This is a genomic window from Vibrio sp. EJY3 (assembly GCF_000241385.1).
Classification (GTDB): domain Bacteria; phylum Pseudomonadota; class Gammaproteobacteria; order Enterobacterales; family Vibrionaceae; genus Vibrio; species Vibrio natriegens.
Map to the genome: position 1 here is coordinate 632,238 of NC_016614.1, position 57,671 is coordinate 689,908.

At 44.8% G+C, this 57,671-nt stretch carries 54 protein-coding genes (2 of these 54 cut by a window edge); 35 read left to right on the forward strand and 19 right to left on the reverse strand.

Features of this window, described 5'->3' with window-relative positions:
• The 4 genes from VEJY3_RS18755 to VEJY3_RS18770 all read left to right on the forward strand — a co-directional run.
• Positions 1-574 carry the 3' portion of a DUF2804 domain-containing protein gene (locus VEJY3_RS18755; RefSeq protein WP_014233991.1) on the forward strand. The gene continues 437 nt to the left of window position 1, outside the view, so the window shows 574 of its 1,011 coding nt (coding positions 438-1,011); its start codon lies off the left edge, out of view; its stop codon occupies positions 572-574.
• Between the two features lie 7 nt (positions 575-581).
• Positions 582-1,445, forward strand: a complete 864-nt coding sequence (locus VEJY3_RS18760) for a sterol desaturase family protein (RefSeq protein WP_014233992.1) — start codon at positions 582-584, stop codon at positions 1,443-1,445.
• A gap of 330 nt (positions 1,446-1,775) precedes the next feature.
• Positions 1,776-4,334 carry a glycoside hydrolase family 3 C-terminal domain-containing protein gene (locus VEJY3_RS18765; RefSeq protein WP_014233993.1) on the forward strand — a complete coding sequence of 853 codons (2,559 nt, stop codon included), beginning with the start codon at positions 1,776-1,778 and terminating at the stop codon, positions 4,332-4,334.
• A 245-nt stretch (positions 4,335-4,579) separates the two neighbouring features.
• A complete protein-coding gene (locus VEJY3_RS18770; RefSeq protein WP_014233994.1) occupies positions 4,580-5,587 on the forward strand; it encodes an AraC family transcriptional regulator in 1,008 nt (335 codons plus the stop codon).
• Positions 5,588-5,611: 24 nt separating this feature from the next.
• Here the strand turns inward: VEJY3_RS18770 and narL are convergent, their stop codons facing one another.
• The 6 genes from narL to cobA form a co-directional block, all read right to left on the reverse strand.
• Positions 5,612-6,256, reverse strand: a complete 645-nt coding sequence (gene narL, locus VEJY3_RS18775; protein ID WP_024372591.1) for a two-component system response regulator NarL — start codon at positions 6,254-6,256, stop codon at positions 5,612-5,614.
• A gap of 109 nt (positions 6,257-6,365) precedes the next feature.
• Entirely contained in the window at positions 6,366-8,120 is a 1,755-nt protein-coding gene (locus VEJY3_RS18780) for a bifunctional protein-serine/threonine kinase/phosphatase (protein ID WP_014233996.1), read from the reverse strand.
• Positions 8,121-8,293: 173 nt separating this feature from the next.
• Positions 8,294-9,763 carry a NarK family nitrate/nitrite MFS transporter gene (locus VEJY3_RS18785; protein ID WP_014233997.1) on the reverse strand — a complete coding sequence of 490 codons (1,470 nt, stop codon included), beginning with the start codon at positions 9,761-9,763 and terminating at the stop codon, positions 8,294-8,296.
• Positions 9,764-9,852: 89 nt separating this feature from the next.
• Positions 9,853-10,179, reverse strand: coding sequence for a nitrite reductase small subunit NirD (nirD, locus tag VEJY3_RS18790; RefSeq protein ID WP_014233998.1), 327 nt, complete (start codon positions 10,177-10,179; stop codon positions 9,853-9,855).
• Between the two features lie 35 nt (positions 10,180-10,214).
• Entirely contained in the window at positions 10,215-12,755 is a 2,541-nt protein-coding gene (nirB, locus tag VEJY3_RS18795) for a nitrite reductase large subunit NirB (protein ID WP_014233999.1), read from the reverse strand.
• 43 nt (positions 12,756-12,798) lie between these two features.
• The gene (cobA, locus tag VEJY3_RS18800) at positions 12,799-13,608 is read right to left on the reverse strand and encodes a uroporphyrinogen-III C-methyltransferase (protein ID WP_014234000.1); all 810 of its coding nucleotides are present in this window, start codon (positions 13,606-13,608) and stop codon (positions 12,799-12,801) included.
• Between the two features lie 389 nt (positions 13,609-13,997).
• Here cobA and VEJY3_RS18805 point away from each other — a divergent pair, with 389 nt between their 5' ends.
• The 22 genes from VEJY3_RS18805 (at position 13,998) to VEJY3_RS25865 (ending at position 33,869) form a co-directional block, all read left to right on the forward strand.
• Positions 13,998-16,487 (forward strand): molybdopterin oxidoreductase family protein, encoded by a 2,490-nt coding sequence (locus tag VEJY3_RS18805; RefSeq protein ID WP_014234001.1) that lies wholly within the window; start codon positions 13,998-14,000, stop codon positions 16,485-16,487.
• Between the two features lie 236 nt (positions 16,488-16,723).
• Complete coding sequence (gene nifH, locus VEJY3_RS18810) at positions 16,724-17,605, forward strand: nitrogenase iron protein (protein WP_014234002.1); 882 nt, start codon at positions 16,724-16,726, stop codon at positions 17,603-17,605.
• Between the two features lie 55 nt (positions 17,606-17,660).
• Positions 17,661-19,127, forward strand: a complete 1,467-nt coding sequence (gene nifD, locus VEJY3_RS18815) for a nitrogenase molybdenum-iron protein alpha chain (protein ID WP_014234003.1) — start codon at positions 17,661-17,663, stop codon at positions 19,125-19,127.
• 87 nt (positions 19,128-19,214) lie between these two features.
• On the forward strand, positions 19,215-20,786 hold the full coding sequence (gene nifK, locus VEJY3_RS18820; RefSeq protein WP_014234004.1) for a nitrogenase molybdenum-iron protein subunit beta: 1,572 nt from the start codon (positions 19,215-19,217) through the stop codon (positions 20,784-20,786).
• A gap of 125 nt (positions 20,787-20,911) precedes the next feature.
• Positions 20,912-21,130 carry a putative nitrogen fixation protein NifT gene (nifT, locus tag VEJY3_RS18825; protein ID WP_014234005.1) on the forward strand — a complete coding sequence of 73 codons (219 nt, stop codon included), beginning with the start codon at positions 20,912-20,914 and terminating at the stop codon, positions 21,128-21,130.
• Positions 21,131-21,143: 13 nt separating this feature from the next.
• Positions 21,144-21,833 (forward strand): NifB/NifX family molybdenum-iron cluster-binding protein, encoded by a 690-nt coding sequence (locus VEJY3_RS18830; protein WP_014234006.1) that lies wholly within the window; start codon positions 21,144-21,146, stop codon positions 21,831-21,833.
• On the forward strand, positions 21,826-22,125 hold the full coding sequence (locus tag VEJY3_RS18835) for a hypothetical protein (RefSeq protein WP_041170395.1): 300 nt from the start codon (positions 21,826-21,828) through the stop codon (positions 22,123-22,125). The genes VEJY3_RS18830 and VEJY3_RS18835 overlap by 8 nt, the downstream gene beginning before the upstream one ends.
• Before the next feature lie 28 nt (positions 22,126-22,153).
• The gene (locus VEJY3_RS25740; protein WP_158308263.1) at positions 22,154-22,309 is read left to right on the forward strand and encodes a hypothetical protein; all 156 of its coding nucleotides are present in this window, start codon (positions 22,154-22,156) and stop codon (positions 22,307-22,309) included.
• Positions 22,275-23,693, forward strand: a complete 1,419-nt coding sequence (gene nifE / locus VEJY3_RS18840; RefSeq protein ID WP_014234007.1) for a nitrogenase iron-molybdenum cofactor biosynthesis protein NifE — start codon at positions 22,275-22,277, stop codon at positions 23,691-23,693. Before VEJY3_RS25740 ends, nifE begins: the two co-directional genes overlap by 35 nt.
• A 1-nt stretch (position 23,694) precedes the next feature.
• Positions 23,695-25,065: a nitrogenase iron-molybdenum cofactor biosynthesis protein NifN gene (gene nifN, locus VEJY3_RS18845; protein WP_014234008.1), complete on the forward strand. Its 1,371-nt coding sequence runs from the start codon at positions 23,695-23,697 to the stop codon at positions 25,063-25,065.
• Positions 25,062-25,541, forward strand: coding sequence for a NifB/NifX family molybdenum-iron cluster-binding protein (locus VEJY3_RS18850; RefSeq protein ID WP_014234009.1), 480 nt, complete (start codon positions 25,062-25,064; stop codon positions 25,539-25,541). The genes nifN and VEJY3_RS18850 overlap by 4 nt, the downstream gene beginning before the upstream one ends.
• Positions 25,542-25,563: 22 nt before the next feature.
• Entirely contained in the window at positions 25,564-25,854 is a 291-nt protein-coding gene (gene fdxB, locus VEJY3_RS18855; RefSeq protein WP_014234010.1) for a ferredoxin III, nif-specific, read from the forward strand.
• A gap of 254 nt (positions 25,855-26,108) precedes the next feature.
• The gene (gene nifU / locus VEJY3_RS18860; protein ID WP_014234011.1) at positions 26,109-26,999 is read left to right on the forward strand and encodes a Fe-S cluster assembly protein NifU; all 891 of its coding nucleotides are present in this window, start codon (positions 26,109-26,111) and stop codon (positions 26,997-26,999) included.
• Positions 26,989-28,221: a cysteine desulfurase NifS gene (gene nifS / locus VEJY3_RS18865; RefSeq protein WP_014234012.1), complete on the forward strand. Its 1,233-nt coding sequence runs from the start codon at positions 26,989-26,991 to the stop codon at positions 28,219-28,221. The genes nifU and nifS overlap by 11 nt, the downstream gene beginning before the upstream one ends.
• Before the next feature lie 10 nt (positions 28,222-28,231).
• A complete protein-coding gene (gene nifV / locus VEJY3_RS18870; RefSeq protein ID WP_014234013.1) occupies positions 28,232-29,374 on the forward strand; it encodes a homocitrate synthase in 1,143 nt (380 codons plus the stop codon).
• A gap of 26 nt (positions 29,375-29,400) precedes the next feature.
• Complete coding sequence (locus tag VEJY3_RS18875) at positions 29,401-29,694, forward strand: nitrogenase-stabilizing/protective protein NifW (protein WP_014234014.1); 294 nt, start codon at positions 29,401-29,403, stop codon at positions 29,692-29,694.
• 4 nt (positions 29,695-29,698) lie between these two features.
• Positions 29,699-30,151, forward strand: coding sequence for a nitrogen fixation protein NifZ (locus VEJY3_RS18880; protein WP_014234015.1), 453 nt, complete (start codon positions 29,699-29,701; stop codon positions 30,149-30,151).
• 10 nt (positions 30,152-30,161) lie between these two features.
• Positions 30,162-30,998 carry a peptidylprolyl isomerase gene (locus VEJY3_RS18885; RefSeq protein WP_014234016.1) on the forward strand — a complete coding sequence of 279 codons (837 nt, stop codon included), beginning with the start codon at positions 30,162-30,164 and terminating at the stop codon, positions 30,996-30,998.
• A gap of 4 nt (positions 30,999-31,002) precedes the next feature.
• On the forward strand, positions 31,003-31,752 hold the full coding sequence (gene modA / locus VEJY3_RS18890) for a molybdate ABC transporter substrate-binding protein (protein ID WP_014234017.1): 750 nt from the start codon (positions 31,003-31,005) through the stop codon (positions 31,750-31,752).
• A gap of 8 nt (positions 31,753-31,760) precedes the next feature.
• Entirely contained in the window at positions 31,761-32,444 is a 684-nt protein-coding gene (gene modB / locus VEJY3_RS18895; protein ID WP_237708196.1) for a molybdate ABC transporter permease subunit, read from the forward strand.
• A gap of 10 nt (positions 32,445-32,454) precedes the next feature.
• Positions 32,455-33,588, forward strand: a complete 1,134-nt coding sequence (modC, locus tag VEJY3_RS18900) for a molybdenum ABC transporter ATP-binding protein (protein WP_014234019.1) — start codon at positions 32,455-32,457, stop codon at positions 33,586-33,588.
• Between the two features lie 104 nt (positions 33,589-33,692).
• A complete protein-coding gene (locus VEJY3_RS25865) occupies positions 33,693-33,869 on the forward strand; it encodes a hypothetical protein (protein ID WP_014234020.1) in 177 nt (58 codons plus the stop codon).
• Between the two features lie 114 nt (positions 33,870-33,983).
• Here the strand turns inward: VEJY3_RS25865 and rarD are convergent, their stop codons facing one another.
• Positions 33,984-34,883 (reverse strand): EamA family transporter RarD, encoded by a 900-nt coding sequence (gene rarD / locus VEJY3_RS18905; RefSeq protein WP_014234021.1) that lies wholly within the window; start codon positions 34,881-34,883, stop codon positions 33,984-33,986.
• Between the two features lie 854 nt (positions 34,884-35,737).
• On the opposite strand from rarD, the gene VEJY3_RS18910 reads away from it, so the two are divergent.
• Complete coding sequence (locus tag VEJY3_RS18910; RefSeq protein ID WP_014234022.1) at positions 35,738-38,308, forward strand: ExeM/NucH family extracellular endonuclease; 2,571 nt, start codon at positions 35,738-35,740, stop codon at positions 38,306-38,308.
• 206 nt (positions 38,309-38,514) lie between these two features.
• Here the strand turns inward: VEJY3_RS18910 and VEJY3_RS18915 are convergent, their stop codons facing one another.
• On the reverse strand, positions 38,515-39,423 hold the full coding sequence (locus tag VEJY3_RS18915) for a LysR substrate-binding domain-containing protein (RefSeq protein ID WP_014234023.1): 909 nt from the start codon (positions 39,421-39,423) through the stop codon (positions 38,515-38,517).
• A gap of 95 nt (positions 39,424-39,518) precedes the next feature.
• Between VEJY3_RS18915 and VEJY3_RS18920 the strand changes: the two genes are divergently transcribed.
• The gene (locus VEJY3_RS18920) at positions 39,519-40,439 is read left to right on the forward strand and encodes a DMT family transporter (protein ID WP_014234024.1); all 921 of its coding nucleotides are present in this window, start codon (positions 39,519-39,521) and stop codon (positions 40,437-40,439) included.
• Positions 40,440-40,537: 98 nt separating this feature from the next.
• Here VEJY3_RS18920 and VEJY3_RS18925 read toward each other — a convergent pair whose 3' ends face one another.
• The 4 genes from VEJY3_RS18925 to VEJY3_RS18940 all read right to left on the reverse strand — a co-directional run bounded on the left by VEJY3_RS18925 (position 40,538) and on the right by VEJY3_RS18940 (position 44,102).
• Complete coding sequence (locus VEJY3_RS18925) at positions 40,538-41,020, reverse strand: gluconokinase (RefSeq protein ID WP_014234025.1); 483 nt, start codon at positions 41,018-41,020, stop codon at positions 40,538-40,540.
• 34 nt (positions 41,021-41,054) lie between these two features.
• Entirely contained in the window at positions 41,055-42,332 is a 1,278-nt protein-coding gene (locus VEJY3_RS18930) for a TRAP transporter large permease subunit (protein ID WP_049794701.1), read from the reverse strand.
• Positions 42,333-42,483: 151 nt separating this feature from the next.
• A complete protein-coding gene (locus VEJY3_RS18935; protein WP_014234027.1) occupies positions 42,484-43,032 on the reverse strand; it encodes a TRAP transporter small permease subunit in 549 nt (182 codons plus the stop codon).
• Positions 43,033-43,085: 53 nt separating this feature from the next.
• A complete protein-coding gene (locus VEJY3_RS18940) occupies positions 43,086-44,102 on the reverse strand; it encodes a TRAP transporter substrate-binding protein (RefSeq protein WP_014234028.1) in 1,017 nt (338 codons plus the stop codon).
• A 283-nt stretch (positions 44,103-44,385) separates the two neighbouring features.
• Here VEJY3_RS18940 and leuE point away from each other — a divergent pair, with 283 nt between their 5' ends.
• A complete protein-coding gene (gene leuE / locus VEJY3_RS18945) occupies positions 44,386-45,027 on the forward strand; it encodes a leucine efflux protein LeuE (RefSeq protein WP_014234029.1) in 642 nt (213 codons plus the stop codon).
• Positions 45,028-45,270: 243 nt separating this feature from the next.
• The gene (locus VEJY3_RS18950) at positions 45,271-46,515 is read left to right on the forward strand and encodes a hypothetical protein (protein WP_237708197.1); all 1,245 of its coding nucleotides are present in this window, start codon (positions 45,271-45,273) and stop codon (positions 46,513-46,515) included.
• Positions 46,516-46,656: 141 nt separating this feature from the next.
• Here VEJY3_RS18950 and VEJY3_RS18955 read toward each other — a convergent pair whose 3' ends face one another.
• The 7 genes from VEJY3_RS18955 to nifL form a co-directional block, all read right to left on the reverse strand.
• Positions 46,657-47,064 (reverse strand): VF530 family DNA-binding protein, encoded by a 408-nt coding sequence (locus VEJY3_RS18955; RefSeq protein WP_014234031.1) that lies wholly within the window; start codon positions 47,062-47,064, stop codon positions 46,657-46,659.
• A gap of 271 nt (positions 47,065-47,335) precedes the next feature.
• Positions 47,336-47,548 carry a cold-shock protein gene (locus tag VEJY3_RS18960; protein WP_014234032.1) on the reverse strand — a complete coding sequence of 71 codons (213 nt, stop codon included), beginning with the start codon at positions 47,546-47,548 and terminating at the stop codon, positions 47,336-47,338.
• Positions 47,549-47,862: 314 nt separating this feature from the next.
• Positions 47,863-48,387, reverse strand: coding sequence for a nitrogen fixation protein NifQ (locus VEJY3_RS18965; protein ID WP_014234033.1), 525 nt, complete (start codon positions 48,385-48,387; stop codon positions 47,863-47,865).
• The gene (locus VEJY3_RS26210; RefSeq protein WP_014234034.1) at positions 48,387-48,647 is read right to left on the reverse strand and encodes a 4Fe-4S dicluster domain-containing protein; all 261 of its coding nucleotides are present in this window, start codon (positions 48,645-48,647) and stop codon (positions 48,387-48,389) included. Before VEJY3_RS26210 ends, VEJY3_RS18965 begins: the two co-directional genes overlap by 1 nt.
• The gene (gene nifB / locus VEJY3_RS18970) at positions 48,625-49,950 is read right to left on the reverse strand and encodes a nitrogenase cofactor biosynthesis protein NifB (protein WP_237708198.1); all 1,326 of its coding nucleotides are present in this window, start codon (positions 49,948-49,950) and stop codon (positions 48,625-48,627) included. The genes VEJY3_RS26210 and nifB overlap by 23 nt, the downstream gene beginning before the upstream one ends.
• A 141-nt stretch (positions 49,951-50,091) precedes the next feature.
• Positions 50,092-51,690 carry a nif-specific transcriptional activator NifA gene (gene nifA / locus VEJY3_RS18975; RefSeq protein ID WP_014234036.1) on the reverse strand — a complete coding sequence of 533 codons (1,599 nt, stop codon included), beginning with the start codon at positions 51,688-51,690 and terminating at the stop codon, positions 50,092-50,094.
• Positions 51,687-53,228, reverse strand: a complete 1,542-nt coding sequence (gene nifL / locus VEJY3_RS18980; RefSeq protein WP_014234037.1) for a nitrogen fixation negative regulator NifL — start codon at positions 53,226-53,228, stop codon at positions 51,687-51,689. Before nifL ends, nifA begins: the two co-directional genes overlap by 4 nt.
• Positions 53,229-53,523: 295 nt before the next feature.
• Between nifL and rsxA the strand changes: the two genes are divergently transcribed.
• The 5 genes in view from rsxA to VEJY3_RS19005 are tightly spaced (at most 13 nt apart) and all read left to right on the forward strand, a layout consistent with a single transcriptional unit that may run on beyond the window.
• Positions 53,524-54,099, forward strand: a complete 576-nt coding sequence (rsxA, locus tag VEJY3_RS18985) for an electron transport complex subunit RsxA (RefSeq protein ID WP_014234038.1) — start codon at positions 53,524-53,526, stop codon at positions 54,097-54,099.
• Positions 54,100-54,112: 13 nt separating this feature from the next.
• A complete protein-coding gene (locus VEJY3_RS18990; protein WP_014234039.1) occupies positions 54,113-54,640 on the forward strand; it encodes an RnfABCDGE type electron transport complex subunit B in 528 nt (175 codons plus the stop codon).
• Positions 54,641-54,649: 9 nt separating this feature from the next.
• On the forward strand, positions 54,650-56,227 hold the full coding sequence (gene rsxC / locus VEJY3_RS18995) for an electron transport complex subunit RsxC (RefSeq protein WP_014234040.1): 1,578 nt from the start codon (positions 54,650-54,652) through the stop codon (positions 56,225-56,227).
• Positions 56,224-57,219 carry an RnfABCDGE type electron transport complex subunit D gene (locus VEJY3_RS19000; RefSeq protein ID WP_014234041.1) on the forward strand — a complete coding sequence of 332 codons (996 nt, stop codon included), beginning with the start codon at positions 56,224-56,226 and terminating at the stop codon, positions 57,217-57,219. The genes rsxC and VEJY3_RS19000 overlap by 4 nt, the downstream gene beginning before the upstream one ends.
• Positions 57,220-57,221: 2 nt before the next feature.
• Positions 57,222-57,671, forward strand: the 5' portion of a protein-coding gene (locus tag VEJY3_RS19005; protein WP_014234042.1) for an RnfABCDGE type electron transport complex subunit G. The gene runs 159 nt beyond the window's last position; the window shows 450 of its 609 coding nt (coding positions 1-450); it begins with the start codon at positions 57,222-57,224; its stop codon lies beyond the right edge, outside the window.

A 57,671-nucleotide genomic window follows, 5' to 3' on the forward strand; every position in this document is an offset into this window, starting at 1 on the left:
CAGCTTACATCCTGAACCCCAAAGCAGCCCGTTGATGTTATGCACGCCAACGGGTTACTCAGGCTGGACGTATACGCAAAAGCACAATGGCTTATCGGTCGCTGGTAACCTGTTTATTCTGGGTCAAGAACAAGATCTGAGTAAAGTTTCTGCAGGGTACGATTTTTCAGCAGGATACATGCGAAGAGAAACAAGTTGGCGATGGGCGAGTATCAACCATATGCAAGACTCTGATCGTTTAGGTCTTAATCTCGCCGTGGGTGTCAACGAAACGGGCTATTGCGAAAATGTGCTTTGGGTGAATGGTGAGCGTAATTTGCTGGCGCCGGTGCACTTTCATTTTTCACGCAATAACCCACATGAAGAATGGAAAATCACGTCTCAGGATGGGCGAGTTGAACTCAATTTCACGCCGTTAAACTGTCGTTCAGAAAGAAAGAATTTCTGGCTTCTCAAAAGTAATTTTCGTCAATATATGGGACATTTTAATGGCTTTGTCATTGATGGAAATGGCAAGAAGCATGAGTTGAATGAAGTCGTCGGCTTAACCGAAGATCACTACGCAAAATGGTAGCAAAGAGATGGATTGGTCAATATTGATGGAGCGTCCTGAGCTGCTGCTTTTGATTCTGGCTCCAATATTTTTTCTCTGCATATTCTCAGAGTACTGGTTCGGCCAGCGCCGAGGTCGTTTACCGAAGAACGCAACTTATGTCCTACCTGAAGTGACATGTAATTTTGTATTGGCTGGGCTTCACCAAGCGACAGATATTCTCGCAGGTTTGTTTATCTCTCAACTTTATTTATGGCTTTTTGGCTGGCGCTTATTTGACATTGAAATCAGTATTTCTACGTTCTTAATGCTCTTGGTTCTTCAAGATTTTTTCTATTATTGGTTTCATCGCGCTAGCCATCGTATTCGCTGGATGTGGGCGGCTCATGTTGTCCATCATAGCTCTGAAAGAATGAATTTTAGTACTGCCTTTCGTCAAAGCTTAATGTATCCGCTTGCCGGTATGTGGATCTTTTGGTTGCCTTTAGTGGTGATAGGCTTTGAACCGAAATGGGTGATCTTCGCGGTATTGCTCAATCTGGGGTTACAGTTTTTTGTTCATACTCAGTCGATACGCTCGCTTGGTCCATTGGAATGGGTATTTAATACCCCGTCTCACCATCGTGTACATCACGGTATCAATCGACAATACATAGATAAAAACTATGCGGGCGTACTTATCATCTGGGATCGTATGTTTGGTTCTTTTGAGCCAGAGGTCGAAACGGTACGTTATGGGATATCTAAACCAGTGAACAGCTTTAACCCTATAAAAGTGACCTTTGCCGAGTGGCAGGATATGTTTCGAGACGTCTGCCAGCCCTCGCTAACGTGGCGTCAACGCTGGCAATGTTTGTTTTCACCACCAACGGATAGCGAACGACAGGAGTAGCGTTAAACATCAATAACCAACCGGTGCCGTTAGTGGTTTTTTGGGATCACCTCTCGCCAACTTAGTCGAATATAACCTTGCTCACACTTTTCACTCTTACTCCGAAAGGCAAAAACGGCGCACCGAATGTCAAAGTATGTCGCCCAAAAACTCAATAGTATTTGCTTAAACCCAAGTCAACGAAAAGATGCTTGGTTATGAGTGAACGACTTTGAATAAATTGTCTTTATCTCTGCATCATTTCCCCCCAAATTGGTGCTCGTGATAACGCTCCGAACTTTGCATCTTGAAGTTGCTTGGGTATGACGTGAATACAAAGGAGTAAAAGGGATGTTAAAGACCAAATTAAGTGTTGTGTCGGTGATGGTAGCGACCGCACTGCTCGCGGGCTGTAATGACAGTGATACAGATACCATATCTGATAATGAGCGTCTTGAAGCGCAGGCTCAAGAGATAGTATCTAAGATGACGTCAGACGAAAAACTAAAAATGGTTATCGGCCCTGGCTTTTTCTCACAACCAGTAAACCTAGACCCAGATAAAGCAGTTGCAGGTACCGTTGGTTATATTAACGGCGTTATGAATGAGGAAACTGGCCTAGATGTTCCTGCTATTAAGTTAATGGATGGTCCGGCTGGTATTCGTATCGCAGCGACAATTGAAGGTGATCCTAATACTTATTATGCAACCAACTTTCCATCAGCGACGGTGTTAGCGTCAACTTGGAACGCCGACTTAGTTCAAAGAGTGGGTGATGCTGCTGGTGAAGAAGGTAAAGAATACGGTGTAGATATCTGGCTAGCACCAGGTATGAACATTCAACGTCACCCATTAGCGGGTCGTAACTTTGAGTATTTCTCGGAAGATCCACTCATTAGTGGTGTGATGGGTGCAGCCATTGTTAATGGTGCGCAAAGCCACGGTATTGGTACAACTATCAAACACTACGTAGCGAATAACTCTGAGACGTTGCGTCGTACTTCAAATACCGTCATTACCCCTCGAGCGATGCGCGAAATTTATTTGCGTGGTTTCAAATATACCATTCAGCACGCACAGCCTTGGGCGATAATGTCATCGTACAACTCAGTTAACGGCGAAAACGTTGGTGAGCGCGCTGACTTAATGAACACCATTGCTCGTGATGAGTGGGGCTTTGAAGGCCTCGCGATGAGTGACTGGTGGGCTGGTTGGGATCCTGTCGAGATGTTGAAAGCGGGCACTGATGTCATCGAGCCGGGTGGTCAATGGCGTTTCGGTGGTAGTGATGATTGGGGGCCTTACCTTGTAGATGCTTATGCGAAAGGCGAGTTGACTGATGAAGTACTAGACAAAAATATCGTTAGAATACTGAAACAGTCTCTTAAAACACCAAGTGCTTTAGGTACTCCGTTTACCAGAACGCCAGATTTGGCAGCGCATGCGGAAGTCGCTCTGCAGGCGGCTGAAGAAGGCATTGTAATGCTGAAAAATAATGCTGCATTACCAGTGGCAACAACTTCTAGCATCGCAACATTTGGTATTGGTCAGTACGCTACACTTCCTGTTGGTGGCGGCAGTGGTTCGGTTACAACAGAACACATCGTTAGCTTTAATGAAGGTCTAAGTGAGAAATATACGCTTAACGCTGATCTAGAAGCTCTATACACTAGCGCGTACAACACTTCCGTAGCGACTGGTTCTATGGATGTACATGACGATGAGTTTAACCCTGAGAAATACTGTGTAGGTGGCGGCGCTGCTGGTGAGACCAACCTGGCTGGTTCATTTGCTGTGTGTCGTGAACCGGTCATTGCCGATTCTGCTATTGATGCTGCTGCTGAAACTAACGATGTTGCGGTAATTACTATCACTCGTACTACGGCAGAAGGTTCGGACAACCCAGAACGTATGGATGAGCTAGAGAATCCAATGTCTGAAGGTTACTACCTAAATTCAGTTGAACGTTCACTTATTAGTCGTGTATCTGATAAGTTCCACGCTCAAGGTAAGAAAGTTGTGGTGATTCTAAACGTAGGTAACTCAATTGATACGGCAGAATGGCGTGATGAAGTCGATGGTATCTTAGTGACTTACTTGCCGGGTCAGACAGCCGGTACTGCGGTAGCTAATATCATCTCGGGTGAAGTGAATCCAAGTGGTAAGTTAGCGCAGACTTTCCCAATGGGTCTGGATACTGTTTCAAGTTACTCTGAAGATGGTGGTTCATTCCCTGGTAAGTTTGAAGATGGCCAAAAAGTCAACGCTGGGCCTCATGATGCTCCCGAGTTGAATTACAATACATGTTTTGTTCTTGCTGACGCTGGTTGTGACGAGCGTGACTTTAACCAGTACTACAGTGATGACATCTATGTCGGTTACCGTTACCACTCAACTTTCGATGTAGATGTTGCCTACCCGTTTGGTTTTGGTTTGTCGTACACCACATTTGACTTCGCGAACGCAGCAGTAGTTTCAAATACGCTTAATTCTGAAGGTGCGAATGGTAGCGTATCTATTACCGCGACAGTTCGAAATACTGGTGGTTACGCAGGTAAAGAAGTCGCTCAGGTTTACGTAGCGGCTCCAGATGTTAAATTGGCTAAGCCTGCAATTGAATTGAAAGCATTTGATAAAACAGATGAAATTGCTGTTGGTGGCCAACAGACGCTTACATTCGATATTTCAGCCGAAACTTTAGCGAGCTTTAACGAAGCGAGTGACCAATGGATTATTGAGCCAGGTACTTATACCGCTTATGTGGCTAACTCTTCAGGCCTTGATGGTAGCCAGGCTGTTACTTTCTCGATTGACAATGAAATTGTCGTCAGTGAAACAACTCCGGGGACTATTGATCTGCAACCAGAATACGGCCCTCTGCTAGAACAAAGATTGTTAAAAAAGCAGTAAACGTTAACTGACTATTAATTCTTTAACTCAAGAGGTGGACTTTGGTTCACCTCTTTTTGTTTTGTGGCACATAAAATCAGAAAAAACGTGTTGTTTTCTTAATCGACGTGGATTCGGGATCACAAATCTATCTAAAAAAACAAGATCACTATCATGATTTTTATCAATTTGTGACGTTTGATAGATACAAAGGCCCTATAATAAACAATTATTTCACGGTTCAAAAATAATTGGTTGAGTCTGTTATGGGATATTCTGTTTCAAGTTTATTAATAAATCGAAAAGTGAGCTTATTGTCTTCAATTGGTGTGGACGTAGACTCTATTATTTCACAGTGCAATATTAATAAACTAAATTTAACGAATCCAAATGGTCGAATTCCTTATCAACAGAGCAAAGAATTTATTATTAAAACATCTGAATATAATCGTCATATTTATAAAGATTACTCTTCTGTTACCGGTTTATATGATTTATTTCCTCAGTTATTTAATTTGTCTTTAAATGAATCAAATGCCGTTAACGCCATTGATAGCTTTTTAAAATACAGATTCATTATTGGCGATAGCGACCATTGTCACATGGATGTTGTCGATGACAAAATTTGCATTGAGTACAGCAATACCGATCCTGCTGCACCAATGAACGGTTCTGTGGGGCACTTCCTTTTGATTCGTGACATTCTGAACAAGTACGTCGATGATGTTGAATGCAGTATTATGTTCGACAGTTCAATCAAGTTAGGCAAAAACTTTACTAACGATCAATTTGAATCAAACTGTCTATTTGGCCGAAATAAAAATCAAATGATCATAAAGTCATCTTCTTTATTCGAAAAAAACAATTCGTTCAATGAGTATTTGCATGGATTACAAAAGAATAATATTGAACAACTTCGCAAGCAAATTCAAACTACTCATGGTTTTTCAAACGTGGTTAAGGAAATCATTAAAAGTCTAATTGAAGAAAAATACTTTATAAATGATTTATCACTTCTAGAAGAGGTTTGCCATAAAGTTGGCGTGAGCCGATGGACATTAAATAGAAAATTAAATGCAGAAAAAACCTCTTTTAGTGAATTAGAAAAAGACATCAAGATGGAGAAAGCTTGTCTATTATTGGGAAGTACAAATAAGTCAATAAGTGAAATTAGCGAGTTATGTGGTTTTTCATCACAGTCTAACTTTACAAAATTTATGCGTAAAAACCACGATATGTCTCCTGTACAGTACCGTAAAGCGTATTCAAGTTAACTTCATTCCACTCCCATTTTCGTTTTATTGGTTATCTATCATCCAGACTGCGGCCTCTAAGCGGGAACTGACGTTGAGCTTTTTCAAAAGATTTTTGACATGGACTTTTACTGTCGAGTCTGTGATGCTCAATTCGTGAGCGATGAGCTTATTACTCATGCCTTTAGAGATGAGTGATAGAATTTCAAGTTCACGACTGGTGAGCGTTTTGAGAGGGCTTTCTTGCGCAGGTTTTTTTGGTTTATTGCATGACTGAAGCAGTACTTTGGTCAGTCTGTCAGACAAGGCAAGTTGTCCTAGTACGGCTTGCTTTATGTTAGTCACAATGTCTTCTGGTTCCATGTCTTTCAGCAGATAACCATCCGCACCACTGGAAATTGCGTTAAGAACATCATCTTCATTGTCCGAAACGGTCAGCATCACAACACGTGAGGTGACGCCTTTTTCTCTCATTTGGCGAACAGTTTCTAAGCCATCTATTCCTTGCATGTTAAGATCGAGAATAATCAAGTCCGGATCATGCTCTACGGCACCTTCAATTGCATCAGTTCCGTTGCTGTATTCACAAATCACTTGCAAACCTTCTTCCAAGGCAATCAGTTGTCGCAACCCACTGCGAAATAGCGGGTGATCGTCGACCAACATTATCGTTGCTTCTTCTGAGCTCACCGTTAACTCCTTTAACGCTTCCATGTGTTTATTACTTTATCATCATGATTTAGGGCCACTAAATCTACAATTATTTTTAGCTTCGGAAAAATTCTCTTACTTCTTGCGGTTAATTGGGGGTAAAGCGCAGTAAAAGCAGCCCTTCAAGCACTGCAGCAGTGCAAGCGAGCAAAGCAAGGGACTTCCAAAATAAAATGGGGTTGCGCTTTAATAAAGGTTTGTTGTCGACACCGTTTAATAGTTGGGTATTTGGCGTGAAAAGATCAGCAATAAAATCACCAAGAGCCTGATACCGATTAGCTGGAATCTCGGCGGTCGCCTTTTTAAACGCGAGATCTACCCATAGCGGAATATCTTCCCGATACTCTTTTATCGAGTGGTAATCCCACCTGACGTGCCGAGCCTGCTGCAGTGTTTGCTGTGAATGTTCCTTATACGGCAGATGAGCGGTGAGCATTTCGTAGCCGATAATGCCGATAGAAAAAAGATCAGAGAGTGTACTCGCTTCCCCAGTATTGATGTACTCGGGAGCCGTATAGTTGACCGATCCAAGCGGAAACGACGTGGCTTCTTCTTGTTGTATCTCGCGCAGGCCCTTTGCCTCAACCGTACCAAAATCGATGATCTTTACCTCACGATTTGGTGTGATCATGATGTTTTCGGGTTTCAAATCGCGATGCACCATATCCGCACGTTGGAAAATCCGAACTGCTTTTACGATGCCATCCAGTATTTCTCGCACTGAATCCAAAGGTGGGTTAGGGTGGTCATGCATCCATTGGCGCAGCGTTATTCCCTCAATGTACTCGCAAACCTGATAGATGAATTTTGAATGAACGGGCCTTGGATACATTTTCATTACTCGGCGACTGTCCAATTGAGTCGAGAACCATTGCTCGTTGGCAAATCGTTTCAATGTCTCCGGGTCGTCACTGTAATTGAGCGATGGCGCTTTGATAATAACATTGCCACCTTTTTGTCGATCAAAAGCGAGATAGACGTGGCTGCGTGGGCCTTCGTAGAGGGTATCTAATATTTCAAAATGATCCAGGCTTTGACCCTGGTGTAATGCTGGTGGAATGTTGTTCGCGAGTAAGGCTGTTTGGTATTCAGTCAAGTTGAAGCTGGGTAATTCTTTTACCTTCAATACGGTACAGCTTACATTGTCAGTGCTTCCTTTGAATAAAGCGTTGTTACATAAAGCCTGTGAAAGGGCTTCAGAGGAGTCTGCGCTGCTAATTTGTTGTTTGATTTCCTCATGAGTTAAGGTCTCATGCACCCCGTCTGTGGTTAAAACTATGGTGTCGTTTTCTTTGAGCGCTAATGTGAGAAAGTCGATTTCGACTTTTTCATCCATACCAAGGGCTCGAGTCAGATAACTTTGGTGGCCGAAGTTAGTGCGTTGATGATCCCGGGTTAGGAGAGTCAGAGTGTCATCGCGATAGAGATAAACTCTGCTATCACCAACGTGAAAAATGTATCCAGTATTGGATTTAATCACAATGGCGCTAAAAGTCGTCACCATGCCATTATGGTAAAGTTGATCTTTGCCCTGACTATAGAGCCAACTATTTAAACTGGTGAGTAATTCAATCGCAGAACGCTTAATGCTCCAGCTTGAGGGGGTTACATAGTAATCGGTAACAAATTGAGTTGTGGCGGTCTGGCTGGCTTGTTGTGCCTGATTACTGCAACTCACGCCATCAGCAATACAAGCCACAACCCCTTTGTGAATCAATTCATCGCGAGTCGTTGGATACTTGACGATAAAGGCGTCTTGATTTTCGTCTCGTTTACCCACCAAAGAGCATCCGGAAAATTCGATATGTTGTATTTCTTGAGCTGACTTTTCCTGAACTAACATTGATACCTTCCTTGCCGCACTTTCCCACAATAAAAACAAACAAGAACAAAAGCCCAACCAAAACTGGTCGAGCTCTTGAACGATATTGAGGCATTACTTAATTTGGTGATTCTTTGCATATATAAATCAGTAAAGCTCAATATCTCCCGATAAACCTCTAATACTGATGCAATTTAGTGAGACACATCAATCAGAGTGACGCTACCATCTTCGTTAACCTCTGCAATTTTTCCTGATGGCTCTTCCATAAACATCAGAGCAGCAAACCCGATCACTGCAGTACCAGCAATCACGAAGAAGAAGGTTTGGTATGAGACAAACGATAAGATGGTCAGATAAGTCACCGCACCAACATTGCCGTACGCGCCTGTCATACCTGCGATTTGCCCCGTCATTCGACGCTTGATAAGTGGAACTGTTGCAAATACCGCGCCTTCACCTGCCTGCACAAAGAATGAACAAGACATTGCAGCAGCCACAGCTAACCAAACTGGCCAGCTTTCATTGACTTGTCCCATCAGGAAATAACCCACGGCAAGGCCTGCTGTCAGAATGAGTAGTGTCAGTTTACGACCAAACTTATCTGAGATTAGACCACCACCCGGACGCGACATCAGGTTCATAAATGCGTAAGCGGATGCCACCATGCCTGCCACGACCGGTGATAGTTCAAAGGTTTCAGAAAAGAAAAGTGGCAACATGGAAATTACAGCGAGTTCAGAGCCAAATGTTGCAAAGTACAGGACGTTTAGAACCGCTACTTGCTTGAATTTGTACTGATGAATAGGTTCAACGGGCTTTTTGAAAATCGATTTGTTGACCTTCCAAACCTGATTCGCGTCGATGACGTAAAGCAACGCGAGGCCTGCGTAAATCGCGTTTACCACACCTTGTTCAAGCATATTGATATTGCTTGGTGACAACTTCCATGCCAGTAGTGCGAGTACAGCGTACATTGGTACTTTCATTGCTAAAAGAAAGAAGAAATCGCCTTTTGATGTCACTTCCATTGCTGACAAGTGTTTAGGTCGGAAGTAAGTTGCGCCCTTTGGTGTGTCAGATACGTTCTTGTAAAACACAACAGAGAACAGAAGGCTCATTACACCCGTTAAAGCGATCGCATAGCGCCAGCCGTCCTCGCCACTAAAGACTAATGCTAGAGTTGGTAGTGTAAATGCGGCTGCGGCAGAGCCAAAGTTACCCCAACCACCATAAATGCCTTCTGCGGTTCCGAGTTGATTATGTGGAAACCATTCCGAAACAAGACGAATACCGATAACGAAACCTGCACCGATAAAGCCAAGCAGGAATCGTGCAATGGCTGCTTGTATAAACGAATCTGCAAAGGCGAACATAAAACATGGGATGGAGCAGATAGCCAGCAGTGCTGAATACACAATTCGCGGACCAAATCGATCGGTAAACATGCCGATAAGCACGCGCGCTGGGATAGTCAGTGCAACGTTTAGAATCAACAAGGTTTTAATTTCCTGGCTTGAAAGGCCAAGTGATTCTTTGACCATTTGTAGCAACGGTGCAAAGTTAAACCAAACAACAAAGGTAATAAAAAATGCCATCCAGCTTAAATGGAGGATCTTCATTTTTCCACTAAAAGAAAAGAGGGTGAATTTTGAGCTTTCCATGTTCAATAATCCTTATAAGATTCATTTCGAAGGCATTGCCTTGATTGTGTTGTTAAGGCAATGCCACAGTTTTTGGCGTTTGCTTCTCGTTACTGTCTCAGTTCGATCATGCCGTTGTTATTTCGGACTTCATAAATCGGCACGTTATACTCTGGGTTTTCGATGCATTTGCCTGTTTCCAGACAAAAATGTTGTTTGTATAAAGGCGAGGCAACACACAATATCTCTCCCACACAGCCAAGAATCCCTCTCGATAAAATATTGGCTTTACCAATAGGGTCAAAGTTAGAAATGGCGTGCAAAGAGTTAGTGCGCTGGCTGAAAAACACCGCGATTTGTTTATCATCTACTTTGGCGCAAACTCCGGTGTTGGGTGCGATGGCAGTTGATTCACAGATTGATATCCAGTTACTCATAGCGATTCTCCTAAAATTAAATATCCAGATTGGTATCAGCTAACTTCGACTACTTCGATAGCAAGCTCGTCTGCTGTGTTTTTCGGAAATTTCTGTTCTCTGATGGTAACGAACTGAAGTGATTCATCACGATCAGGACTGTTAATAAAGTGGCTGAATCGACGCAGTTTCTCTGGAGATTCCAGGGTGGTCTTCCATTCGCACTGGTAATTTGCCAGGCTGTCTTGCATCGATTTTTCCAGCTCATCTGCTAACCCAAGTTTGTCGTCAATCACCACTTCTTTGAGATAGTCAATGCCGCCTTCGAGGTTCTCAAGCCAGACGGAAGTACGCTGCAGTCTGTCTGCGGTGCGGATGTAGAACATCAGAACGCGATCGACATACTTAATTAACGTTTCGTCGTCCAGGTCTGTGGCCAGTAAATCGGCATGGCGAGGGCGCATACCGCCGTTACCACAGACATAGAGGTTCCATCCTTTGTCTGTCGCTATCACACCGATATCTTTTGACTGGGCTTCAGCACATTCACGGGTACAGCCAGATACAGCAAATTTGAGCTTGTGAGGGGAGCGAAGGCCTTTGTAACGATTTTCCAAATCGATAGCGAAACCGACACTATTGCCAACGCCGTAACGACACCAAGTGCTGCCTACGCATGATTTTACGGTACGAACGGACTTTCCGTAGGCGTGGCCAGTCTCAAAGCCCGCATCAACGAGTCGTTTCCATATTAAAGGCAAGTCATTGAGCTGTGCACCAAACAGGTCGATTCGCTGGCCACCAGTGACTTTGGTATAAAGGTCGAAATCACGAGCGACTTCGCCAATTACGATGAGTTTCTCAGGGGTAATTTCACCTCCGGCGACTCTTGGGACGACAGAGTAGGTACCATCTTTCTGCATGTTACCAAGATAAATATCGTTGGTATCCTGAAGCTCAATATGATCATCGTGCAAGATATAGTCGTTCCAGTAGGATGCTAAGATAGAACCTGCGGTAGGTTTACAGACTTCGCAGCCAAGCCCCTGACCGTATTGCTCTAACAGCTCATCGAACGTTTTGATTTTGTTTACACGAATAAGATCACTGAGTTCCTGACGTGAATAAGCAAAATGCTCACAAACATGGTTGTTCACTTCCACGCCTAGCTTTTCTAATTCGCTGTCGAGTACTTGTTTTGCCAGTGCACTACAACCGCCACAACCTGTTGACGCGTTAGTCGTCTCTTTTAGCGCCGCCATCGTTGTGCAGCCAGCAGCTACAGCTTGTTTAATCGAGCCTTTGGTCACATCGAAACATGAACAGATAACAGCACTGTCAGGCAGAGCGTCAATACCCAGACCAGCAGATTCATCTTCAGCCACGTTAGGCAGAATTAACACGGATGGGTTCTCTGGTAATGGAAGATCGTTCTGGCGAATCTGTAACAGATTTCCGTAGGCAGTCGCATCACCGACTAAGACGGCGCCAACAATTTTCTTTTTATCTTCAGAGACGATCAGGCGTTTGTAAACTTGTTCAATTTCATCTTTGTATGTGTATGACAAAGCACCTGCAGTCTGGCCATGGACGTCACCAATACTCGCGACATCGACACCCATTAATTTCAATTTGGTGCTCATATCTGCGCCCGTAAATTGGGCTGCTTCATCAGTGCTAAGGATATGTTGAGCTGCAACCTTCGCCATTTGGTAGCCTGGCGCTACCAGGCCAAAAATACGTTGCTCCCACAATGCACATTCACCAATCGCATAGATATCGTCGTAGTTAGTTTGACAGTGATTGTTAATCACAATGCCGCCACGCTCACCAATCTCTATGGAGCTATTACGAGCTAACTCGTCTTGTGGGCGAATACCTGCCGAAAAGACGATCATGTCGGTATCAATATGAGTGCCGTCGGAAAAATTCATTCTGTAACGGCATTCGTTACCATCGATAATTTCTGTAGTCGCTTTTTCTGTATGAACGGTAACACCCAGTGCTTCAATTTTACGACGAAGTAAATCACCACCATCCTGGTCAAGCTGAACAGCCATTAGACGTGGGGCAAACTCAACAACATGCGTTTCTAGCCCCAGGTTTTTGATTGCATTCGCTGCTTCCAGACCCAGAAGACCACCACCAATCACCACACCAACTTTGCTTTCTTTACTTGAGCGTTCGATTTCGTCCAGATCTTCGATGGTTCTGTAGACATGGCAGAACTCTTTTTCGTTTCCAGGAATTGGTGGCACAAACGGGTACGAGCCTGTCGCAAGCACCAATTTGTCATAATTTTCTACACGGCCTGAAGAAGTGACAATTTGTTTGTCGTCTGGATTTACTTGACTCACTTTCTCATTCAGCAAGTATTTAATGCCGTTTGACTGATAGTAACCTTCGCTGGTTAACGACAGATCATCGACTGTTTTGCCTGTAAAATATGAGGTCAATTGAACACGGTCATAAGCCAGACGTGGCTCTTCAGAAAATGTCACGACTTCAATGTTGTTCTGTTCAGACTGGATCAACGTGTCTATAAATTTATGGCCAACCATTCCGTTACCGACCACAATGATTTTTTGCTTACTCATAATCTCATTCCCTTAGTGATTCTGACTTTTCATGGCCGTGTAATTAGGCGCTTCTACGTAAACTTGATTCGGAAAGAACTTCCATATTCTTGTTATTAAGTTGTTGTAACCAATGCATTTGGCTTGATACGGTGACAACGTCACCTATTACAATTAAGGCCGGAGACTTTATTGAATGACGCGTTATCAATTCGGATAGCTCGGATAACTCGCCTATGATCGTTCTTTGTTGTGGCGTACAGCCGTTTTCAATAATCGCGACTGGTTTGTCGGCGTTCATACCTGAGCTGGTTAGTTGCTGCTGTATGAGTGGCGCTTTGGTCAGGCCCATATAAATGACCAACGTTTGGTTGAGTTGGGCTAACGCCGACCAGTTAATTTCAAGCTTCTTATCAGCGTGAGCGGTGATGAATGTACAACCCTGCGCTAAGCCTCGGTGGGTTAGGGGGATGTTGGAGTAAGTTGAACACCCTGATGCGGCGGTAATGCCCGGAACTACGTTGACATTAATTCCCAGTTTGGTCAGAAATAGCATTTCTTCTCCGCCACGCCCAAACACGAACGAGTCTCCGCCTTTTACACGGCATACGTTATTTGCATCGAGCGCAAAATTAGCGATTAACTGGTTGATTTCTTCCTGTTTATAGCTATGGCAGCCTTTTGCTTTTCCGACATAAACAAGCTTGCAATGGGAAGGGAACAGAGCACGTATATCCTCACTGACTAGGTTGTCGTACACGATGACATCCGCATGCTCAATCGCCTTAATCGCCTTAACGGTAAGTAAGTCTGGATCACCTGGCCCAGCGCCTACTAAGGATACATTTCCAATAACTGAATGTTCTGTATTCATCATCATTGCCTCGAATGTGATTTTGCTAGTTGTTAGCCACAAAGCAATATGAATGCCAGTATGATTTATTTTTGTTGAAATTAAATAAAAGTAACTAAAATACAATAGGTTATTCGTTTTTAGTTTGTGTTAGGTGTCGGCGTAAAGTAAAGAGAGGTGATTACCAAAAGTGGTAGACGAAGGTGGTAAATGGTCAAGGTTGCATCAAAATAGGTAAATATACACAAAAGGTGGTAGTTTTAAGGGGAATTACCATCTACCACTTTAGGGTTAGATAATAAATTAAGGTTATGAAATAAAACAATAAAAAATTGGAAGTTATAAATTAATGGTATTTGGAATGGATTTTGCTCCTAGGTTCCTAAAAGGAAATTTGGAGACTAGTGGGTATGAGCGAAGGATGGATTAAATCAACGTGTGCTTATTGTGGCGTCGGGTGCGGTATTGAAGCCAGACCTATGTCTAATGGACTGCTAGAAGTCCGTGGCGATAAGGAGCACCCCTCGAATTACGGAAAATTATGTACTAAAGGTATTGCTTTGGGCGACACCGTCATTCATGACGGCCGCTTACTGGCTCCCAAACTGAAAACAGAAGCGGGTGATTGGTGTGATACAGAGTGGGACGAGGCTCTTTCCCGTGTAGCAAAAGGTTTCTCGGATACGATAGAACAATTTGGTCCGGATTCTGTGGCGTTCTATGTTTCTGGACAACTGTTAACAGAAGACTATTACGTCGCGAATAAACTCATAAAAGGTTTTCTTGGTACCGCGAATATCGACAGCAATTCTCGCTTGTGCATGGCGTCTACGGTTGTCGGACACAAGCGTGCTTTCGGAATGGATACCGTTCCCGTTTGCTATGAGGATCTTGAGAAAACTGACTTGGTTATCTTGGTTGGTTCTAACCTGGCCTGGTGTCATCCGGTACTATTTCAACGGTTGAGAGCAGCTAAACAGACCAACTCCAATCTAAAAGTGATAGTCATCGACCCACGCCGTAATGAATCCTGCGAGATTGCAGACCTACATCTAGCGATTAATCCTGGCTCAGACGTCGCGCTTTTTAATGGTTTATTGGTGCACCTTGGTGAGCATAATCTAGTTGATCACGCTTTTATTAGCGCAGCGACAAACGGTTTTAGTGAGGCATACCAGTCTGCACTAAACGGCTCCGAGGTAAGCGAGGTGACGGGCATTGATTTGGCTTCGCTTCAGGAATTCTATGAATGCTTTTCCCAAACAGAAAAAGTCATCACGATTTACTCGCAAGGGGTGAACCAGTCCTCTCAGGGATCCGACAAAGTAAACAGCATCATAAATTGCCACTTAGCGACGGGAAAGATTGGGAAAGAAGGCGCTGGCCCTTTTTCTGTTACCGGACAACCCAATGCGATGGGAGGTCGCGAGGTTGGTGCTCTGGCGAATACGCTGACCGCGCACATGGAATTTCATCCTGATGATATTGACCGTGTTGAAGATTTTTGGCAAACCGACACATTAGCGAAAAAACCAGGCCTAAAAGCCATTGATATGTTTGATGCTATTCATCGTGGTGAAATTAAAGCGGTGTGGATCATGGCGACAAACCCGGTTGTGAGCCTTCCTGATAGCGACAAAATTAAACAAGCTTTGGAAAACTGTCCTTTGGTGGTGGTTTCGGATTGTGTTGAGAACACGGCGACGACGCCTTACGCTGATATCCTGCTACCTGCGCAAGGTTGGAGTGAAAAATCGGGCACTGTGACCAACTCCGAACGTCGAATCTCGCGACAACGCCGACTGTTAGCCAGTCCAGGAGTGGCCAAACCGGACTGGTGGATTATCTCTCAAGTCGCACAACGAATTGGCTTTAAAGAAGCGTTTGATTACTTACATGAAGGAGAAATCTTCCGCGAGTATGCTCAACTTACGGCCTTAGGTAACGCAGACTACGGAAGTAAAAAGGCTAGACAACGAGACCTCAATTTAGCTGGCCTTGTTGAGATTACTGATTCCGAATACAACTCGCTCACTCCCCAGCAGTGGCCGGTAGAACATCAACAACATCAGGTGGTGAATCAGAGAATGTTTGCCGATCAACGATTTTTTACCGAGAATCATCGTGCTAACTTTATCGCGGTAAAACATACAGCGCCGCAAGCATCAACAACGAAAGTGTACCCGTTAGTTTTGAATACGGGTCGGAGTCGGGATCAATGGCACACCATGACTCGTACAGGGTTATCGAGTCGTTTAGCTGAGCATGCAAGTGAACCTTACGTTTTGATCCATCCTCAAACAGCGATGCAGTATGACCTTTCTAATCACGAAATGGTGGTTGTGTTCAATAACAACGGTGAGTGTGTTGTTAAGGTTGTTACCAGTGACACTATGAAGCCAGGCGAGCTGTTTGTTCCTATTCACTGGAATGAAATTACAGGCCCGTTAAGTAAGCCTTGCGCTCTGGTTGATTCGCGAACGGATACTTTGTCTGGTCAACCTGAGTTTAAATACACCCCTGTAGATATAAAGCCTTATGACTATCAGACCAGTGCTACCGTATTGGTCAAAGACGCTATTTTAATAGGTGATGTTGGATACGTCGCCAGACAAAAAGTAGATGGCGGCTATTTATATCGTATTCGTTCACCGATGGAGATTAATGAGCTACAGATGAAAATTGAACGACTATTACCGAGTTCGTCATCTGCTGCTAAGCTAATTTGCCGCGATGATTCATCCATAAAAGGAATGGCGGCAGTCGTCGAAAACAAAGTTACCTCGTTATATAAACTGACCAAAGATGAGCCAAGCGCTCAGGAAGTACAGGCGTTGAGTGCGTTGTTCAACAGCAGCGCTGACGAGGGTTCTTCTCTGCATCCTTTATTGGGGAATTAGCGCACCCATAGGAACACCAAGGGTAACAGTCGTCTTCTGTTACCCTTTTCTTTTTCCAACCTGTTCAGTCATTCAATCACGACAAACAAATCTTGTACTAAAACAAACAATGTCAGTTGTTTGTTTTTTCTTACATACAGGAATTTATACGTAAGCTATTGAAAGAATGTATTTTTGATGATTGGTATGCATTTCGCAACAACGGTCATGAGTCTAAATTAAAAAGGAGATAGACCATGGCAATTCGTCAATGTGCAATTTACGGTAAAGGTGGTATCGGTAAATCCACTACAACTCAAAACTTAGTAGCGGCGCTTGCTGAAGCAGGGAAGAAAGTCATGATCATTGGCTGTGACCCTAAAGCCGACTCAACCCGATTGATTCTACACTCCAAAGCACAGAATACCATCATGGAGATGGCGGCTGAAGCGGGAACGGTTGAAGACATCGAACTAGAAGATGTACTTAAAATCGGTTACGGCGATGTTCGTTGTGTTGAGTCAGGCGGTCCAGAGCCAGGTGTTGGCTGTGCGGGTCGCGGTGTTATCACGGCCATCAACTTTTTGGAAGAAGAAGGAGCTTACGAGGAAGACTTGGACTTCGTATTCTACGACGTACTGGGTGACGTTGTATGTGGTGGTTTTGCGATGCCAATTCGTGAAAACAAAGCGGAAGAAATCTACATCGTTGTTTCAGGCGAAATGATGGCGATGTACGCCGCGAACAACATTTCTAAAGGTATCTGTAAATATGCGACGTCAGGTAATGTTCGTCTTGCGGGCTTAATCTGTAACTCTCGTAACACTGACCGTGAAGATGAGTTAATCATGGCTCTGGCAGCTAAGATCGGTACTCAAATGATTCACTTCGTTCCTCGTGACAACATCGTACAACGTGCAGAGATTCGTCGTATGACCGTTATCGAATACGATCCTAAATGTAACCAAGCGGACGAATACCGCACTCTTGCTAAGAAAGTTATCGAGAACCAAAAATTCGTTATCCCTGAGCCATGCACCATGGATGAGCTTGAAGATCTGCTTATGGAATTCGGCATCATGGAAGTCGAAGATGAATCGATCATCGGTAAGACGGCTGATGAGGAAGAGGCTGCTTAATCAAGCGTTAAAACTCTCGAGCGTTACATTGAATCCTAATGGATAAGGACAAATTATGACGATGAATAAAGAGCAAACTCAAGCGCTTATCGATGAAGTGCTGGAGGTGTATCCGGAAGTCGCCAGAGCTGACCGTAAAAAGCATGTCGCGGTTAACGACAGCTCAGCAGACAGCAGTAAATGCATTACTTCTAACCGTAAGACCTTACCTGGTGTTATGACAGTACGTGGTTGTGCGTATGCTGGCTCCAAGGGTGTGGTTTGGGGACCGATCAAAGATATGATTCATATCTCGCATGGTCCTGTTGGTTGTGGTCAATATTCACGAGCAGGTCGCCGAAACTATTACTCGGGTACGACAGGTGTCGATAGTTTTGGCACGTTAAACTTCACCACAGACTTCCAGGAGCGCGATATTGTCTTTGGCGGCGATAAAAAATTGGCTTCCGCGATTGATGAAATCGAGACACTTTTCCCGCTGGTTAAAGGCATCAGTATTCAATCTGAATGCCCGGTTGGTCTTATTGGTGACGATATCGAAGCGGTAGCCAAAACGAAATCGCAAGAGATAGGCAAGACAATCGTTCCGGTTCGCTGTGAAGGTTTCCGAGGTGTTTCCCAGTCACTTGGTCACCATATCGCGAATGATACGTTGCGTGATTATGTTCTCGACGGTTCGGCTGATAAAGAGTTTGAATCGACCGACTACGACGTCGCGATTATTGGTGACTACAACATCGGTGGGGACGCCTGGTCATCTCGCATCATCCTGGAAGACATGGGGCTTCGAGTTGTTGCTCAGTGGTCTGGCGACGGTACGTTACCAGAGCTAGAAAATACGCCAAAAGTAAAGCTCAACTTAGTGCACTGTTACCGTTCTATGAACTATATCGTTCGTTACATGGAAGAAAAACACGGCATTCCTTGGATTGAGTACAACTTATTTGGCCCGACCAAGATTGAAGAATCCATGCGCAAGATTGCAGCGTTGTTTGATGAAAAAATCCAGCAACAAACCGAAGAAGTTATCGCCCGTTACCGAGAACAATGGAACGCAGTAATTGAGAAGTATCGCCCTCGTCTTGAAGGCAAACAAGTGATGCTTTACGTCGGTGGTCTGCGACCTCGTCATATTATCGGAGCCTATGAAGATTTGGGTATGGAAATCGTCGGTGCAGGTTATGAGTTTGCGCACAACGATGACTACGTCAAAACCACACCGGAAATGAAAGACGCCACCTTATTGTTCGATGACGCGAGTTCTTATGAGCTTGAAGAGTATGTGAAACGTCTGAAACCTGATCTCATCGGCTCGGGTATCAAAGAGAAGTACATATTCCAGAAAATGGGCTTCCCATTCCGTCAGATGCACAGCTGGGACTACTCAGGTCCTTACCACGGCGTGGATGGTTTCGCGATCTTTGCTCGCGATATGGATATGACAATCAATAACCCTTGTTGGAGCAACCTAACCGCTCCTTGGAAAAGCCAAGATGCTGTTGAGTTAGCGAAAACAGCTTAAAGCACTTAACGCTAATGTGGGAAGGGATTTCCAATTGTATTAACCGAACCGGCGTTCACAGATTAGTGGCACGGTAGGAGAGAAACTATGACTCAGAATATTGAAGAGATCAAAGCGGGTTATTCACTGTTTCAAGAGCCAGAATACCAAGAGTTGCTCGCGAATAAACGCAGTCACTTTGAGGAAGCTGTTGAAGCAAACAAAGTGAAAGAAGTGTTTGAATGGACCACGACGAAGGAATACCAAGAGCTCAACTTTAATCGTAAACACATTACCATCGACCCAGCGAAAGCGTGTCAGCCCCTTGGTTCTGTATTGTGTGCACTCGGCTTTGAAAAAACGTTGCCTTATGTCCACGGTTCACAAGGTTGCGTGGCGTATTTTAGAACGTATTTTAACCGTCATTTTAAAGAACCTGTTGCCTGTGTGTCTGACTCGATGACGGAAGATGCAGCCGTATTTGGTGGCCAAAACAACATGTTTTATGGTCTGCAAAATGCTTATGCCCTGTATAAACCAGAGATGATTGCGGTATCGACCACATGTATGGCTGAGGTTATTGGTGATGACTTAAATGCCTTTATTGGTAATGCGAAAGAGGGCGGTTACCTACCTGCTTCTGTGCCGACACCATTTGCTCATACACCAAGTTTCGTCGGCAGCCACACCAATGGTTGGGATGGAATGTTAGAGGGGGTATTACGTTACTTTACTGTGAACAGCGGCGAAACCTATACACCAGGTTCAACCAACGCTCTCAATATTGTCCCTGGCTTTGAAACCTATTTAGGTAATTACCGCGTTATTCACCGTATGTTGGGTGAGATGGGTGTCGATTATCAGATGCTTTCTGATCCTTCAGAGGTTTTAGACACCCCGGCAGATGGTGAATATCGCATGTACGCGGGTGGTACCAAAGTCGATGAAGTTAAGCGCGCGCCTAACGCAAAAGCCACGCTGCTTCTCACTCCCACACAGCTACCCAAAACGAAAAAATTTGTCGAAACGACCTGGAAACAAGATGTGCCAGCGCTGGATATTCCGATGGGCTTAGAGTGGACAGACAATTTCTTAATGAAAGTTTCTGAGCTCACTGGACAACCGATCCCTGAGTCATTGAGTACAGAGCGAGGCCGTTTGGTAGACATGATGACCGACTCTCATACCTGGTTACATGGTGTCAAAGTGTCGCTTTATGGTGATCCGGATTACTTGTCTGGTATGTGTAAGTTCTTGATGGAACTTGGCTGTGAAATCAAACATGTACTGTGTCACAACGGTAATAAACGCTGGCGCAAAGCACTGGAGTCTATGTTGGCAGACAGCCCTTACGGTCAGGGAGCAGAAATTCTAGTGGGCAAAGACCTTTGGCATCTGCGTTCACTGATGTTTACCGATAAACCGGATCTGCTAATTGGCAACTCTTACGGTAAGTTCATTGAGCGCGATACCAAAGCGAAGGGTGAAGAGTTCCAAGTTCCTTTGGTTCGCATTGGATTCCCAATCTTCGACCGTCATCACCTCCATCGCAGCACAACGCTTGGGTATGAAGGTGCGATGTACATCCTGACGACACTGGTTAATGAAGTACTAGCCAAACTTGACCGTGACACCATGACGCTTGGTAAAACCGACCTTGGTTTTGATTTGGTTCGCTAAATCATAAGCCATAAAGGATTGGATACAGAGGGCTGGTACTAGGGGGCTCCATGTGGACAGCATTAAACCACAACAGGTTAGCACGCTTTAGTTCAGCCCTTTCTCATTGAATAAAGGAGAAGAGCATGGCCAACGTAATGATTCAATACAATGAGGTTGGAGAACTTAGCCTTTACCTCGCTAAGAAAGACCTTGAAGAAAACATCACTCACTTTGAATTTGACGAAGAAAATAAATGGGGTGGAGAGGTTCATCTATCAAGTGGCGCGGTGTATTACATCGAACCCATGAACAAGCCAAAGTTACCGATCACCGTAAGAGCTAAGCGACTTCAGGCTGCTTAGAGGAGGACAGGTTATGAACGAAGAAATTACCCCTTCGGTTGCACTGCGTATCGCGCTAGCGGCGAAATCACTTCCTAACATTGACGTTAGTGGTTTATTAGGGTTACTGGTGCAGCATGTGAGTGCGCCATTAACTGAAACAGAACTGATGCGAATTTCTCCCAAAGCGTTCCGTCTTTTAATTCTCTCTCTGGATGGAGAACAAACGCGTAAAGACATCAGTCACGCTTATACGATACTGACGAGTACAGAACTTGGTGACGTTGAACCACCTCGGGTGACGCCTTCTGTGTCTTTGGACGGTCCCAAACTGACTGTCGCATTAACCTCTAATCAAGGCGAAATGGTAAACGGGCATTACGGTTCGTGCCTTCGTATTCTTATTTACGAAGTAAACGAGACAGAATTTCAGCTTATTCAAGTCAGTGAAGTGAACCGAGAGTGGCAAGGCGAGGAGCGTGCTCTGCATTTAGTAGAGCTGATTAAAGGATGCCAGATACTGTTTACTTTGTCGATTGGCGGCCCTGCAGCGGCACGCGTGACCAGAGCTAACGTCCACCCAATTAAACGCCCGCAAGCTGTTGAGGCAAAAACCGTGATGGAAGAGTTGCAGGTTATGCTGGCAAATACGCCACCTCCCTGGATTCAGAAACTGCTTGGTACTTATGTTCCTCAGCATCGCGGGGAACCTGCTTATGAATAACGTAAACGCTTTCCACGAGTCATTCCCGCTCACGGCTAATCTGCTGGAACAACTGGGTATGGAAATAGATAAGCTGATTGCGCAAGGCGTAAATGAGCAAACGCGACTCACTGAACGATACCCTAACGTGAGAATTACGTTGTGTAGCGAAGATGAGATGGGATGTCGTGAACCCTATCAGAGTTACGGCCATTACGATCTTTATTTGTACGCACAACAAGCGTCGGGATGTTTGACGCTGACACATTACCCGGAAGCGAGCTCCGGTTTGGTTGTCGCTCTCCACGAATAGCGGCGCGTTTTTTGTCGGTTTTACGACAATGTCAGCTTTTATCTTTGTTGGTGTCTTTATTAATCAATGGGTTATGGATGGAATGGCGCTTGCAGCTAACAAAGTGATTCGTATCTCAACTTTAACTGTTGCAACTCAAGGAGAGACGCATGAAGCGATCGGAGATCAAGTTACTGCAAGATGAACCCGCCTGTGAGCACAACAGCGGAGAAAAAAGTGGTTGTAGCCGACCAAAACCCGGAGCAACGGCTGGTGGCTGTTGTTTTGATGGCGCTCAGATAAGTTTATTACCCATAGCGGATGTGGGGCACATTGTGCATGGTCCGATTGGCTGTGCGGGAAACAGCTGGAATAACCGCGGGACTCGCGCTCTGGGCAGTAATCTGTTTCGATATGGATTCACCACGGACCTCAATGAGCAGGACGTTATCATGGGGCGAGCGGAGAAACGTCTGCTACACGCGATAAAACAGCTGATTAAACAACATCAACCACCTGCGGTTTTTGTTTATATGACCTGCGTACCTGCTCTCGAAGGCAATGACATTGAAGCCATCTGTTCTCTTGCCACAGAGCGTTGGAACATCCCTGTGATTCCTGTCGATGCGGCTGGCTTTTATGGTAATAAAAACTTGGGTAACCGAATCGCCGGTAATGTGATGGTTGAACGCGTCGTGGGCAGCGCCGAGCCTCCAGCGAAACCAAAAATGCTTCACGACTCAACTCGGCTAGTACACGATATCGTTCTTATTGGTGAATACAACATTGCCGGAGAGTTTTGGCATGTATCGCCATTATTTGAGCGTTTAGGGTTAAGAGTGTTGTGCTGTATGGCGGGTGATACTCAGTTTCATCAAATACAAACTATGCATCGTGCAGACGCTGCCATGGTCGTTTGTGCCCGAGCACAAGTGAATGTTGCACGAAAACTAGAAGAAAAATGGGGTATACCTTGGTTTGAAGGAAGCTTTTACGGTATCGAAGATACATCGAATTCACTACGAGAATTTGCCCGTTTACTTGGTGACCCCAAACTGAGCGAAGAAGTAGAAGCGTTGATTGCAGAAGAAGAAAGTCGCATTCGCTCGGCTTTGGTACACTACGCAGAAAAGTTGCGTGGTAAGCGAGCGCTGCTTTATACCGGAGGCGTTAAGTCCTGGTCAGTAGTGAGCGCCTTGCAAGAGCTTGGTATTGATTGTGTCGCTACCGGTACCCGTAAATCCACACAATCAGATAAAAATAAAATTCTGGAGATAATGGGCAAAGACGCGCTCATGCTGGATGAAGGTGGTGCCAGGTTGTTGCTCGATACTTATCATCAACATCACGCTGATGTCATGATTGCTGGTGGCCGAAATATGTACACCGCATTAAAAGCGAAGCTGCCGTTTTTAGATATTAACCAAGAGCGGGAACATGCCTATGCTGGTTACGAGGGCATGCTTACGTTAGCAAAAGAGCTATGTAGAACAATAGAAGCGCCCATCTGGCAAACCGTTCAAAGTCAGGCTCCCTGGATCGTCGAAGACGCAACATTCACTTCTGCCATCATTGAAAAAGGAGCCTGATATGGTTACTCCAATCAAACAAAATTCACCACTGGTTACTCAGCCGTTAAAAACGAGCCCGGCAACGGGAGCTACGTTGGCGACCCTTGGTTTTGCTGGCTCCATACCTTTGATGCACGGCTCTCAAGGTTGTAGTGCGTTCACTAAAGTTTACCTTATCCAACACTTGAGGGAGCCTATTCCATTGCAGAACACGGCAATTGACCAGGTTTCTGCAGTTATGGGCGGAGAGGGTAATGTAAGTGAAGCACTACAAGTATTATGTGAAAAACACGCGCCAGAATTGATCGTACTTATGAGCACGGGTTTAACTGAAATGCAGGGGGCTGACCTGTATCACAGCATTACCGAATTCACTCTCAAGCACCCGCAATATTCGGATACGAGAATTGTTCCTGTTCTGACGCCGGATTTTGTCGGTTCCATGCAAACTGGATACGCGCATACGGTTCGTAGTGTGGTGAAGCAATTGGTTAAAGGGCCGACAGGTCGAGACAAACAGCGCAAACAAGTGAATATCCTTTGTTCTATAGGAATGACTTCTGCGGATATTGAAACGATTAAACGCTACGTGGAAGCATTCGAATTGGACTCTGTCATTGTGCCCGACTTATCGCTTTCGTTAGACGGTCATTTAGGTCGGGAGGATTTTAGCGCGACCAGTACTGGAGGTACTTCGGTCCTTGAAGTTGAGTTGATGGCTGACAGCGCGATCACGTTGGTATTCGGCGAATCTCTCGATGAGGTAGCAAGGTGGCTTAAAGTGAGGTTCGGTATTCGCTATCACCAATTTGGGATGGCAATGAACCTGGACGTAATCGACCAATTTATCATGACGTTATCGGAGATAAGTGGTCGCACTGTGCCCGGCTGGATAACACGTGAGCGCCAACGACTGCAGGATGCATTACTCGATGTCCATTTTCTGCTCAGTGGCGAGCAATACACCATTGCACTTGAACCCGACTTGGCGAGTGGTTACGTTGACCTAATCACCATGGCAGGTGGTACCGTTAGTCAGGTCGTCACGACGTTAGATGTTCCGGGTTTGCAAGACATGGAAGCACAAGAAGTAATGGTTGGTGACTTATCGTGCATCGATCTGTCCAACCCGGAGTTAACCTTAGTGATTGGTAATAGCCATTGTGCCAACGTATGTGAGCCGGTTGTCCCTGTTATGCGGGTCGGTTATCCATGTTTTGACCAGGTCGGAAATATGGAGCTCAAACAAACAGGCTATGAAGGTGCTCGTCAACGACTGTTCGCACTTGCCAACTTGTTGCTTCGCAACCACAAAGACGAGGTAACACCCCACGTAAGCTACTATCGTTTTGGTGCAAATGACGTGTTACCAACAACGGAGGGGTTATGAAGTCGACAAAAAGAAGGCTATATCTTCCACCGGAGCCAACTCAGGAAAAACTGCGCGTTAAAATTGCTTTTACTACGTCAGATAGACAAACGGTTGACCAACACTTTGGTTCTGCGAAAGGTGTATTGATTTACGGTATCTACCACACCGAGTGGCACCTGATGGAAGCCATTGAGTACCGAACTAGCGGCCCTGCACACGATAAGTTACCCAGTCGTATCGAAGATTTATCGGGGTGCGCAGCAATATTCTGTAACGCGTGCGGTGCTTCGGCGATACGACAATTGTTGGAGTGTGATATCCAGCCAGTCAAAGTAAATGAGAAATGCGACATTCACTTTTTATTGAATGAAGTCCTGTCTGAGTTAGACAGCGCTCACACAGGATGGCTTTCCAGAGCGCTAAAGAAAAATAAGCAGCCCGACACCTCAGGCACCGAAAAGAGGCTCACTCAGCTAATGGATGAAGAATGGTAATTGTAAAACAAGGATGGTTAATATGACGACGCAACTCAGTTATACCCGAGGTGGTGAACCGTGGGCACCTCAATTTATCGAGGCGATTGATGAACAAAAATGTATAGGGTGTGGCCGCTGTTTTAAAGTGTGCTCCCGAAATGTCTTCGACTTAATTGAGAAGGAGGCCACGGATGATGATGATGACTATTATGATGAAGACGAAATCATGATGGTGATGACTCTGAAAGACCAAATGGACTGTATCGGATGTATGTCCTGCGCCAAAGTTTGTCCTAAAAACTGTCAGACGTTCACCGCACCCTCTGCATAAATAACAAAAGGATGAGTTCTCATCCTTTTTTAGTCAGTCCTTTTTATCCCCTTAATGTTTCTTAGCTGACAATTTGTTTTGTTATAAACCCTACAAACGGTATGACAATTTTGTCGCTCTTATTCCAATGTCACATCAAGAGCATTTTTTATTTCTTAAAAATCATATGGTTGTGTCTTTTTGTGATCTTGGTTGGGTTATTGCAACGGTAACAATATCGAAAGAACCGAAAGATATTCAACCAAGGAGTGGCTATGTGGGATTACTCGGAAAAGGTGAAGGAACACTTCTTTCATCCAAAAAACGCAAAATTAGTTAGTGACGCTAATGCACGTGGGGATGTTGGTTCAATCAGTTGCGGGGACGCATTGAGTTTAACGCTTAAAGTTGAACCTGACACTGAAGTGATCTTAGACGCTGGTTTTCAAACCTTCGGGTGTGGAAGCGCGATTGCGTCGTCATCAGCACTGACAGAGATGATCATCGGTAAATCACTTGATGAGGCCTTGAGCATTACAAATAACGACATAGCGGAATATCTTGATGGTCTACCGCCAGAAAAAATGCATTGTTCTGTAATGGGGATGGAAGCATTACATGCGGCAGTCGCTAACTATCGTGGTGAAACGTTAGAAGATGATCATGAAGAAGGGGAGTTAATATGCAAGTGCTTTGCTATTGATGACTTGATGATAAAACGCGTGGTTGCAGCCAATAAACTCACCACGCTTGAAGAAGTGATCAACTACACCAAGGCGGGCGGAGCATGCACCTCTTGCCATGAAAAAATTGAGTGGGTATTAGAAGATTGCCTTAAAGAAATGGCAGAACAAGGTTTGATTACTGATGTATCCAAAAAACAAGATGAGCCGGAAACTGAGATCGTCGCCATTGTTGAGTCCATCATTGAACAAGTTCGTCCTTCGGTGCAATCCGATGGCGGTGACATTAGCCTGGTCGATATTGAAGACAATATCATTTTTGTTGAAATGAGCGGCGCATGTGTTGGATGTGGCTTATCTGGCCTGACGATGGCGAACTTGGAACAAAAAATCACTCAAGCCTTGGGTGACGCTTATACGGTATTCCCAGTTCAACAAAACGCATCGAACACGATTAAAAAGGAAGGCTCTTATGACGTATAACGCCAAATTAAGCAGTGATAAGCTGGTTTACCTTGATAACAATGCGACAACCCGTATTGACCCTAAAGCGCTCGAAGTGATGTTACCGTATCTAGATACTTTTTATGGCAATCCTTCTTCGATTCATCGTCTTGGAGCCGCCGTCGGTCATGCGATGGAGACAGCACGCGAACAAGTTCAGAAGTTAATTGGTGCGGAACACGCAAGCGAAGTCATCTTTACTTCTTGTGCGACCGAAGCGACGTCTACGGCCATTCTATCTGCGGTTGAAGCCTACCCAGATAAGAAAGAGATCATTACCACACAAGTTGAGCATCCGGCGACGCTGCAACTTTGTCAGATGTTGGAGCGCAAAGGCTACACCGTTCACTGGATAGGTGTGGATAAAAAAGGTCGCCTCGACATGACTGCCCTCAAAGCGGCTTTAAGCCGCAATGTTGCGATACTTTCTATCATGTGGGCCAACAATGAAACCGGCACGATATTCCCTATTGAACAAGTCGCTCAACTGGCGAAATCATTTGGTGTGACTGTTCATGTAGACGCGGTCCAAATGGTAGGGAAATGCCCGGTAAATGTACAAACTTGCCCGATTGATATGTTGTCGATTTCGGGGCACAAGTTTCATGCGCCAAAAGGGATTGGGGCTTTATATGTAAAACGCGGCACTAAGTTCCGTCCGTTATTACGTGGTGGACACCAAGAGCGTGGAAGACGTGCTGGCACGGAAAACGCAGCATCTGTCATCGCAATGGGTAAGGCTGCTGAACTGGCATGTGTAGCACTTGAAACAGAAACGCATCGAATTCAAATGCTTCGCGATCGGCTTGAACAAGGGCTACTTGCGCGAATTCCCAATTGCTTTGTGACGGGCTTTCCGAAACGTCGAGTTCCGAATACCACCAACATCGCTGTGGAGTATGTCGAAGGTGAGGCACTTTTGTTGATGATGAATCAGGTTGGTATTGCCGCATCGTCGGGGTCCGCTTGTACCTCAGGATCACTAGAGCCGTCTCATGTGATGAAAGCGATGCAGATACCGTTTACTGCGGCCCACGGTACATTGCGATTTTCTCTGTCTCGATTTACGACCGATGAAGATATCGATCATGTGCTCGAACATTTGCCGCCGATCGTCGCACGATTGCGTGAAATGTCGCCGTATTGGAACTCAGAAACACAACAGGGTAGTGAGACGGAATTTATTCCAGTCTATGGCTAGGAGTGTCGCGATGGATAAGCAAGCGCAGCCGTTAAATGTCATTATCAATGACACAACATTACGTGATGGTGAACAGAGCCCCGGTGTGGGCTTTACCATCGACGAAAAGGTAAACATTGCTTTATTGCTCGAGTCTGCAGGCGTCAGTGAGCTTGAAGTCGGTATCCCGGCGATGGGTGAGCGGGAGCGTGAGGGTATTAAGGCTATCACCCATAGTCTCACACATTCCAAGACGATGGGGTGGTGTCGGATGTTAGCGGAAGATGTGGATTGTGCGGTTGATCTTGGACTGGATTGGCTTGATCTTTCGGTACCTGTATCGCACCAGCAAATCAAACATAAGCTGAATAAGACACTGGAGCAGGTGATAAGAGCTTGCGAATCCGTCATTCAACAGGCCATAGATAACGGTATGCAAGTCTGTGTGGGAATGGAGGACGCATCCCGCGCCGATCATGATGTGTTATGCCGGGTACTCGAAGTGGCGGAATCTTTTGGTGCGAGCCGGGTTCGCTTCGCTGACACACTCGGTATTCTCGATCCGTTTTCTACATACCAGACCATATCTGAATTACGAGCTCAAACGGGTCTTCAGATTGAGATGCATGCACATAACGATTTGGGAATGGCGACCGCGAACTCTTTAGCGGCAATACGTGCAGGGGCAAACTCTATTAACACGACAGTGAATGGTTTGGGCGAGCGCGCAGGTAATGCCGCGCTGGAAGAGATAGCGGTTGCGCTAAAGGTGCTTAATTACGCAGAAACTGGCGTCGATTTGCTAAAGCTTGAAGGTTTGTGTCGCTATGTTCAAGTCGCCTCTGGCCGTCCGCTGATGCCACAAAAGGCCATCGTTGGGGACTGTGCTTTTACGCATGAATCGGGCATCCACGTTGATGGCTTACTCAAGGATATTAAGAACTATCAGGGTGTTGAGCCAAGTCTGGTAGGACGAGACCATCAAATGGTTCTGGGTAAGCACTCAGGTATGCAGGCCATTGAGTCAATCTATACAGCGATGGGGATCAGGCTGACTACAGCACAGTGTGAATTGATAAAAGCACAACTCGTCAATTGGGCTGAAACTTACAAATGTGTCCCGGATCCTCAGCAGTTGCGTAGTTTCACCTCAATGATTTTACACACGGCTTAATCTCAAAACTTTCGGGAGAGAATGGTATGGATACCAGAGAGCAGCGTCGGCTTATTGAAGATCTTGAACAACTGGAGGGCGTGGAGGATTTTTTAGAATACTTCGCCATTGAATACGATCGCCAGATTGTACAGAGCAAGCACATTCCGCTGTTAAGGCTTTGTCGTCAGCTCTTAGACGCAAGGAAAGTGACAGACAACTACGATGATTACCGAAGTGCATTATCGATAGCCTATGGACAAATTACGCGTGGAAGGCTTCCTACGGTAAATCAAAGCGCTTGTGCGACATGTCAGTCAGATTGTGACCAAGCGGAGTAACCTTATGCAGGCAGAGATACCCCGTTTTGAATCGGGTGACGAAGTTCGAGTAGTGAGAAATATTCGCAATGATGGCAGTTTTCAGGACAGTGACAAAGGAGACTTGCTCGTTGAAGCCGGAAGCGTCGGTATTGTTCGGAGTTACGGTTATTTTTTGCAGACACAGCTCATTTATCAAATTTTTATCGCAGCAGAAAACAAAGTGGTTGGCGTGAGAGACAGTGAAGTTATTGACGCCACATTGCCTTGGGTTCCTTGCCTGTTTCGGTCTTTAGATAAAGCAAAATTGACTTGCAGTTTAGTCATGTTTGGCGAGCCACTTGCGTCCAAAGGTGACGTAATAGAAGTGCACCGAGTTTATCGAAATTTAGATGATGGAACCGTTAACTACGAAGTTAAGTTTGGAGAGCACACGATTACCTTAGATGCCACGCGATTAAGTCCAATAGAGGCATAGGAGTAACAGCATGGAAGCATATAAACGTCACTATCTGACTGCGAAAGTGGCGACAGAAAGATATCAATTAAATCCTCAGTGGCTGAGTGAGCAGCAAAAGCAAGATGTAAACACGCAGGTTGAGCAGCTTTTTCGAATTCAGTCGGCAGTACTAAGCTCGAATCTAGGCATTCAAACTTACGTTCATGACGATGAGCTTGAACAGGCGATAAATGACGTAATGGAAGGGTATCCAAGCTTAGAGGAATTTTATCGTGCGCTTAACGGGCAACAGTTGTCAGAAAGTGATCTCAGGCTGGCGTTAAAGGATGAACTTCGCTGCAATAAAGTGTTAGAAAAAGTCAGTAGTGATGTTCCCGAGCTTAGTGAACAAGCGGCTTTCGAACATTATCAAGCCAACCAGGAAAAGTTTGTACGCCCAAGCCTGTGGGAGCTAAGTCAAATACTGGTCACCGTAAATAACGATATTGAGGAAAACCACCGTAAACCTGCATTTGCTCGTATTCAGACAGCAAAGCAAGAGTTAAAGGAGAGAGATTTTTCTCAAGTCGCACTGAAATATTCTGAATGCCCGAGTGCAGTCAATGATGGCTATCTGGGATGGTGTGAAGAGGCCAAACTTTTTCCGCAAATCGCACAGCAGTTACCACTGCTTGATCTTATGGAGATTAGCTCAGTTATTGAGACGGAAATTGGTTTCCATTTGGTTCGTGTCCACTCAGTAAAACCCAGTGGTCAATTACCATTTGAGCAAGCCTATCCCTATCTCAAACAAAAACATCAACAAAGAGCGAAAGCGTACATACAGAAGCAGTGGGTGTCGCAGTTGTTAGCGGAAGAGGGATAGTTTTATGGCCAAAAATAGATCTAACCTCAGTTGTTGCTTGGCTGCTGCGATGCTGTTCTCGAGCAACAGCTACAGCCAATCTCTGACACTTGCTGTTGCAAATAACTTTTATCGTCCAATGAAAGCGCTTGCGAGTGATTACACGCAACTGCATAGCGAGGATGTAGAAATTAGCACTGGTTCAACGGGCCAGCTTTATGCGCAGATTGTTAACGGTGCACCATTTGACTTGTTCTTTTCAGCCGATCAACGACGACCTCAACTGTTGGTGGAACAACAATTGGCTGATAACCGTTTTACGTACGCACAAGGCGTTTTGGTGGCATGGTCGCCTGTTGAGAATCTTGACGTTAAATCAGAGTTATTTTCGGCAAATTTTCAATACCTTGCGATCGCTGATCCAAAGCTTGCTCCCTATGGGTTGGCAGCACAGCAGATGCTTGAGAAGCATCAAAAGTGGCAAGGTGTGCAGAACAAACTGGTAATTGGTAAAGGGTTGAACGCGACCTATCAATTTGTTTTTACTGGTAATGCACAAATCGGACTGTTGGCCAAATCTCAGGTTTTCCAGCAAGGAAAGTTTCAGTCTGGGAGCGTTTGGCAAGTGCCTTCGAGTGCTTACCAGTCAATTAAGCAAGATGCAGTGACGCTGACGTTGGGGAAAGGTAAAGCCAGTGCGACGCAATTTATTGCTTACCTGAAAAGCGACCGCGCTAAAGCGATCATTCGCAGCTATGGCTATTTGACCGACTAAAAGAAAGAGTGAGGAATACGCCATTGGATGGTTTAGTGATTGTTACAACACTCAAGTTGGCTTTCGTCGTAACGTGCGCACTGTTGGTGATTGGCATACCTACAGCTTGGTGGTTATGTCATGGTAAATCGCGTTTTAAGCCGGTGATAGAGTCTGTTCTGCTGCTACCTTTGGTTCTGCCGCCGACCGTTCTCGGTTTTTACCTGCTCGTACTACTTGGACCGCAGGGCAGTGTGGGACAAATTTTATATCAGTTGGGCTGGCAACAACTGCCGTTCACTTTCACAGGTATTGCGGTGGCTTGCACCATACACTCGCTACCGTTCGTCCTCCAACCGCTTAAGAACGCGTTCGCCTCCATCGGTAAAAGACCAATGGAAGTCGCGGCCACATTACGTGCATCGCCACTCGATACGTTTATTACGGTCACATTACCTCTGGCATGGCCGGGTGTTTTATCTTCTGCTGTCATGGGGTTTTGCCACACACTAGGCGAGTTCGGCGTGGTGCTTATGATTGGAGGAAATATACCAGGACAAACTCGGGTTATGTCGGTCGAAATTTACAATCATGTTGAAGCACTCGACTATCTAAATGCCCATATTTTATCGGCCGGATTAGTCGGTTTTTCTTTTCTGGCGTTGTTGTTGATTCATTGGCTCAACAGTCTGCATAAAGCCAGAATGGAGTAGGAGTACTCGTATGATCAACGCGACAGTTATTGAAAGCGAAGGCGTGATAATTACTGAAAATGAAGGTTCAATAAGCGCGAAGCTGAACATCAACTATGAAGACTTTCAGCTCAAGGCAGAGTTAGATCTGCCCAGTCGAGGTGTGACCGTGCTTTTTGGGCATTCAGGTTGTGGGAAGACCACCTGTTTGAGAGCTATTGCGGGGCTTGTTCGAGTAGAACAAGGCGAAGTACGAGTCAACAGCGAACAGTGGCAAAGCTGGGATGGAAAAGTTTTTCTTCCTACCTTTGAACGCCGAATCGGTTACGTTTTTCAGGAGCCAAGTCTATTTCCGCATTTAAACGTTGATCAAAACCTCGCTTATGCCGAGAAGCGGGTAAAGACACAACCAACACTGTTTAAACGTGACAGCATTTTGCCGTTACTAGGCATCAATCACTTGTTGAATCGTTATCCATCACAACTTTCCGGAGGAGAGAAACAGCGAGTGGCGATTGCGCGTGCTTTGCTGACACAGCCCCAATTGTTGCTGATGGACGAGCCGTTATCGGCACTGGACCATGCCAGAAAAGAAGAGTTCTTACCTTACCTAGAACGTCTTCAGAGGGTGTGGGATCTGCCTATCATCTATGTCACTCACTCGGTACAGGAACTAGCAAGGTTAGCCGATCATATTGTGTTGTTTAATCAAGGCAACATTATCGCCAGTGGTGGTGCTCAACAGGTAATGTCTGATGCTCAGTTTAGTCATCTGTTTGGCGAGGAAATGGGGAGTGTATTTGACACAGTGGTGAAAAGCCGTTGCGAAAAGTATGGCATGACGGAGGTGGTGTGTGACAATGTCACGTTTCATATCCCCGGAGAAACGGCGAACATTGGAGAGCGCCAGCGATGTCGGATTCTGGCCAGCGATGTGGGGATAGCATTGGATGAACCAGTTTCCACCACAATACTTAACCGGTTACCGGCAAAGATTATCGAGATTGAATCGAAGTCCATTCAATCTGGTGAAGCTATAGTTGTATTGGAACTCGCTAATCAACAACGTTTACTCGCCAGAGTAACGGTTAAATCGCTTCATGAACTCGACTTACAGCGAGATCAGCGTGTCTGGGCGCTCATTAAAGCTGTCGCGATTTGTTAAGAGCGATAGATTAAATACCCGAATAGCGCACTTTTTGGTGAGACACCACTTTTATTCGTTCATCTATACTTTCAATAGATAGTCATGATGGAGAGGTGGCTGCCATGGACTTTACAGAAAAACTTCGGCTAAAAGGTAAGGCGGAAGAAGACCTCTATTTTGCGAAGTTAGACCGTCAGCTTATCGAAGCACTGCATGCAAAGCAGAAACAAGAGCAGGCTATTTTGAAGTCAGAAGAGTCACAGGATCCAATCCTAACGGCGACGATGGAAACAAAATAACCGGCGCTATCTGAATAATGTGTTTACAGACAGATGCTCGTGAAATCCCAGTTAGGTCATGTCAATTACGTTGAGTGGGTAAGACGCGTTTATACAATCTATTACGCCCACCATTTAATACCGGGCTTTCTTCAAACTTAAGTAACCTTCTACCATCAGTACAAAAACAGCGAGCCAAATTGCAATATACGTTGGCCACTCTTCCGCTGTGATACTCTCGCCTAACAAAATCGCCACCACAACTAAAAGAACGGGTTCAACATAGACCAACAGACCAAACAAACTGAGGTTAAGGTGCGGCGCAGACAAAGATTGAAATGCCAGGGCTAACGTACTGATTAACCCCAAACCGAGAATTAACCACAGGAGATCAGAACTTACATTGATCTCTTGAAGAATGTAGCCGCTTTCAAAAATAAAGTAGAGACTGACAGGCAGGCTCAGCATCATATCGAACCAAACACCACCAATATTGTTAGTCTCAGTTTTTTGTCTTAGCCAAAAATAGATTGGGTAACCTAAGCAGATAACCAGTGTAGGCCAGGCTAATGTCTGAGAAATGACCATTTGGTTGAGAATCCCCAGTACGGCAAAAAAGCACGCTAACTTTTGAAAACGCGATAACTGATCGTTAAATGCCAAACGTCCCACCAAAACTAACGTGATCGGCATAATAAAATAGCCAAGCGATACCGCAAGTCCATAGCCATTCACGGGTGCCCACAAAAATAGCCACAACTGGATTCCAATTAAAAAAGACGTCAAGAACCGAGTTAAGATGAACATTAAGTTAAATTGCAATAATCGCTGAAAGATACCCACAACTTGATGCCAATTGCCGTTTAGCAAAATGAAACCCGTTAAAAGAGGGAAAGTGATTAAAATACGCCATCCATAAATTTCTTCTCCATCGAGTTCACCGAGTAAAGACGTGTAAGCGAACATAGCTGCGAAGAGGGCCGACCCGATGATATTGAGAGTCACGCCAAAAGGAGTATTGGTTCTAGTGTGCATAATTATTTTCGAGTGCGATTCAAATTGATGATGGTACTTATACCAATCGTAGTAAATAACTGGTCATTCTAGCTTGTTAAAATGCTCGATAACGGCGTTAAAAATTTTGATTGTAGGATAACTACTTATCGAAAAATTTTGCCTTGTTCTCCAGCATTTTTCCTACGCTACCTCTGATCACTTACTTACTGTGATTGGTATTTCAAAACACGTGAGCTTGTTAGCGTAGTTACGAGCGGACTTATTCAGGAATGAGTCAGTTGTTTTACCGCATGATTATCGATTGCTCAATGTGTTGCAAAATTATTGTTGCGTTCTGTTGCGTAAGCTAACAGAAATGAAACATCTTTGCACCAAATGTGTGCTTGAGTGCATAAAAAGATAAGATTCGAGGTTGCTCATACGCTTCTCGTAGATAGATGAGCCAGAAACCTTTAATTTATTATGTCTATTCCTGTTAATCTTAAAATATTATCTCAACCAGTGCTTTGTTGATGCTCCGTTGTATCGACCCTAACTCGAAATTTACGTTTAATTTTAATTAATATTCATCGTTAAATCTGAAGAATAAATGTATTCGATTACACTCTATTATATTTAATTGTCTTGAATTTAAGGTGGATAGAATAATTAAATGTTCATATTATTTTAACTTAACAATGACACTCTGATCGGAATGTAACTAATTAAAATGCAATAATATTACCTTTTGCTTAATTAGCTATCTCTATGAATTTCATTAACTTAAAAGTCATATTTAAATGCTAATTTAATATTAAATATACGGTTAACCACTACAAGTAAGTCTCCGCGATATTAAACATTCAATCTATAAAACATGGATGAGATACAAGATGAAAAAAACACTGATTACATTATCGGTGGGTCTGGCACTTTCTAACGTTGCCAACGCCGAAGTTTTGATTACGGAATATGTTGAAGGCGGCAGCTATAATAAAGCAATAGAGCTGTACAACAATGGCTCGGAAAGTGTTCTGCTCTCTAATTACACGTTAGCACGCTATAAAGATGGCTCTGAAATCCCGACACAAATGTTGAATTTGACTGGTACTTTAGCGCCACAAGAGCTGTTGGTCGTACAAAACAGTCTGGCAGAGCTGTCACTATCGGCTGATGTTGCCACTATCATTTCTTCTGCTCTGGTACACAATGGTGGTGATGCGGTTGCGCTTCTTAATGATGGCAATGTAGTTGATATTGTTGGCGATGTGCCAACGACAAGTGGTTGGGGAAAAGACATCACCCTGCGCCGTATAGGACGTTCTGCGAGCACAGTGTTCGATGAGAGTGACTGGAGCAGCTACGCCAAAGATACCTTTGACGGTTTGGGAAGCTTGTCGGATGAAGGTGTAGATAACACCATTCCAGACGCGACAGCAACAACCATCATGGAAATGCAGGGGGATGCCTGGAGTTCACCTCTGATTGAATCTGGTTATGAATCAGAAGGGTATTACGAAGTTACAGGTATCGTGACAGCGATTCAAACGTCTGCACTAGGTAATGACCTGCCAGTAGGATTCTTCCTGCAAGATCAATATGGGGACGGTAATGAGAATACCTCTGATGCAATTTTCATCAGAGGTGATATTAGTGGTATTGAGGTCGGCAATACCGTTACGGTGCAGGGTAAAGCTTACGAAAGCTATGGCTGGACTCAACTGATTGATACGCATGTTAATAATGTTGAGCCTACCCAAATCACGATAACTCCAACGCCACTGCGTACTCGGGATACGGATGACAGTTTCGACTTCACTCTGGAACGTCATGAAGGCATGCTTGTTGAGCTGGACGAAGCAGCAGATATGCATATCACGCGAACGTTCAGCTTTGATTACGACGCATACCGCTACAACATGATGGCATCGTATGAACGGGTTAACCTACATATGAACCAGCAAAATGTAGCGGGGTCCGTCGAAGCCGCAGCTAAGGACAATGAAAATAAAGATCGCCGAATCTATATTGAGTCATTCCAAAAAGCGGCTAACGGTGTTGTGCCTTGGTACAGTGATTTTCTGACAGAAAGTGCGGTTCCAATGGAAGACGGTACAACAACCAGTGATGACTATATCCGCATCGACGACACTATTAACGGACTTCAGGGCGTATTGGGGTACTCATACAGTGATTTCCGTCTGTACGTTACCAATGAAGCAACGCAAGACACGTTTATTCACAATAATGACCGTACCTCGACGCCGGATCTTGTCGATGGGGACCTGCGCGTCGCGACTTTCAACGTACTTAACTACTTTAACTCTCCATTTGGCGGGGCTGAAAACCCATATGGTGACAACCGTGGTGCGGAAACAGCCGATGAGTTTGAACGTCAGGGTGATAAAATTGCCAAAGCCATCGTCGCGATGGATGCAGATATCGTTGGTCTGATGGAGATTGAAAACAACGGTTTTGGCGAAGCGTCTGCTGTAGCGCATCTGGTTAATAAAATTAATCTTTTGATTGAAGATGAGTCTAACCAGTATTCGTACGTGTCCAGCGAAGATTACGACTACGTTGGTACCGATGCCATCACTAACCAGGTGATTTTTAAACCTGCTAAAGTCACACTTGATACATACCGACTGATTGAAATGCCGGAGCAACACGCGACCGAAGGTGAGGATACTGACAACTATCAAAGAGATGCCATTACTCCTACTTTCCGTATCAATGGCACTGACGAGACCATCACGGTGTCTGTTAATCACTTCAAGTCAAAGGGCTCAACCTGCTGGGAAGATGTAAACCTGCAGAATAAGCAAGATGTTGATGGACAGGGATCATGTGAAAATTTCCGAGTTTCTGCCGCACAACACTTGGGTACTGAGTTAGCTAAAATTGATGGACACAAGTTGATCCTAGGTGACTTGAACTCTTACGCCAGCGAAGATCCGATTTTGTTGTTAACAGAGCTTCCGGAAGGTTACTCGGTGACACCAGCTCGTGATACGTTTATTGGTGATCAAAAAATGGATGGTGCTCAACCTGAAAGCCTCTCACAATCCTTTGGCTATAGAAATGTTATCAGAGAATGGCATCCGAATTCATACAGCTATTCGTACGACGACACTCTAGGAACACTGGATTATATTTTGGCAGATGCAGAAACGGCAGAAAACAACGTCGTTGCAGCTATCGATTGGAATATCAACTCGCCTGAATCCACTTATGTTGATTACACAACAGAGTACTCAGGTGACTTACCGAAATATTCTGATATTTACCGAGCGTCTGATCATGATCCAGCGATCGTTGTACTTGCATTTGGCAATGATGATAAACATAAGCCTGGAAAGCACCCGAATCATCCTAACAAGCACAACAAACATAAAAATAAACACAACCAGTCCGACAACAAAAACAAGCCTAAGAAACCGTGGTTTCAAGGTGGTAACTAAGACATAAGTGTTTATTGAAGTGAAGGTTTTTAGGTTGACTTTATTTGTATGGATAGTTTTACCTTCCAGATAAGTAATGTCACTTAAATAACAGCCACTTAAGCCCGGCCAGGAAGTAAACAGTTTCCTATTGCCGGGCTTTTCTTATAACTGCCGATAAACTAAACCGAATGGTGGTGTGGTGCCAAATGGCGCGCTCTCAGTCATCATTCATCCGACGTGTTATTAAATTCCTTACTCAACCAAGACTTCAACTTAAGAACATTTTCGTTGCGCAGCTTTTCTGGTTTGCAAACAAAGAAAAACTCCAAATGCGGATTTTTAACTGGCGACCCTATTTCTACCAACAAACCGTGCTTAATTTCATCACGGACGAATAATCGGTGTGTAACGAAAACACCCAGCTTTCGGATTGCGGCCTGAACGGCATGTATTGACGCGATAAAACTCAAATTATTTTGCTTCTTGGGAACGGGCAGAGAGTTACCCTGACACCAAACACTCCAGTCCTGCTTTCTACGCAGGTTTTCAGCATAAATCGCAGGATAGCGTTGCAATAATTCAGCAGCGGACGGGAAGTCTTGTGATGAATCCAACAGGTCAGGGCTGCATACCAGTAACAGCTCATCATCTCCGAGCTTTTCGCAATAGTAGTCTTCCCATTCATCGGACTTACCGTGAATGATTGCTACGTCCACACCTTCTTGGTTTAAATCAAAAGGACCGATTAGATTAGACAGGCGAATGTCCGCGTTTGGGGCGTATTGTTGGAAGTTATCGACTCTTGGTACCCACCAATGGATTGCCAGAGAGTTAATCATATTCAGTGTGATTCGATTTGATTGTGGCTGGTGAGTAACGGCTTGCGTCGCATCAACGATCGTTTTTAATGCCGGAGCAATGTCATTGTAGTACTTCTGGCCAACTGAATTGAGTTGAACCTGCCTGCCGACTCGTTGAAACAATGGTTGCCCGATGAGTGATTCAAGGCTTTTTATCGCTTGGCTGATTGCAGAGTGGCTCACGCTAAGTATACCAGCGGCTTCTGTCATGCTGCCGGTTTCTGCGACCGCAACAAATGCGTAAAGAGATTTCAGAGGTGGTCGTTTATTCATTTGTAAGTTTATCTAACAGGTTTGTTTAAATATATTCGTTTTTTTCTCTGTTGTCATTGCACTAGTATGGGCTCGTCAATAGGGAGGATACTATCTTGTCGAAGAACCACGCTGTACCTTATATGCTAATTTCAACGTTCAGTTTGTCATTAACTGGACTTCTATTAAAAAAACTTACCGAAATGATGGGTATTGAGCTGCTTACGTTTCTCCGTTTTCTTATGCCAACCTTGTTGCTTTTTGCAATTGTAGTGGCTTCAAAGTTACCTATGCCGCCACGTAAAGTAGTAAAGCCTATTATTATTCGTGGGCTATGCATCGCTGCATGCCAGTTGTGCTTCATTGCCTCATTGAATACTTTATCTCTGGTTGAAAGCTCGGTACTTTTTGCAACAGGGCCGCTTTTTATTGCCGTTTTAGAAAAGCTGTTTTTTAAAGTAAAGATTAAAACAGAAACGAAATTCGGTTTAGCCGCGACTTTTATTGGCGTTTTAATGCTGGCTGGTGATGTATCCGGAATTCAGTTTAGACCGGAGCTGTTAATTGGTTTAGCTTCGGGACTGTTCAGTGCAGGGTCACAGGTAAGTCTATTTCGCGCTAGCAAAAGGGAGGTGACGCCTTCTGTTCTTAATAGCTGGACATTTCTTATCGCTGCATTGAGCGTGCTACCGTTATCCTTCATATCAGGTTTGCCAGAACCAGACATGCAGATATTGTTAGCACCGCAGGGAAATTTATTGGTGTGGATATGCCTTTTCGGGCTCTCGATATCCGTCGTAGGCAATCAAATTTTCCGCTCTAAAGCGTATAAGCTGGCCGAAAATAACTCTCAAGTTGCACCGTTGATCTTTACCAGTTTGTTGTTCACCGCGATATGGCAAGTGCTGTTTTTTGAAGAGAGCTTTTCTATCTATCAGGTGGTCGGAATTGCGCTCATTATTATTGCTGCGTTGATGAATAGCTTTGCTTCCAAGTTATTCAAGCACTTGTTGCAAACCAGAGTTCGCCATGTTTAGTCGGTTCAGCATAGGGCGTGGAGTGATGACGAATAATCAACTGTAACAAGCTAACACGTAGGATCAAAAGAAAGGGCTGGAGTACCAGCCCTTTTTGATCAAACTTTTGCGAGGATATCTCCAACCACTTTTTCTGGAGGCTGATTGATATCGATATAGATTGCCTCCTGCTCGGTGGGTTCGATCAGAGTATTAAACTGGCTTTCTAGCATCGCTGAACCTTGGAAATAGTGATCTTCTCTGGCCTTTAGACGAGCCCATATCGTGTCAAAATCACCTTTTAAATAGCAGAACGTGAGATCATTACAGCCTGCTCTTAATGTTTCTCTGTATTCTGGTTTTAAGGCAGAGCATGCCAGTACCAAGTTTTCCTGTTCCTGTATTAACGCATTTAAGGTTAACAGCCACTCTTTTCTGTCTTCATCGGTAAGAGGGATGCCATTCCTCATTTTTTCTACGTTCTCCGCTGGATGGTAATCATCACCATCGAAAAAAGGGATGTTCAGAGATTTTGCCAGCGAGTCACCGATAGAAGATTTACCGCACCCAGAAACACCCATAACGACATATTTTTTATTCATAGTATCAACTCATAATTAGGCTTAATGGGCAGATTTATCGCCACCATAATGCAAGCTCTGGGAAAACAATCACGAGAGCAAGAACACTAACTTGTAGTGCTATAAACGGAAGTAGTGCAGTGAATATTTCACCAAGGCTAATGTCTTTAGGCGCAACAGACTTAAGATAAAATGCTGCTGGACCAAAAGGTGGCGACAAGAACGCGACCTGCATGTTTAGACAGAACACCACACCAAACCAGATTGGGTCCATTCCAAGGCCTGTGATGATCGGGACGAAAATCGGCATAGTCAGTAGTGCAACGCCAACCCAGTCCAGGAACATACCCAGAACGAACAGAATCGCCATCATGATAAGCAAGGTAGACATCGCGTTTCCGCCACTTAGCGCGAGAATCGTTTCCTCTACAAAGTCGATACCGCCCATTAGGTTGTATACGCCAACCAAAGCGGAAGCGCCGATACCAATCCACATGATCATGCCGCAGGTACGCATCGTCGCGATAGAAGACTCTTTGATCATCTTCCAATTAAGTTCTTTGCGGATAGCCGCGCTGATAGCAATACCAACCACACCCAGAGCAGAGGCTTCGGTAACTGATGCAATACCGGTGTAAATACTTCCTAGAACCGTCGCTACCGATAGCAAAGGGAAGAACAGCGCTTTGAAGTAACTTGGATGAGCTTCAGCATCTTTAGCCAGGTCTTCTTCTGAAGGTAACGGAGCAAGGTCGGGATTCAGCTTACAGCGAATCAGTACGTAAGCCATGTAGAACATTGCCAGAATAAACGCTGGTAAGAATGCCGCTTTGAATAGTTCGCCAATTGATACGGAAGCCGACAAACCATAGATAATTAGAACGATACTCGGTGGTAGCATGGTGCCTAGTGCACCGCCAGCACATGTGGTGCCGATTGCTAACTTACGGTCATAGCCAAGTCTTAACATTTGTGGCAGAGCAAGAATACCAAGCAGTACCGTTTCACCGCCGATAACGCCCGACATAGATGCAAGGATCACCGCAACAAGCAAGGTTTGAACCGCAACCCCACCGCGAACTTTACGGCCAACACTTTTCATTGCATCGAACAAGTCTCTGGCAATTCCTGAGCGGTCGAGTAACGCAGCCATCAGTACAAACATTGGCACCGCGAGGAACACGTAACCACTGACGAAGCTGAAAATACGGCTCGTAATAAGCGGCAGCGCATCAACGCCAAACCAGCCTAAGGTAAAGATCAGTGCGACAAGGCCTGTTACGAAAGCGAGTTGCATACCAGTCAACAATAGACCAATCATCAACACAAGCATCAGCAAGCTGCCGTACTCGATGCCAATCGATGACAAGTTCGATGTGAAGGTTTGCACACCAACCCATCCTAAAGCAGCGGCTAAGGTCAGAAGGCCGATGACAAGGAACACTGGTTTGTAGCTCCCAACAGAAGGTTTTGTAGAAGATAAGTTATTCATCGCCTTCGTCCCTTAGTTGTTGAATTTCTTTAATCAAATGCAAAATGAATTGAATAAACATCAGGCAAACGGTAAATAGAATGATGCCTTTAAGCAGGGCTGGGAATGGTGGATTCCAAGCGGAGCCCGAGGTTTCTAATCTCAATCCACCCCAAGGAGCAAACCAAGAGTTAGCCACAGTTTGCCACGCTGCATAAATCAATAACCCGCTAAACAGTAACCCTGCTAGATGGTGAAAGACATTCAGGTAACGCTTTGTCTTTTGTGATACCGCATCGTAAACGAGAACGACTCTTACATGTTTGTCGGTTGCGAGAGCGTAGGCGCCGCCGATCACAAACAGTGCTCCACCAATAAAGGAGGCGGTTTCGTGCACCCACATGGTTGGTGAGTTAAACAAATAGCGGCTTGCTACTTCGTAAAATGAAATGATGACGGTGGCAACAAACAATAAACTAAACAGCTCACTGATTTTGGTTATTGCTTTGTCGAGAATATTCTGGGGCATTTCAGCCGCTAGATTTGTGTCTGATTCTTTCATATGTCTAATTCCAAATGAAATAGGGAGGAGTAAACCTCCCTTTTTTTAACAACTTATAGAAGACCCGAGTCTTTTAGGTAAGTCGTAATAGAATCGTAAACTTTTTTCGCATTAGGAGAGAGTTCAGCATATTTTTCCCACTCGCCCATCGCAATCAGACGGAACTTCTTACGCTCTTCTTCCGACCAGTCGTGGATGGTAATGTTAGGGTTCGCTTCCGCTTCTTTCACGGCTTTCTGGTCTGCGATACGCAGTTGAGTCGTAATATCTTCAGCAAAGTCACGAACCGATACCGTCATGATCTCTTGAAGATCGGCTGGTAGCTTGTCCCACTTTTTCTGACTCATTGAGATATCAATCGTTGGCAGTGAGTGGAAGCCAGGTTGAACTGGGTGAGTTGCGATATCGTTCATGCCCGCTTGATGGTTAGTAGAGAAAACGGTGTAGTCAGCAGCATCAATAACGCCTTTACTCAAACCCGTAAAGACCTCTGAACCTGGTAGGTTTACTGGGGTCGCACCTGCAGCCGCAAATACTTGTTGAACCAGACCCTCCGGAGCACGAAGCTTAAGACCTTTTAGATCATCAACGCCATTTAGTGGCACTTTAGATACAAATGACTCTACGCCTGTTGTTGAACCGCCAATGTATTTCACGCCGTACGGTGCGTAGAGCTCAGTCATTAACTCATAACCACCACCGTAGTTGATGTATTGAAGTAATTGGCGAGTGTCTGACCATGCACCAACCATATTACCGATCAGACCAAACGCTGGATCTTGGCCAGTAAAGTAACCTGTTGCGGTAATGTGACCATCGATAACGCCCATTTTGATAGCGCCTAAGGTTTCTGTGTGTTTAACCACGGCACCAACAGGCAGTAGGTCGATTTCAATACGACCACCAGACATTTGCTCTACGCGTTCCGTCCACTCTTTTTGAACCTGAAAGTTCTTGTCACCAGATGGATCACTGGATTGAAACTTAAAGTTAAAGTCAGCAGCGAATGCTGAAGTGGATAGCAACGCTAGTGAGATAGCTGAGGTTAGGGATTTTTGTATGATGTTCATTCATTCGTCCTTTAATTTATTATCGGATCTACTTGTATTCCTACTACGCCCGAATGTTACCGGGAACATTTTGTAAGTTACCGGTAACATCGGTTGAAATCTACGAGTTTGATCACGTTCTTTAACATCTTTAATTAGTTTCTAACATGAATGAGATGTCTGTTTATGAATGAGGGTTTATATATTTTTGATGGAATTCTTCGTGCTGAGATAGACTTTGCTATTTGTTTCAGTTATATCTCGTAATTCTGTTCGATGTCATTTGGTAAAAGGGTTGTTCGTCATGTTGGAGATGTTTGGCGTAATTAATATATGGACGTATTTGGTCGGTCTGACCATGATCATTCTTGCTCCGGGTCCAAACTCTCTCTATGTGTTGAAATCGAGCTCATCGCTGGGTGTTAAGGCGGGTTATAAAGCAGCTTCGGGTGTGCTTATTGGTGACGCGGTTTTAATTTTGCTCTCTTACCTAGGTGTTGCTTCGTTAATTCAAACTTCTCCCGTCCTGTTCACGATTATTCGCTACTTGGGTGCCGCGTACTTGCTGTATTTAGGGGTGAAAATCATTCATCAGTTAATGAGTAAAAGTGATGATGGTGAATCAGACGTCGCTCGCCCTAAGAAACGCGAAAATGTGTTTGCTAAGTCGCTGACGTTAAGTCTGACCAATCCAAAAGCAATCCTGTTTTACGTCTCTTTCTTTATCCAGTTTATCGATTATACGTACGAACATACGTGGATTTCATACTTGATCCTGGCGTTTATCTTAGAAGTTTTTAGCATCATTTATTTGAGTACGCTGATCTTTCTGGGTTCATCATTAACTCAATTATTCAAAGATAATAAAGTGTTAGCAAAGTTAGGCAACGGGTTACTAGGCATGTTCTTTATGGGTTTTGCAGCAAGGCTAGCAAGCTTAAGTTAAACCGGTCCAAGGCTGGTGGACTTTGTACAAGGTTTTCTGAAGGCGAGACCTTTATCCTCTCAGACCGTTCCTGTGTCAGCATTGTATCGTCTACTAAGAAACTTAATTGATATTCAATTGATCCGTATCAAAATGCTTGCGTATATTAGCGGTTGCTTATGAAATCTACTCTACAGTTAATTTGGTGGTGTTAAAAACTTAATTAAGTCAGACAGTCTTTTTTCTCTTAAGCAATGTATTGCGATGGGAGCGTATCCATACGCTAAGGAGCAGATGATGAAAGACTACACACCAATTAAAAGCATAAGCATGAATGTACTTATGTTTGTGAGTATGGCGCTCGCGCTACTATTATTCTTGTCGCTTCCTTTCGCTCTGTCCGCTGATGATAGCTCAGATCGTCCTTCTTGGGCTGGGAATCAAGGTAGAGATGGAAAGCCAGGCAGAGGTAATAATGATCCGGGCGTGAGTAAAGGCGACCTTTACGGTGACTTGCTTATTATTGTCCGCAATGACAATGGTGAGCCAGTGAAATATACCTGGGACTGGGATGAATTGGACGCAACGTTATACATACCTCAACAAGATGATAATGGTTGCTTCCAGCCAATCGCAAATGAACAGGCTACCGATGTACTCACCGGGGAGCCGCTACCTATACTTCCTGAAGAGTTTCAAACAGAAGATGGATTAACACTGATTCCACTTAATAGTGATTGTGAGATTGTCGAAAGCTTAGTGGGTTATGAGGACTACGTTTTTGCAAGTTACGCTGAAGAAGTGGACTTCGGTCGCTTGAGTGTTGCGAGATCACCCGTTGATGTGATCGACTCATCCTACAATGAAGCGATGTCTAATATTAACAATGCGATTAGTGTGAGAACTGACCCGGCAGGACGAATTGAGGTGGAGGTTACGGAGGATGTATTCAAAACCATCGATTCGCCACTGGAAAACTTGGCACTCTATAAAGCACTGATGCTAAATGGTCATCTTCCTGGTCTTACTTTGTCAGATGAGCAGTTAGGTGGTCTTAGACATTTGGCCGGTGACGGTGTTGAAACATTGAGTTCGGAAGACTTGGATACGGCCGCAGCGCTTTTAGCAGGGGCTGGAGATAAGTTTGGATCTATCACTCTCGATCTAGTTATTAATATCAACACCACTTTAGGTATTAATGACAACGGGTATTTCAATTTTATGGGGTATAGCTATTACCGTGATGTTATGTATTCCGGAATTGAAGTGGGGCTAGTTCTTCCAGGCGTAGAGCCGGATATTAATGCCCCAGTGGTGATTTCAACTTTGTCATATCAGGTGGTTCCTCTTCTTGATATAGCAGGAAACCCTCAGGTCTTTACGGTTGACCAAGTAAATACGAATTATGCACGTGGCTTTACACAAGCGGCAGATGATTCGTTAAGAGTGATCAACTATATCCATAATTGGGCGCTTCCTGACTTACCTGAAGGCCTTGTATGGGAGTAGAGAATAGCTTGTATTTGTCGCTGCAATAACAGTGAAGTGGGGGAGATTACAACTCCTCCACTTTTTTGCTATCCCAACAACCCGAACAACCGAATTGGTTTTATGTTTGTCAGCACTATGGGGTAATGAGTTACACAGATATTAACGTTTAGAACGGCCTCGAGACGAGCGCTCTTTATGTGCTGAAGCGGCTTTAGCTTGTGATTTCAAGATTGACTCAACCGTAAGTTCCATTGGCTCTTTAGGTTTAAGTCCGTTTGGAAACGTACGGGCGCGTGGAGGCAGTTCGAACTCTTCACTCGATGCTCTCGGCATGCGCTTAAATCGGTACAAATAAAAGTTCTCTAACTTCTCTCTTGCCCAATCTGTCTTCTTTAAATACTTCACACTACTTGCGACTGAGGGATTGGTATGAAAACAATTAAATCGCATTGCTGCATCTAAGATATCCCATCCATAAAAGTCCGCTAGTTCAGCGATCATCGTCTCTAGTTTAAGACCATGGAGAGGGTTGTTTTTTTGAAGTTCAATTCTTTCTTCATCAGTCATGATCTGTACCTCAGGGGCTCGTGTTTAAATATAGGCATAATACCAATTCCCACAATAATCTGACCATTTACTCATCAAGATTGGGATTTTGTATGGGTATGACATGTAATAGCTTAAAAGCGTGAAAGATGCTCGCTATAAGGCAAAATCAATAGAAGAAAGGGGATCAGATAAAGAGAATTGAGGAGTTTAAAAGGGGGGGAGGTATTTATAAAATTAGAGATAAGTGACGCAAGCCGTAGTCTCCTACAGCCTGCGCCTACTTAAAATCTTATGCTACTTCAACGTTAGCAGCTTGAAGACCTTTTTGGCCTTGCTCTACTTCGAAAGTCACTTTTTGACCTTCAGCAAGAGTTTTGAAACCGTCAGAAACGATTGCACGGAAGTGAACGAATACGTCTGCGCCGCCGTTGTCTTGAGTTAGGAAACCAAAACCTTTAGTTTCGTTGAACCATTTTACAGAACCAGTTGTTTTATTAGACATGATATGTCCCTTATATAAATTGAAAAAATTAATTATTTGAATGCGCTAGTAGCTTGAATTATTTAATGTATCTTTGAAGCTAAGGGAAACACTGAGGATAACAACTTGGTTTTCTAAGGGTTTTACTTTTACTACGTGATGTCTCATTTAATAACTCTGAACAACAGAGCGGCGCCATTATTGTCTTTTAGTGATCACATGTAAAGGATTATTTGTATTTATTTTTTTGGGATCTACACGTCTCTGAATGTTAAAAGCCGCGAACTTACACGTTCGGCAATGGTAGCTCAATATTTAAGCGATGTTGAGTGAGGTTACGACACAGTATCGAAGCATTCACTGTAGCTTGAGCAGGTATCACAACTTGGCGAGCGACATACATAGTCGCCGCCGTTTTCACATAACTGACGGTATAAAAACCGTTTCCAGCGCATGTTGTTAACATTTTTAGCAGATAAGTTGGGGAAATAGTCAGAAAATAATTGTGTCAGTAGAGCCCGTTCGGGTAGCCCTAGGTCATCCCAGAGGTGTTGGCTTCCCATACAACCACTTGATATAACGATGGCCATTTCTTCTGCAAACGGGTGTGAGTTATCCAAGTTCTGAGATAACAATTGACGTAGTTGATCGTATTCTTCGGTTCGTAATGCCATTAACTCGCTACGTAACCTGGCTTGTTTGGTTTCGAGATTGGCTAAACTTACCTCAAGGCCAAAAAATTCAATAAGTTGAATAAAGTGGCTTTTCTTCAATCCGAGGTAAAGTGGCAGCGCAGATCGCCCACTCAGATAAGAGTGGACGATCGGTCGCCAGTACTGTTTGCATTTTTCAGCGTTCACTATACTGAGCTCCTATCATGTTGCGGGCTCAAGCTGCCTAAAGGGTTTAGGGGGCGACTGGTGTGGTCAACAATCGCCTCTTCGATAGGGCAAATACTGGCGCATTGTGGCTCCTGCCAAAAAGAAGAGCACTCATTACACCGCTTAGTATGAATCGCAAATGGTTTGTCTGCTCTGTCGCTTTTATATATCGCCTGATTAGGACACACGGTCATACAGGCATGACAGCCGACACATTTATTGTTGATTGAAAAGCTCATGTTTTGTCTCCGCTTGCTGAGTGTCACGACAGTATTGTTTGGCGATTGCTTCTAAGCTGCTGCTTACTGGTTGGAAGGCAAAGTCCACGTTGGGAATCACTCCACGTTTCTCTAATTCACGCCACGGTGAGATTCCGATTCTCGCGCTGAGAACCACTTGGCAATCTGCGATAGTGTCGAACAAGGCTTCTTTTTCAGACTCTTCACCACATTCACTTTGGCCTGTGCAGTATTGAGCAACGTTACGTGATTCCTCAAAAAGGAATTGCTGTGATTGTTGGTCATATTGGTAGATCTCAAAGCGTTTGGCATGGCCAAAATGCAATCCGATGTGGGTCTCTCCATGGCTGGCAACCGCGACTTTATATACCGATGGTTTAGAAGACGAGCCACATGTTGAGGCCTTGTCATCACTAAGCATTCCAACAGCGTCTGCTCGGCACTGTTTACAATGGGTCATTTGCGGCATATGCACACCGCATTCTTCGCGGACGCGTTGCAGTTCATCTTCGGTTGGCCCCCGCTGACCACTCAACCCAAAATAGGTACCATGACTTGGATCGGAAATCAGGGGCATGATGTTATGTAACGTCGCGCCCAGAGATTTCACTTTCTCTGATACTTGAGCAATGTGATGGTCGTTGATGCCCGGGATAAGTACCGTGTTCACTTTCACCAGCATGCCAGCCTTTGCTGCTAACTCTAATCCGAGCAATTGACGCTCGATAAGTGTTTGTGCCGCGATTTTGCCCTTAAGTCTTTTTCGGTTGTAAAAAATCCAAGGGTAGATTTTTTCTCCGATATCAGCATCAATACAATTAATCGTAATGGTGAGGTGATTAACGCCCAATACCGCCAGCGTCATAACATGTTCAGCAAGCGCAAGTCCGTTGGTTGAGATACAAAGCTGTACGTTTGGGTCGGCTTTATGAATATCGCGAAGCGTTTTAAATGTGGCTTGCGGGTTTGCGAGCGCATCACCAGGGCCTGCGATTCCAACTACCGTCAAGTTAGGCGCTCGCTTTTTAATGGTTGAAAACTGTTTGAGTGCCGCAGCACTATCCATAACGTGTGACACGACTCCCGGGCGAGACTCATTACTGCAGTCATATTTCCGGTTACAGTAGTTGCACTGTATGTTGCATGCTGGTGCTACAGGTAAATGCATACGCGCGTATTGATGAGCCTGTTTTGAATAGCACGGATGTTTTGCTATTTTATCCTGCGTTTGTTTATTGAAAAAGTGATGAAGATTATCTTGTGCACAATCGTCACTTTTTACACTTGATGAAGGACTTTCCATGTCTGCCCCTTATGATTAAATGCCTTTAATAAGCTTCATTGCAATCATTGTTCCTTAACTAAAGTATTGTTTTACATAAGCTAAGGATTCTGACTAGTAACAATTGTCCGTTTACCGACAATATCTGGCTTTCAAAAATTGTCAGATTTGTTTCATCTCGATATTTAGTATTTGAATTCGGTAAGCAATTTGACGCGGCGTCATATTGAGCAGCCTTGCTGCTTTGGCTTTTACCCAACCAGATCGTTCAAGTGCATCGATTACCAGTTCTCTCTCGTCAGCCGGTTTGCTTTTCTCCCGATGTATAAGCTGACTTTCTGTTGCGCGAAGTGGTGCAGAGGCAGAAAGTGGGGGTGTGTAAGCGGATTGGACCGGCGGTGAAAAGCTGGGTTCAGACTGGTTGATTTTGATTAAGCTGGCATCAATGACACCGGACTCGCACAATACCGAAGCGCGTTCTAAGGTATTTTCTAGTTCACGCACATTACCCGGCCAACTGTGATTCATCATCACTCGTATCGCATCATCACTGATGGTGAGGTTACGGCCTTGTTGCTTACTGAGCTTTTTGCGCATGAACTCAGCCAGCTCTGGAATGTCTTGAATACGATCGCGAAGAGGAGGTAAGTGCATTGGCATAACATTGAGGCGGTAATAAAGGTCTTCACGGAAGTTACCTTGCGTCACTTCCTCTTCCAGGTGACGGTTAGTCGCGGCGATAATACGCACGTTTACCGAAATAGTTGTTGTTCCCCCGACTCGTTCAAACTCTTTCTCCTGCAATACTCGTAACAACTTTGCTTGAAACGCTGCACTGGTTTCGCCAATTTCATCCAGGAAAATAGTGCCATTGTGTGCCATTTCAAATCGCCCTTTACGCTGCTTGACCGCACCTGTAAATGCGCCTTTTTCGTGGCCGAACAGCTCAGATTCGAGCAAGTTATCAGGCAGCGCTGCACAGTTGAGTTTGATGAACGGACGATCAGCACGAGGAGAGTTATAGTGAATCGCGTTGGCTATAAGCTCTTTACCCGTCCCCGATTCACCGCGAACCAACACCGTTGAATCCCAGCGAGACACCAGACGAATTTGATCGAAAATCTGTCTCATGGTCTTGGTGTGCCCCACTAAGTTGTGAAAACTGTAGTTGTTGCGAACTTTACGGCGTAATCCGTCACGCTCATCAACAAGTTCTTTTTCGGTTCGCTCAACGTTCTGAGACAGTTGAATATTCTTGGCGATTAAGTTGCCAATCATATCGAGGAATTTCGACAACAACGTAAGGTGCTCGTCGCTGACATTAGGTGGTTGGGCTGAAAGTGCGCCAAGAACTTTACTATTACTGTCTTTGATTGGGACACAGATGAAAGGCTTGTCATAGTCATAAAGTGCCAATTTGTCCGCAAAACGCATATCGCTACCTAGATTACGAATTACCATAGAGCTCCCTTGGCTGAGGACCTCTCCGACAATACCTTCACCGGTTTTATAGTAAACGTTCTTTTGGTCTCGGCTACTATCGCTAAGTGGGCTATGTACAGACTTAACCAATAAAATGTTCTTTTGGTGGTCAAGAATAGTGAGCATGCCACACTGTAAACGACACTCATCGTGCAGAATTTTAAGTATTTTGTCGCATGACTCAACGTAATTTAAGCTAGCGTTTAGAACACTAGATATTCGATACATTGCCGCCAATAACTGACGCTCTAAATCTAAAAGAGAATGATCTTCTATCATAATGACTTACCGCTATTAATTGGAAATGTTAAGCAGACTTTGGCGCCGTTTAGCTGGCGGCTGTCTGAGATCGTTACGGTGGCTGAATGTTCATTGAGCACCTGTTGCACGATAGAAAGCCCAATGCCTCGACAGCCAGACTGGTGCTTTGGTTTGGTGCTATAAAATGGTTGGAATACGGTCAGACGAAGATCTTCTTTCACCCCTAAGCCATTGTCTTCGATATCAACCACTATCTCTCCGTTTTTCTCATAAGATTGAATGAACAGCGTCCGATCTGACGGCTTAGCATATTTGATAGCATCTAACGCGTTATCGATGAGCTGTTTTATGGCAAGAATAAGTCGATGAGGCGTGCCATTGATTGAGGAAAGCTTTGGCGATAGATCAAGTTCTAAGTTGATCGATAGCCTCATCAATTCATCATTACTGATGCTGCATGAGTCACGAATCACTTCATTGAGATTCACTGGTTGCCGCGCTTCTCTTTCTCGTTCTGGGATGGCGAGCATGATTTCTTGCATGGCTGCATTTGCATTCGCCATTGCGTCATCCATCGCGATTAAACCGGGGCAGGAGGCATTAGTACGTTTGAGAATATTTACAGCAGAATCAATGACATTGAACGGTCCCTGTAATTGATGCAGTGTTCCCATTAATGCTTCTTGCATGGCGTGGACGTATTTATTGTCCCTCGCCATAAGCTTGGTAGCATTAATGCGTCGTTCCTCGACCAAGAGCTTCTCTTTGGTACGCTCAGTGATAGAGATAACGCTATAGTCATCATCACTGTCTGGAAGAAAATAATGTTCAATGTTGATGGTTGAAACCGGGATTTTCGCCAATGTAAATTCAAACCATCGTTCGCATGTGCCGTCTTCATTTCGAACAGAGATATTTTGCGTACGGTTTTTATGTTCGCCGATGAACTCAACCACACTAGTCTGTTGATAGTCTCTCTGAATGCTTTGCAGCAATAAGTCGATAGGGCTGTGGTGAATGCTGTTTTGTATCCGTTGATACTTTTTGTTGCTGACTAGCAGCTTGTTGGAGGCATCAATCAGTGCAATGGCTGTCGAAGAACCATTCAACACCGCTTGAAAGAGTGTGAACTGATTTTTTTGCTCAGTGATACGTTGGTGTCGCTCTGTAATATCGCGATGGATGGCATAATATCGTGTCTCGCCACTTTTCTCTTTTAGCCGAGAAATCGAAATTTCGGCAATATACGGCTCACCATTTTTCTTTCTGTTGACCAACTGACCTTGCCAATGGTCACCGTTGGTAATGGCTAGCCACATATTTTGATATACGCGTTGAGGTGTTGCCTTATACGAAAGCAGTGACGAGTTTTTACCAATCAGTTCGCGTGAACTATAGCCAGTGATCTGATTAAAGGTCTTATTGACGAAAAGTATGTTGCCCTTTTTGTCGGTAATACTGATGGCGACAGGAGCATGCGCAACGATCTGCTCGAACGCTTGCATGTCAAACACCGTTGAATTGCTATCGGGTAGCAGGCTATCAAGTTGTTCCATACGTCTTTCCTTATACGTTTGGCGATATAAGACCGTCGATGCATTTCCTATTCCAAACACTTAAGCCAGGTATGACGGGCTCGCTTAAATGAAGGTTTGTTTGATTTCGGACAATTATTCATGCGAACAAGCGAACTTTGTTGGGTTTGTGACACAGCTATTTTGGTAAAGAAAAGCGCTTAGCCTGCGCGCTAGCACTGTATTGACGGGGTTGTTTGATTCATTCCAGTGCAAAAACGCTCCGTGGCATACGCTATGCACCACCTTCGAGAAAGGAAGCTAGTGGAGTGCTGTTATGTCTGAAGGATTGATCATTTTTCTGAGTGCGACATTCGTAAACAATGTCGTTTTAGCCAAATTTCTGGGCTTGTGTCCGTTCATGGGAGTGTCGAGCAAAATTACCAGTGCGGTGGGAATGGGGATCGCGACGATTTTCGTGCTTACCTTAGCGACGGTATCAAGCTGGATTATTGAGTTTGCGATTTTGAAGCCGTTGCATCTGGAGTTTATGAGGATCATATCCTTCATATTGGTCATCGCTGCTGTCGTTCAGTTTACCGAGTTATACGTTAAAAAATCATTTCCCGAGCTGTACCAGTCTCTGGGCGTATTTCTGCCTCTCATCACCACCAACTGTGCCGTTTTTGGGGTCGCATTGCTGGCTGTTCAAGACAATTTGTCATTTCTCAACACCCTGATGTTCAGCTTTGGCTCTGCTCTGGGCTTCTTTTTCGTCATCACTATTTTTGCTGGTTTACGCAGCCAACTTATGTTGAGTCAGGTGCCAGCCGCATTTAAAGGATCTCCGATAGCATTCATCACGGCGGGATTTTTGTCGATGGCCTTCATGGGCTTTTCGGGAATGGCATAGAGGAGATTAAGTCATGTTACTTACGACGCTTATATTTTTTGTCACCCTCGGAGCATTGCTTGGGCTTGCGCTTGGGTACGCTGCAAAAATGTTCCATGTGGAAGGCGACCCGAGGATAGACAAAGTTGAAGCATTACTGCCGGGTGGCCAATGCGGTCAGTGTGGAGAGGCTGGTTGCCGCCAGGCCGCCGAAAAAATGGTCACTGGTGAACTAAGCCCGGCTTGTTGTCCACCTGGCGGAGTGCTACTTGCTCAAAACGTTGCACAACTGCTCGGTGTTTCAATTGATACAAGTGATCAAGACACAGAGCTGGTGGCAAGGGTTGATGAAACGCAGTGTAACGGGTGCAACCGCTGCTACAAAGCCTGTCCTTTTGATGCAATTGTCGGTGCGCCGAAACAGTTACACACGGTACTAAAAGACGTGTGTACCGGTTGTCAGTTATGTGAAAAAGCCTGTACACGAGGTTGCTTGACCATGTCCGAAGTGACGCCGTCGGTGTCGACATGGTATTGGCCAAAGCCTTCATTGTCGGTTTAGGAGTGAATCATGTCCAGTTTAAGCAGTGTTAGTTTGTGGAATAAACCATTTAGTGGCGGTATTCATCCCAAAGCCTATAAAGAGTTAACGTCAGATCAACGCATTGATCGCCATTTCTGGCCTCGGAATATCTACTTACCTTTGCAGACGCGTTCCGGAGCAAAGTTAAGAGTATTGGTTGGTCCTGGTGAGTCAGTGCACAGAGGGCAGTTGGTTGCTGTTGGACTTACGGACTTCGTTGCACCTTTGCATTCATCTGTGAATGGTGTGGTGACGGCGATTGTTCCGCATATCACAACTCACCCGGCGAAAGTGAAGTGTGACACGGTAGTGATTCGCGCGAATGACGATAAGCAATGGGGGGTATCTTCGCCGGGTGAAGATATCCATAACTTAGATGCCGACACCATTATTGATCGCGTGGCGGAAGCGGGCATAGTCGGGCTAGGTGGCGCTGGTTTCCCAGCCGCGGTCAAGTTGCGATTTTCAAGAAGCGCCAACGTAGACACCATCATCATTAATGGAGGTGAATGCGAACCGTATCTGACCAGTGATGATTTAACAATGCAAACCTACCCGGAAGAAATTATTTCTGGGATACAGATGATGCTGATTGCAAGCGGTGCGCAAAGGGCCATTATCGGCGTGGAAGATAACAAACCGGATGCCTTAAGTGCGCTCCATTTTGCCGCGAGTGAAGTCGACACCATTGACGTGCGTAAGGTGCCGAGTATTTATCCGATGGGATCTGAGAAGCACTTAATAAAAACGCTTACTGGAAAAGATGTTCCACCAGGAGGGCGTGCCACTCAGGTCGGTATTTTAGTTAACAATATTTCCACGGTTAGGGCGGTGTACCATGCGGTTCGATTCCGTCGTCCTTTGGTTTCGCGGATTGTCACGGTCAGTGGTAAGGGGATCGCGGAACCTAAAAATGTCGAGGTACCAATTGGAACCCCGGTGAACGAAGTAATCAACTATTGCGGCGGGGTCAGTGACTCGACGGAACGATTACTTCTGGGCGGACCTATGATGGGGCAGGTTATTCCCTCAATGCAGGTGCCTGTTGATAAAACGGTTGGCGGAATACTGGCGTTAACCGAAGACGAAGTGTTTATTGAAACCAAACATCAAGAGTGTATTCGCTGTGGTCAATGTGTTCGTGCTTGTCCAATGGGTTTGATGCCTTTTCAAATGGCCGCGTACACCCGCGTTTCCGATTTCAAACGTGCCGAGGAACTGGGTGTGAATCATTGCTTGTCTTGTGGCGCATGTGGGTATGTTTGTCCCTCTTCGATTCCTTTAGTTCAGTACTTTATGCACGCAAAGGGTGTGATTGCATCGCATACCTTTATGGAGCAAAGAGCGGCTCAGACCAAAGTGCTCAATGAATCCAGAAAACAACGTCTCGCCCATGAGGCCGCTGAGAAGAAAGCCAAAGCCGCGAAAAAAGTCACGCGACCAACCCGCAATGCTCGACCTGAGCGAGCGGAAAAAACGACACGTCCAGAGAGACCGGCTCGCCCATCTCGTCCAGCGAGAGTATCTCGTCAAGATAAAGCCGCTGAGAAGGAGCAACAGTTATGATCAAATATGACTCAATAATTGGCCCATTTGCTCACAACGGGAGCTCATCTACACGAATCATGTATCTCGTTATCTTAACGTTATTACCGGCTTGTGTATTTGCTGGCTTTCAGTTTGGTCGCAACAGTTTGGCACTGATAGTCGTGTGTTGTTTAACCAGCATCATGAGCGAATGTTTATGTTTGTTGGCAATGAAAAAGAAACCTAGTGCGTGTTTTGATGGTTCAGCGATTCTGACCGGGCTGCTACTCGCCTTGAGTTTACCGCCTTCGTTCCCAATCAGCTTAGCGGTTTTGGGCAGTATGTTCGCCATTATTTTGGGTAAGCAAATCTATGGCGGGCTGGGGCAGAACTTATTCAATCCAGCCATGCTCGCGCGCGTCATGCTACTGATCTGTTTTCCGGTTCAAATGACCCAATGGGCGGCTCCAACGCCGATAGATTTTAGCAACAACTTAGTCACCGTACCGGATGGATGGCTGAGCTTTGACGGCGTGACGGCGGCGACGGCTCTCAGTATTGAAAGAACCTTGCCAGTTGAGTTTAATCAGCAGTTTTTTGGGCAGCATTCTGGGAGTCTTGGTGAGACCAGTGCTTTCCTTATCTTGTGTGGCGGTGGTTATCTGATTTGGCGACGCATTATTCACTGGGCGATACCTGTGACCTTCATGCTTGGTCTGGCACTACCTGCTTTAGTCAGTCATTTGATCAACGCTGAAGCCTACCTGGCGCCGTGGATTCACCTCACCAGCGGGGCTGCCATGTTGGGTGCATTTTATATCGCGACAGATCTTGTTACCTCTCCAACCAGTATTCGCGGACAGCTTATCTATGGGCTGGGATGTGGGCTGCTTGTTTGGTTGATCCGAACCTTTGGTAGCTACCCCGAAGGCGTGGCTTTTGCGGTACTGATTATGAATGCGGTTAGCCCTTTAATTGATTACTACCTGCGCCCACAAGTGTTTGGTTCTAGCCGAGTGACGGAGAAATAATCATGGAAGTCAGATTACAGCCATTTAAAGAGCGCATTTCGTATCAAATCATATTGCTTTCCAGTGCATGTGCGCTCGCCGCATTACTTTTGTTTGTTACGAATTGGGCGACAAAGCCAATCATCTCTCAGCGTATCTTAGAAGATCAGAACGCGCTATTGAGGGAGGTGCTGGCGGGACAACCTTATTCTAATGATGTGTTTTCGAACCGCCAGCTAATCGAATTTGAAGGTAAGTCATTCGAACTGTATCGAGTGGAAGATGAAAATCAGCAACTGATTAACTGGGTGATCCGGGGTGAGCAGGAGGGATACAGTGGCACGATCCGCTTTCTTATCGGCTTAAAAATCAGTGGGGAGATTATCGGCGTTCGAATCATCAGTCACAGTGAAACGCCGGGACTGGGTGACAAGATCGAAGCGGAAAAAAGCAGTTGGATACTCAGTTTTGCC

Excerpts from the sequence above, each read along its gene's own strand:
- VEJY3_RS18875 (WP_014234014.1), top strand. The coding sequence starts at position 29,401 with ATGGATACCAGAGAGCAGCGTCGGCTTATTGAAGATCTTGAACAACTG.
- nirD (WP_014233998.1), bottom strand. The coding sequence starts at position 10,179 with ATGAGTAACTGGATATCAATCTGTGAATCAACTGCCATCGCACCCAAC.
- VEJY3_RS18850 (WP_014234009.1), top strand. The coding sequence starts at position 25,062 with ATGAAGTCGACAAAAAGAAGGCTATATCTTCCACCGGAGCCAACTCAG.
- VEJY3_RS18830 (WP_014234006.1), top strand. The coding sequence starts at position 21,144 with ATGAACGAAGAAATTACCCCTTCGGTTGCACTGCGTATCGCGCTAGCG.
- nirB (WP_014233999.1), bottom strand. The coding sequence starts at position 12,755 with ATGAGTAAGCAAAAAATCATTGTGGTCGGTAACGGAATGGTTGGCCAT.
- VEJY3_RS25865 (WP_014234020.1), top strand. The coding sequence starts at position 33,693 with ATGGACTTTACAGAAAAACTTCGGCTAAAAGGTAAGGCGGAAGAAGAC.
- VEJY3_RS18765 (WP_014233993.1), top strand. The coding sequence starts at position 1,776 with ATGTTAAAGACCAAATTAAGTGTTGTGTCGGTGATGGTAGCGACCGCA.
- nifD (WP_014234003.1), top strand. The coding sequence starts at position 17,661 with ATGACGATGAATAAAGAGCAAACTCAAGCGCTTATCGATGAAGTGCTG.
- VEJY3_RS18930 (WP_049794701.1), bottom strand. The coding sequence starts at position 42,332 with ATGCTTGTGTTGATGATTGGTCTATTGTTGACTGGTATGCAACTCGCT.
- VEJY3_RS26210 (WP_014234034.1), bottom strand. The coding sequence starts at position 48,647 with ATGAGCTTTTCAATCAACAATAAATGTGTCGGCTGTCATGCCTGTATG.
- VEJY3_RS18760 (WP_014233992.1), top strand. The coding sequence starts at position 582 with ATGGATTGGTCAATATTGATGGAGCGTCCTGAGCTGCTGCTTTTGATT.
- VEJY3_RS18925 (WP_014234025.1), bottom strand. The coding sequence starts at position 41,020 with ATGAATAAAAAATATGTCGTTATGGGTGTTTCTGGGTGCGGTAAATCT.
- nifN (WP_014234008.1), top strand. The coding sequence starts at position 23,695 with ATGGTTACTCCAATCAAACAAAATTCACCACTGGTTACTCAGCCGTTA.
- nifV (WP_014234013.1), top strand. The coding sequence starts at position 28,232 with ATGGATAAGCAAGCGCAGCCGTTAAATGTCATTATCAATGACACAACA.
- nifU (WP_014234011.1), top strand. The coding sequence starts at position 26,109 with ATGTGGGATTACTCGGAAAAGGTGAAGGAACACTTCTTTCATCCAAAA.
- VEJY3_RS18960 (WP_014234032.1), bottom strand. The coding sequence starts at position 47,548 with ATGTCTAATAAAACAACTGGTTCTGTAAAATGGTTCAACGAAACTAAA.
- VEJY3_RS18915 (WP_014234023.1), bottom strand. The coding sequence starts at position 39,423 with ATGAATAAACGACCACCTCTGAAATCTCTTTACGCATTTGTTGCGGTC.
- nifH (WP_014234002.1), top strand. The coding sequence starts at position 16,724 with ATGGCAATTCGTCAATGTGCAATTTACGGTAAAGGTGGTATCGGTAAA.
- cobA (WP_014234000.1), bottom strand. The coding sequence starts at position 13,608 with ATGAATACAGAACATTCAGTTATTGGAAATGTATCCTTAGTAGGCGCT.
- VEJY3_RS18940 (WP_014234028.1), bottom strand. The coding sequence starts at position 44,102 with ATGAACATCATACAAAAATCCCTAACCTCAGCTATCTCACTAGCGTTG.
- nifL (WP_014234037.1), bottom strand. The coding sequence starts at position 53,228 with ATGGAACAACTTGATAGCCTGCTACCCGATAGCAATTCAACGGTGTTT.
- VEJY3_RS18910 (WP_014234022.1), top strand. The coding sequence starts at position 35,738 with ATGAAAAAAACACTGATTACATTATCGGTGGGTCTGGCACTTTCTAAC.
- VEJY3_RS18770 (WP_014233994.1), top strand. The coding sequence starts at position 4,580 with ATGGGATATTCTGTTTCAAGTTTATTAATAAATCGAAAAGTGAGCTTA.
- VEJY3_RS18880 (WP_014234015.1), top strand. The coding sequence starts at position 29,699 with ATGCAGGCAGAGATACCCCGTTTTGAATCGGGTGACGAAGTTCGAGTA.
- VEJY3_RS18805 (WP_014234001.1), top strand. The coding sequence starts at position 13,998 with ATGAGCGAAGGATGGATTAAATCAACGTGTGCTTATTGTGGCGTCGGG.
- rarD (WP_014234021.1), bottom strand. The coding sequence starts at position 34,883 with ATGCACACTAGAACCAATACTCCTTTTGGCGTGACTCTCAATATCATC.
- nifA (WP_014234036.1), bottom strand. The coding sequence starts at position 51,690 with ATGATAGAAGATCATTCTCTTTTAGATTTAGAGCGTCAGTTATTGGCG.
- VEJY3_RS18835 (WP_041170395.1), top strand. The coding sequence starts at position 21,826 with ATGAATAACGTAAACGCTTTCCACGAGTCATTCCCGCTCACGGCTAAT.
- rsxC (WP_014234040.1), top strand. The coding sequence starts at position 54,650 with ATGTCCAGTTTAAGCAGTGTTAGTTTGTGGAATAAACCATTTAGTGGC.
- nifS (WP_014234012.1), top strand. The coding sequence starts at position 26,989 with ATGACGTATAACGCCAAATTAAGCAGTGATAAGCTGGTTTACCTTGAT.
- leuE (WP_014234029.1), top strand. The coding sequence starts at position 44,386 with ATGTTGGAGATGTTTGGCGTAATTAATATATGGACGTATTTGGTCGGT.
- VEJY3_RS18950 (WP_237708197.1), top strand. The coding sequence starts at position 45,271 with ATGGGAGCGTATCCATACGCTAAGGAGCAGATGATGAAAGACTACACA.
- nifB (WP_237708198.1), bottom strand. The coding sequence starts at position 49,950 with ATGGAAAGTCCTTCATCAAGTGTAAAAAGTGACGATTGTGCACAAGAT.
- VEJY3_RS18990 (WP_014234039.1), top strand. The coding sequence starts at position 54,113 with ATGTTACTTACGACGCTTATATTTTTTGTCACCCTCGGAGCATTGCTT.
- fdxB (WP_014234010.1), top strand. The coding sequence starts at position 25,564 with ATGACGACGCAACTCAGTTATACCCGAGGTGGTGAACCGTGGGCACCT.
- modA (WP_014234017.1), top strand. The coding sequence starts at position 31,003 with ATGGCCAAAAATAGATCTAACCTCAGTTGTTGCTTGGCTGCTGCGATG.
- nifT (WP_014234005.1), top strand. The coding sequence starts at position 20,912 with ATGGCCAACGTAATGATTCAATACAATGAGGTTGGAGAACTTAGCCTT.
- VEJY3_RS18785 (WP_014233997.1), bottom strand. The coding sequence starts at position 9,763 with ATGGAAAGCTCAAAATTCACCCTCTTTTCTTTTAGTGGAAAAATGAAG.
- VEJY3_RS18780 (WP_014233996.1), bottom strand. The coding sequence starts at position 8,120 with ATGTTAGTTCAGGAAAAGTCAGCTCAAGAAATACAACATATCGAATTT.
- rsxA (WP_014234038.1), top strand. The coding sequence starts at position 53,524 with ATGTCTGAAGGATTGATCATTTTTCTGAGTGCGACATTCGTAAACAAT.
- VEJY3_RS18885 (WP_014234016.1), top strand. The coding sequence starts at position 30,162 with ATGGAAGCATATAAACGTCACTATCTGACTGCGAAAGTGGCGACAGAA.
- nifE (WP_014234007.1), top strand. The coding sequence starts at position 22,275 with ATGAAGCGATCGGAGATCAAGTTACTGCAAGATGAACCCGCCTGTGAG.
- VEJY3_RS19000 (WP_014234041.1), top strand. The coding sequence starts at position 56,224 with ATGATCAAATATGACTCAATAATTGGCCCATTTGCTCACAACGGGAGC.
- VEJY3_RS18955 (WP_014234031.1), bottom strand. The coding sequence starts at position 47,064 with ATGACTGATGAAGAAAGAATTGAACTTCAAAAAAACAACCCTCTCCAT.
- VEJY3_RS18935 (WP_014234027.1), bottom strand. The coding sequence starts at position 43,032 with ATGAAAGAATCAGACACAAATCTAGCGGCTGAAATGCCCCAGAATATT.
- VEJY3_RS25740 (WP_158308263.1), top strand. The coding sequence starts at position 22,154 with ATGTCAGCTTTTATCTTTGTTGGTGTCTTTATTAATCAATGGGTTATG.
- nifK (WP_014234004.1), top strand. The coding sequence starts at position 19,215 with ATGACTCAGAATATTGAAGAGATCAAAGCGGGTTATTCACTGTTTCAA.
- modC (WP_014234019.1), top strand. The coding sequence starts at position 32,455 with ATGATCAACGCGACAGTTATTGAAAGCGAAGGCGTGATAATTACTGAA.